This window comes from Ruegeria sp. AF2 (genome assembly GCF_056542025.1).
In genome coordinates this window covers 1-57,383 of the sequence record NZ_JBQFZC010000002.1, presented here as the reverse complement: position 1 = coordinate 57,383, position 57,383 = coordinate 1, and the positions used below count along the sequence as shown (strand labels likewise).

Here is a 57,383-nt window from a genome sequence, read left to right as displayed (position 1 = left end):
CCCATACCCTGCGCGCCAACATATGACCCGTAGGCGATCAACCCGACAATAACCGCATAGATCACGACGGACACTAACACCGAACCAAAGAATCGCTTGTATAGTGGTGGCTTCGGCAGCGCTTGCCCGCGTCCCTGTGATATGCCCAGATCGGTCACGTTAGTGTTCCAATATCTGGTTCAGGAATAGACGGCAGCGCTCGCTTGACGGGTTGGTGAAGAACTGATCGGGCGGCGAGATTTCAACGATCTGCCCCGACTCCATAAAGACCATCGTGTCGGCGACCTTGCGCGCAAACCCCATCTCATGCGTGACAACCACCATGGTCATGCCGGTATCGGCCAGTTCAACCATCACATCCAGCACCTCATTGATCATTTCGGGATCAAGCGCGGATGTAGGTTCATCAAACAGCATGATCCGTGTTTCCATGCATAAAGACCGCGCGATAGCGACGCGCTGTTGCTGCCCCCCCGACAATTGCGCGGGGTACTTGTCGGCCTGCTCGGGGATGTGAACGCGATCAAGATAATTGCGCGCGGTTTCCTCGGCCTGCGCCTTGGATAGCTTGCGCACCTTCATCGGTCCGATCATCAGGTTTTCAAGCACAGTCAGGTGCGGAAACAGGTTGAACTGCTGGAAGACCATGCCGACTTCCTGTCGCAGTTCACGGATTTCCTTGGCACCTTCATAGACTTCGATCCCATCGATCACGAGACGCCCGGAATTATGCCACTCTAACCCGTTGAAACAGCGGATCAGTGTGGATTTTCCTGATCCGGACGGGCCGCAGATTACCACCTTCTCGCCCTGATGAACGGTCAGATCGATGTTCTTGAGCGCATGGAAAGTCCCATAGAACTTATCCAGATTGGTCACTTCGATCATGGGGGAGAGCTGTGTCATGCCGAACCTGTCAAGATGCGGATCAGCTGGCGTCGCTGATCTATGACGCTGTGGTGGTGCGATCGCAACATGAGGTCATGCACGCATGGGCACGAGGTCATTCGAGGGGATTCAGGCAGTGTGGAGAGATCTGGCAAAGCTTCAGAATCCTCAAATTCGTTGCGCGCTGTTCAATATGGTTGCTTAATGTGCAATATTCGTCAATAAAAAACTCAGCCGAACGGCACACGCCGCGAAAATAGAAACAGAAAACACGAGAGGAAACGTGAATGTCCGCCTGGATTCGGATGATATCTGACGAAGATGCCGACGAGCACCTGAGAGCGACTCTGGATCTGGCGCGCACACCACACGGGACCGTGGACAATGTGATGCGCGTGCATTCACTGCGTCCCAACACCATGAAAGGTCACGTCATTCTGTATCGCGCGTGCCTGCATGATGAAGCCAATTCCATACCCATGTGGTTTCAGGAAGTCATCAGCTCTTACGTATCGACGTTGAACACCTGCCCCTATTCTTATGCCAACCATTGGGCAAACGCCCGACATCTGATCGGTGACGACGCACGCGCCGACGCAATCGAGGCCGCGTTAAAGGCCCATCGTCCGCAGGATGCATTTGAAGGTGCGCAGTTGGCCGCGCTGATCTATGCGCAAAAGCTGACCCTGTCGCCGGGTGCAATGGAGGAATCCGAAGTTCGCGCATTGAAAGATGCCGGCTGGGAAGACGGAGAGATTCTCGAGATCAACCAGATCGTCGGATATTTCAATTATGCCAACCGATTGCTGAATGGTCTGGGTGTCACAACGGAAGGGGACGTGGTGGGCTACTACGCCGAGGATTGACGGATTGAATCATGCACGATGACACGCCGGGAAGACAGATTGATCGCGCTATTGGTGCCTCGCTCAGGGAACTGCGCCAAAGCCGCAAGCAATCCGCCCGTCGTTTGGCAGAACAGTCTGGTATCTCGGCTGCAATGGTCAGCCGTATCGAAAACGGGTTGGTCTCTCCGTCAATCGATACGCTGGCTGCACTTGCCGAAGCGTTAGAGGTACCAATCGTATCGCTATTTCGCGAAGCGCGGACAGACCACACCGACTATACGCTGGTTCGCCATGGCGAAGGGCTAAAGTCTACGCGACTGGCGGGCGGCCATTCGCACGAATACGTCAACCTTGCGCTGCATTCCCGGAAGGACCTGCGCTTTCAGGCCCGTCGTGTCACGTTGTTGCGCGACGAGGGGCAGCCACCCACTTATGTCGGCCATGGCGTCGTGTTTGTGCAGGTTCTCGAAGGGCAGGCCATCTATCGCTATGGCGAGGCCCGATTTACTCTTTCAGCAGGAGACAGCATCAGCATCGATGCAGAGCTGAATCACGGCTTCGAAGAGGTCCTAACGCCAGAGTTCGTATTCCTGACCGTTCAGGCCGAACGTCCGTAGTGGCCAGTTGATATGGCCATCCCAACTGAAATTGATCTGACGCGCGGGCCAATCTCGACCCATTTCCGAACCCTGGCGATCCCGGGCGCAATCGGGATGTTGTTCAACACTCTCTACAACGTTGTCGACATGTTCTTCGCCGGCCTTCTCTCGACCAGCGCACAGGCTGGATTGGCATTAGGGTTTCAGGCTTTTTTCATTGCCATTTCGGTCGGGGTCGGGTTGGGTGCCGCGATGAGCGCGCTGGTCGGCAACGCGTTAGGCGCTGGAGACACTCGCGCAGCGCGGCGTTTTGCAGCACAGGGAATGATCTATGGTTTCATTGCAGCCTGTGTCCTGGCGGCGGCGGGTCTCTGGTACGGCCCTGCGCTGATAAATCTGGTTTCGGAACCGGGACCTTATCGCGATGCAGGTTTACGTTATTTCCACTGGCTCCTATTGGCCTTGCCCGGATTTCTTCTGGCCTTCGGTTGCAATGGCATTCTTCAGGCACATGGTGACGCGGTATCGATGCAACGCGCCCTCATGGTGGCGTTTTTTGCCAATATCGGTCTGAACCCCCTCTTGATCTACGGCATTCCGGGCATGATCCCGGGCATCGGATTTGATGGCCTCGCTGTATCGACGGTGATCAGCCAGACCGGTGTGATGGTGTTTCTGATCCGTCAGGTCCTCAGACGCCGCAGGATGAGGCGCATGCGCCCCCGAAACTTCATTCCGCGCCTACAGAAGTTCAAGGAGATCTCGGTTCAGGTACTTCCCACAGCGACATCTTTCTTCGTGATGCTGCTGTCAGGTTTCGTCATGCAGTTTGCCCTGAAAATCTTTGGAGAGCACGCAATCGCTGGCTTTGGCATTGCCATTCGGCTTGAGCAGATTTTGCTTTTGCCGGTGCTGGGGGTCACGGGGGCACTGCTGCCCATCGCGTCCCAGAATTTCGGTGCCCGCGACTATGAAAGGGTACGCGAGGCACTGTTTTATTGCTGGAAAGTCGGGTTCATCATGACCGCCATCGCAGCCCCCATATTGTGGATATTTGGCCGCCTTATGATGGGCTTTTTCACCGACGATCCCGAAGTGATCCGCGTCGGACTTAGCTATCTACGTGTCGATAGTCTGATCCTCCCGATCTACATGATGCTTTTTTCCATCAACTCGCTATTGCAAGCCTTGAAGCGACCGATCTGGACCGTGTGGATCAGCCTATATCGTCAGGGATTTGGCGTCGCCTTTTTTGTCTGGATTTTCGTCGGCCTGCTCGGCTTTAACGAAATTGGTGTCTGGTTCGGCACCGCAGGTGCCGTGGTGACTGGCTGGATGATCGCGTTGCTGATGACGTCCCATGTGGCTCAAAAAGAGCTGGGCGGGCTTTGGCTCAGGACGAGAACCGATCTGGGCTGAAGGCTTCTATATCGATGTCCGGTGATCTGCCAGCAATTACATCTGCGATTATACGCGCCGTCGTCGCGCCTAGTGTCAGGCCAAGCTGTCCGTGACCCGTCGCAAAGGCGACGTTAGCCAGTCGCCTGCTGCGGCCAATGATCGGACGCGTGTCCGGTGTAAACGGGCGGCGACCCATCCTGCGTTCCGCATTATCGGTCTTCAAACCCGGTAATACGCGGAATGCACGCCTGACCAGCACATCGGCTCGGTTCCAATTCGGCTGCGCGTTCAGGTCGGCAAATTCTGCGGTACCGGCCACTGCCAGCGCCTGCTGATACGGTGTAATGCCAAACCCGCCTTTGGCATAAAACACTGTATGGCGGAGCTCGACCCCGCTATCTTTCAACGCAGTCGAATATCCGATCACCCCTTCCATCCTCAGTTGAACGCCCAGCGTCTTGGCCAAGATTCTAGACGGCGTTCCCGCAGCGATGACGAAATCATCTGCGCTGATCGATCGCCCATCGCTCAGCTTCACGCTTTTCACATGTTGTCCGTCCTGCGTAAAACCGATTGCTCTTCCTGCCACGACAGCCCCGCCGCGGCTGCTAAAACTCTGCGTCAGCGTTTCAACCAATACCTTAGGGTCCGTCACAAAACTCCAGTCTCTAAGCAAAGCTGCATGTTTGAAATCAGATGCTATTGCAGGATCGATTTCATGCGCTTCCTGACCTGTAACTTGATCAATCGTGCAGCCCAACTCACGCGCCAACTCAAAAGCTGGGCGCATGGTCGCAAGGTCATTGTCGTCGTCAAACAACTTGATTACCGGCCGTTCGACCAAAAGCTCAGGATGGCCTACATCTAAAAGCTGAGCCTTGAAATCCGCTGTTGCAGCAAACGTAATTCTTGCCAGATCGGAGGCGATTGCGCGCATCTTCGAGCGACGCGCATTGGCCGTAAACCGTGCAAACCACGGCAGCAGCTTCGCTACTGAGGCCGGGCGCAGTGTCAACGGGGCCTCGGCATCCAGCAACCAGCCCGGCACTTTCATCAGCATCCCCGGCTGCGACAACGGCACGATCTCACCCACTGCGATACACCCGCAGGAAGCCCAACTCGCGCCCTCACCAACCGGACCCGGTTCTACGACGGTGACCTCGTGGCCCTGCGACTGCAATGTCAGCGCACAGGATATTCCGACGATGCCGCCGCCAATTACAACCACCCGTGCCATTACTGGGACCCCTACAGAAGTTCGCGAAGTTGCTTCATCAAGTCCGCCGTGACGCGAACACCATCCGCTTCGGCGGCAGCACGGTTCTTCAAGCGGCCATCTCCGGGAACGCGGGCATCCCCGTTACCTTCAATCTCAGCGCAGATGCGTTGGACATAGCCTTCAAATGCGGCATTCCCGAAACGCGCCGGATCAATCGCGATCAACGTTGAACCGCCCTTGATATTCAAGGCACCGTGCGCTTCGCGGTTGGCATTGTCCACGGACAATGTTCCACCGGCCAGTGCCGCGCCAAGAACTTCGATCAGGAAGGCGATCGCCGCGCCTTTGTGCTCGCCAAACGGCAACAGACTGCGGGTCTCCAAAATCGCGTTGGGATCGCTGGTTGGCTGACCGTTCGGGTCAAGCCCCGCAGGGCGTGGCAATTCGTGCCCTTCGGCCGCGGCCATCCGGATGTCCATCAGCGCAACCATTGACGAGGCCTGATCCCATACAACCGGCGCACGACCCGGTCGCGGGCAAGCAAAGGACATCGGATTGGTGCCAAAAACAGGGCGGGTGCCGCCTTGCGGCACCACCATCGAGAGCGAGTTCACAACACCTAGCGCTACCAGCCCAGCGTCCGCCAGCGGACCTGTATCGAAACGTAGTGCCCCCAGATGGTGGCAATTGGCACAAGTTAACGCGGCAATACCATTCGCGCGCGCCATTTCAATAAGCTCGTCTCGAGCTTTGGCGGCCACGATCTGGTAATAGCCATTGTCACCATCTCCGCGCAGAACCCCCGGTGCGATCCGTTCGACACTCGGGTCGGCCTCGGGATTGGCATATCCCGAAGAAAAGCTCTGCGCATAAACAGGTAACATCCTTAACCCATGGCTACGCGGGCCGTCGCGCTCGCTCATCCGCACAAGCCCGGCCAGAACCGTGCTGCCATGTTCATCCATGCCTGCAGCCACAAGGACAGATTTTGCCAATTCCTCTACTTCGTCGAGTGAGAGAGCGATCGTCGAGTTATCGGCCATGTGCCTAATCCTGTCGTTGGTTGAGGAAACGGGCACATAAGTGCCCGCTTGCAGATCTGTTTAGGCGCTGTATTCTACCCGCTTCTTAGCGACGAATTCATCCAACGCCCCGCGCTGATCGTCCGGCATTGGTGGCTGGACGTAGGTGTTCAGCATACGCTGCGCCTCTTCCGTGCCAACGGCTTCTGCGGTTTTCGCACCTTCTGCCTCCCACTGTTCAAAACTGTCATTGTTTTGCAAGTGGTTCATATGCATTGGGTTTTCGCGCGTGTGGTCAGTACCAAGGAAGTGCCCACCCGGTCCGATTTTGTCAATGTCGCCCAGCAACGTGTCCAGATTTTCCTCTTGCAGGCCGCTGAAGAAACGGTGGAAGTTCTCCAACTGCAACGCGTCCTGCACCCATTTTGAGTAGCTGACCCCAAGCGCGCCTTCTAGGAAGCCTGCCGAGTGTACGATGTAGTTTGCACCGCCCAGAAGCACCGGCCACATGGTGTTTGCGGTGTCGAACGCAGCCTGCATATCCGGGGATTTCGATCCGGTCCACATGGTACAGGTCCGCCATGGCACACCATAAAACCGTGCCATCTGACCCACCAGAAGGTTCATCAGCCCGGGTTCCGGAGAGCCCATCATCGGTGCACCTGTCTTCATCGAAACGCCCATGATTGCCACCCCCAGCACCATCGGGGCTCCGCGCCGGATGATCTGGCTGTAGGCCATACCGGCCAGAGATTCTGCAATCAGCAGCGCGACACCACCCTGCGGGCTTGCAGGTGTGCTCGCCCCGGCAAGAACAAAGGGCGACAGCAGGCAGGGCTGGTTGGCGGCGGCATAGACGCGTAGGCTCTGCAACATGGTCTCATCCCAGACCAACGGTGTGTTGCAGTTCAGCAGGGCTGCCATCACCACATTGTTGTCAACAAACTCCTCACCAAACACGATGCGAGTCATCTCTACCGAGTCCAACGCTGCCTGTTCGGATAGAACTGAACCCTTGATAGGTTTGTCGGTCAGCGTCAGTGCGGCATGAACCAGCTCCAGGTGGCGTTGCGGGACGGGTACGTCCTGCGGCTCGACCGGCAAAATACCCGGCACCATCATCGACTGACTCATCTGACTGAGTTTGAAGAAGTTATGCGCATCCTCCAGCATCGAAGGGCGGCGCACACCATCCAGACCATAGACAAATGGCGCGCCATACGCATTGGCAAAGACCGAATGCCGATTGCCCACCCGTAGCGAGCGTTCCGGGTTGCGCGCGGCATAGCCCCATTCCGAGGGAACGGCCGAGATCAGGTCCATAAGCATCTCGCGTCCGATGCGCACCCGCTCACCCTGAACATCCGCACCGTACTTCTTCCAATCCGCTAAGGCCACCGGATCGCGGAACTCAATCCCTGTGGTTTCAAGTATAGTCATGGCCGCGTTGTGGATTTTCTCAACGCCTTCAGGACCAAGCAGATCAATCGGGCCAACTTTGCGGTTCAGCGTCGACAAGTAGACTGGGGGCGGGTTGGTGCGAGCCTTGACCCGCGCGGCACGTCCACCGCCACGGCCCGAGCGTGCTTTGACTTCTGCCATCTCAAATCCTCCGGATCAGGCGCGCGCGCGGGCGCTGGTGGGATCAACGGCGCAGGTATCGATCACTTCGGCCTCGCGCATTTCATTGTGGATGAGCACCTGCATTTTGGTGCCGGGTGCCGTCATCTCGTGTGGAACCAGCGCCATCGCAATGTCGTGGTTGCAGTAATACGAGAACCCGCCCGAGGTGACGCGTCCGATCAGCTTGCCATCGGCATATACGCCTTCGTCAAACATCACCGAGGTGTCGCAGAACGGCAGCTTCAGTGTGACCAGTGTGTTGTATCCACCCTGCTCCTGCTGCTGTTGCAACGCGGCTTTGCCGATGAAATCACGTTCGGCCACCTGCCCGCCGATCTTCTCGGTCATTGCAACGAAACGGCCCAAATCGGCCTCATATGGGGTCAGGTCCTTGCAGATTTCGCGGTTGATTGCGCGATAGGATTTCTCAAGCCGCATCGACTCCAACGCTTCAAGCCCGAAAGGTTTCACACCCGATTTCAGCAGCAAATCAACGAGGTGGCGATTGTACCCGACCGGGTGGTGCAGTTCCCATCCCAACTCACCGGTGTAGGAGACGCGCAACAAGTGCACACCTTTGGCATAGCCCACCTCGCCCATCTGTGCCGACAGCCATGGGAATGCTTCGTTCGACAAATCATTATCGGTCAATGGTTGCAGGATGTCCCGTGCCTTGGGCCCAGCCAGTGCGATCACGCCCAGCTGTTCTGAGATATCCTCGATCACCACCGAGCCATCACCTGGCAGCACGCGCTGTAACTGATCCCAATTGTAGGCTCGCCAGTTCGGCGTCGATATCAGGTAGAAATCGTCGTCGGCATAGCGCACGATTGTGTACTCCGCATCCATGCCGCCCTTATCGTTCAACATCAGCGACAAGGTCATGCGGCCCACCTTGGGCAGCTTGTTGGCCATCAGGCTATCCAGCCATTTGGCTGCACCCGGTCCACGCACTGTGAACTTGGTCATCGGCGACATTTCGATGAAGCCAGCCTCTTCACGGGTGGTGCGCACCTCTTCCTGGACACGCTCCATATGGTTGGTGCGGCGGAAACTGTGTTCGGGGATCGCCTCTTCGGGCGATTTGGCAAACCAGCGAGGAAATTCGTAGCCGTTAAAGCTGGTCCAAACCGCGCCCTGAGCAGTCAAAAGATCATATGACCCCATGGTCTTCATCGGGCGCGCATCCGGAAAGTCCTCACCCGGAACATGCGCATCCATATGGGTGCCCCATGTCTCGCGCACCTTATCCATGGTCCAACGTTTTGAGGCGTAGTCCGAGAATCGACGCGGGTCGAGCTCCGACATATCCATGCCCGGATCGCCATCGACGATCCATTTGGCCAAACGGTTACCAACGGTGCCGCCCCAGAGGATGCCACCTGGCATGCCTTCGGCCAGCCAAAGGTTCTCATGCCCCGGTGCGGGTCCGGCCAGAGGCAGCTCGTCCGGGGTCATCTGGAACGGGCCACGGGTGTTGGCCTTGATCCCAACCTCACCCAAGGTTGGCACCCGTTCGATGGCGCGTTCCCATTGGGTTTCCACGGCATCAAAATCCTCGGGCAACAGATCGGCTCCGAACTCGGGCGGGACACGATCCTCGGCGAATAGTTTGAGGTCTTTGGTGAATTCATACGGCCCGAACTGGATCCCGCCCACATCTTCGCGCAGATAAGCGCCGTAGTCCTCATCCCGCAGGATTGGGAATTCGGGCAAGCCTTGCGCCCGGCGCTCTTTCAACAGCGGCACCGTCTCGGTCGTCCAATACTGGTGAACGATCGGGATACATGGCAGGTCCAGCCCCACGCGGCGCGCATTTTCGCGGGCGTAGTTGCCGGTGGCAAAGATCAGATGCTCGCAGGTGATCTCACCCTGATTGGTGGTCACTTTCCAGTGGCCATTGTCCAGCTTCTCATAAGCCTGCGCTTCGGTGTTCTGGTATACCTTGGCGCCGGCATCCCGCGCGAGCTTGGCCAGCGCCATGGTAATGTCGGCGGGATTCACATAGCCGTCTTCCGTGTGCAGAATACCACCCCGAATATCTGGACTTTGGTTCAGCAAGGGATGAATCTCGGCAATCTCCTCCGGCGTCAGCAGTTGGCAGGGCACGCCCGCAGCTTCGGCAATCGAGATATAGGACTGGAACTCATCCCAGCGCTTTTCGGTATTGGCGACCCGCAGCTGTCCTACCTTACGCAGTCCGACCGAACTGCCCATCTTCTCTTCCACCTCGGTATAGATGCGGATGGTTTCCATCGTCATCTTCGACACGTTGTGCGACCGCACAAAGGTTACTAGCAAACCAGCCGCATGCCACGTCGAACCCGAGGTCAGTGTGGTGCGTTCCAGCATAACGGCATCAGAGCATCCATGTTCGGTCAGCCCATATAGAATTGACGCCCCGACGCATCCACCACCGACAACCACGACTTTTGCATGTGACTGCATACTGCAACTCCTTCAACTTGTGCACGACCAACCGGGGGTCGCATTGCATGACGAAAGATCGATATGAACACCAAGGGTCTTGAGGGCCTTTGATACATCCATTGATCATGTCTCAAACGGTTGTGGCGAATTTTCACCGTGAACCGCTGGCGGGCAATTGCAAAAAGATTCACTTTGAATAAGATCAGCTAAGCCTGATCTTCGGATAGTGCTTATATAATATTGGATTTACAAACCATCACAGGTCAAATCACCTTGCTCAACAGGCCCTACGATCTTCCACCTGTAAGTTCGCTTATCAGCTTTGAGGCTGCTGCGCGGCATGTAAGCTTCAAGACCGCCGCAGAAGAGCTGAACGTCACGCCGGCCGCAATCAGCCATCAGGTCAAAGCGCTGGAGAACGAGCTGCAATGCGCGCTGTTTCTGCGCCATCATCGCGGCGTGGAACTTACTGAAAGCGGTGCTTATCTTCTTGTTGCCCTTCAACGTGGTCTGGAAGGCATCAGCGAAGCCCTTGGGCAGTTGCGGCGTCAATATGACAGAAAAGGTGTAACGATCCGCTCAACCACGGCAGTCAGTTCACTTTGGCTCACCCCGCGCCTTGCGCAGTTCTGGAAGCAATACGGACATGTTTCCGTGACGCAGGTCGTGACTGACCTCGGCATCGACACGTCAAAATGCGACCTAAGTATCCATTACGGCGATTCCAGCCGCGAAACGGGCATCTTCAAGACACTATTTCACGACAAGATCATGGCGCTTTGCAGCCCAAGGTTTGCGCAACAGAATCCCATCAAACGTGTTGAAGATATTGCCAGGGTCCCCCTAATTCATCTCGACGCTCCGGATACCGGCTGGACCGACTGGCGTGCCTGGACCCAGAAACTCGGCTATGAAGGCCCCCTGAATTCCGCGCATCGGGTCAACAATTACACGATCGCGCTTCAGGCCGCGCAGGACGATATGGGCGCGGTGCTGGGATGGGAGGGACTGACCTCGGAGCTGACCGCATCCGGAAAACTGGTCAGACTGTTGCCGCAAACCATCTCATCGCAACTGGATTTCTACGTGAAACTACACAACACCTCATCCGACCGCGCCAAGCTTGTGTTCAAGTGGCTCGGCCAAGCGGCTGACGGAAAGGTATAAACTCGGCTCAGACCTGATCAGGACGAAATATCTTGTGAGCGAAGATCGAGGGCCTTACCGTTGATTTCTCGCAGTCCTGAATAAAAGCAAGAATACAAACACCGATCCGATTGAAGTTGTGACGATCCCCACCGGCAATTCCTGCGGAGCCAGCAGAAGCCTGCTGAGAATGTCAGAGCCGGTCAACAAGGCAGCACCAACCATAGCGGCGGTAGGTAGAAGGTTTTTGTGCAGCGGACCAGCGATCCCGCGTGCAATATGCGGCACCATCAGACCGACAAAACCAATCACCCCGGCTACGGAAACAAACACGGCCGTTGCCAACGCTGCGGTGAAAAACATGCTGAACCGCAGACCCCGAACCGGCACACCCAGAGTAGCGGCAGTCAAATCCCCGGTCAGCAGCGCATCCAACCAGCGGCTGCGATAAAGCGAATAGCTCAGGATCAGCAGCAGACCGATGCACACCAGCGGGAACGTCTCCCAACGGGCCAGGCCCAGCCCCCCCAGCATCCAGAAGATGACAGAATGGGCGGCGCGGCTATCGCCGGCGAAAATCAGATAGTTGGTGATGGCCGAAAACAAAAACGACACAGCCAGACCCGCAAGGATCAGCTTCTCCGGTGCGCTGGTGCGAAGCCCATGAACCAGCGCCAGCACGATGCCCGACGCCACAAGACCGCCGCAAAAGGCAGCCAGCGGCAGAGTCCAGAAACCCAGAATATCTCCGGTCACGGTAATTACAAACACCGCCCCCGCTGCCGCGCCCGAGGACAGGCCGAACAGAAATGGATCGGCAAGGTCATTACGTGTGGTCGTTTGCAGCACCACGCCAACGATGCCCAGCCCGGCACCGATCACGGCTGCAAACAACGCGCGGGGCAATCGCAGGTCGAATACGATCCTATGCAGCGGTGACATCTCTGCGTCCTGCAACCCGGTACCGCGCAATATCGCGGTGAAGGTGTCGGACAAAGGAATCGAGGTTGTGCCGTAGATCGTGGAAATCAGCAAAAGGGCGGTCAGAACGACCGCCCCCAGCAACAACGTCAGGCCCAGTCGGCCCATATTAGCTCTGACCCGGATGCATCGCGCGCGCCATCTTCGAGATCGCTTCGATATTTGCCGGTCCCGGCGTCAGCTCTTCGTAGCGCAATCCGATCCAGCGTTCGTTCTTGACGGCATCAGTCTGCGACATGACGGGATGCTCCTGCAGGAACTTGAAAGTGTCCTCGGCACCATTGCCGGTCTGATAATCCAACAAAACCAGGAATTCCGGGTTCGATGCGGCAACGGCCTCCCACGAAGTGCGGCCCCAGCTCGTGTCCATGTCATGAGTGACGTTTTCACCACCGGCGGCTGTGATCATCGCATCGGGAATCGCGAATTTACCGGCGGTAAACGGAGCATCTGCAGGACCATCCAGAAGAAAGACGCGGGGCCTGGGCAGTTCAGCAGTCTTGGCTTCGATCGCTGCCAGCTGCTCTTTCCAGCCCGAGACCAGAGCTTCGGCCTTGTCTTCGACTTGCATCACCTTGCCCAAGCGCAACACATCGCCAAACAGAAGATCCATGCTGGCTTCGGGGCGATCCTTGTCCAGATGCACACAGCTTTCGGTTAGAACCAAGGTCTTGATTCCGAACGGTTCCAATGTATCTGGGGTCACATCACCACCCGGCTTCATGCCATAGTACCAACCTGCAAAGAACAGGTCGGGTTCAACCGCCACCAGGTTTTCGACGGTCGGATATTTCGGCGCAAGCTCGGGGATGTCGCCGCGCAGGGCATCAAAATCAGGGCTGGTCTTGTACCAGCCGGTGATGCCGGTCAGGCCGACGATCTTGTCCTGCAGACCCAATGCAAAGGCCATATCGGTCATGTTCATGTCATGCACAACCAGGCGCTCGGGCGCGGTATCAAAAACCAGCGGTTCGCCGCAGTTGTCTACGGTGACTTCTTGCGCAGCAGCACCGCTTGCCATGGCGGTGGCCAACGCCACGGGCCAGATGTATTTCATCTCAGTGTGTTCCTTCGACTAAGTTGAGACTGTGGTTCTTCGAATATCAAGCGCCGGGATCACGCGGCCTTCGTGGAGAAAGCAGAGGAAATCAACGCCAAAAGTTTCGCGGACTCTTTCGGGTGTCAGCACCTTGTCCACCGACCCAAACTCGATCATGCGGGTCGATTTCATCAGCGCCACGTGTGTGGCGAATTCGGGGATCATGACCAGATCGTGTACGATCATGACCACGGTGATCCCAAGCTCGGCGACCAAAGACAGCATCCGCCCTTTTGCATCAGGATCCAGATGGTTGGTCGGTTCGTCCAGAAACAGCAACGAAGGGTTTTGCGCCAAAGCGCGCGCGATATGGGCACGCTGACGTTCGCCTCCGGACAGTTGGGCCATGCGCTTGTCCGCGAGATTGGCGAGACCGGTCAGGTCTAAAATCCGGTCCAGCTCTTGCGCGTGGCCTTCGGCAGAGCGGTCCGCACGGATGGGTATTTGCCCCAGCGCAACATAATCGCGTAACGCCAAGCGTCCATCGGGCAGTTCCTGCTGACCTACCACTGCAATCATGCGCGCACGCTCTTTGGCAGAGAGCTGTTTCAGACTGCGTCCTTTGATCCGAACATCGCCAAGTGCCAGCGGCTCAGCGCCGCACAACAGATTGAGAAGCGTCGTTTTCCCCGCCCCGTTCGGGCCGGCGATGGCTAGAATGGAACCCTCGTCCAACTCGAACGAGACGCCCTGCAACAGCACATCTCCGTTAAGGGCATAATACTCAAGGTTTTCGGCAATCAGAAAGGGTCGCAACGTCATTGCGATGCCCCCTGTTCGATCCGCGGCATGCGCGAGAGGGTTTTATTGAACAACGCCTGCGGGCGATCAGTGGCATTTGTCCAGCCATCCGGGCTTTCACGATAATGCGCTGCAAACTCAGCCAGCGCCTGCACCTCATCCGCGGTCTGAATGCCACCAAAAAGGTATTGCGCCTTTCCTACGGCCTGGAACCCAACCGTTCTGGGACTATCGCAGCCTGCCATGCAAGACGACGCGCGGATCGCAAAACTGCGATGTAATTTCCCGGTCAACGCATCGCAAATTTCATCAAGGGGCAGCCCTTCAGTGCAGCTTTCGCAGACTAGAATGAAATGATCAGGCGTATCTGGCATGGTCCACTCCACTTGTTTCCAAGCGCATGCGGAAGCTGCCGACAATGTAAACACGCAATTGACGCGCCATCAAAGCCTCCTTCCAGGACGCCCCGCCCCGGGTTGGTTAAACATCTGATGGCAGGTCTCCTGACTTGCGGGTCCGCGCTCGGCCAACCTTCCCGACCCTGTGGACCAGTGGCTGTTTGGCCTTGCTCACCGCTTACAGTTGCGGGGGCAGTTACGGAATTGGCACCTTTTGGCAAACCTCACCGTATTCCCTTTTCATCCCGCGGCAACACCACCGGGAACCATCAATCGATTGAGTGCCCGAGAACACCGGACACGTCAATGATAAAGTCGAAGGCGCTCAACTCTGGTCGAGGATCGAGCGCCGCCAACCACGTGTCCGAAGCACCAGCCGAATAGCTTGGGCTGCGCGCCGAATTTGTCTGGCCACGGCTGTCCATAGTTGGTGTGTTTGGAAATTAGACAATCTGAGGTAAGCTGAACAAATTTAGAGGTTTAGCTTTGTCAGCGCCTTACCCCTGTTTGATCATTGCCTGGGTTTATCCAAGGAGACGGTTCTTTGACGCATGTTTCGCAAAACGCATTGCCGCCGGATATTGTTGATGATGTCATTGACCACAATCTCGAGGCCGTTGCACGGTGGAAAGGCCATCGCTTAAGGGCTCAGCATGGGCGCAGTCACGGGTGCGTGGCTGCAACATTCACCGTCAGAAACGATCTACCAGAACAGTTCCGTCACGGCCTGTTTGAACAGCCCGCTGCCTATTCAGCCGCACTTCGCTTTTCCAACGGCGCGCATCTGGATGACCGGAAATCGGATGCCCACGGGATGGCGATCAAGCTTTTTGACGTGCCAGGCCCCAAGCTGATCGACGCCGAGGCACTTGCGCATCTGGGGACCACACAACTCAGCGACGAGTTCGATTTCGTATTGGTCGATCAGGATGTGTTTCCCAGCTACGTCCCCGATGAATATGAGCGATTGGGCAGGCTTGTCGCCACATTACAAGCGGTCCAGCACGCGATCAAAGGGCGACGAAAATGGAGCCTTAGGTTGATCACCAAAGGGCTGCGCGCAGGATTTCGCACCTTCCTCACTCGTGAAGGCAAGCGTCAGTTTCGCGTCGCGAGTGATTTTGCCTCGAACTATATGCACTCGCCTTTTGAGGTCCATTTCTGGTCGACAACACCGTATCGGCTGGGCCCCGATCTAACAGTCCGATACCTGGCCCGCAGCGCTAAACCAAAAATTCCGGCACATCCGGTAGACGATCCAGATGGGATCGGGCAGTGTTTGCGGCAAGACGTGGCCGATGGAGATAATCACTTCGAGCTGTGTGTGATTGAGCCCCCGCGCCCGGCCGACGAATTCGATGTGCTAGACAATCGCATCCGGTGGGCATGCGATCCGCAACCAGATGCACCTCTTGATCCGTACCATCATACCGTCACGCCCGTGGCGGATATCACGATTCCCAAAGGTGCAGAATTTGATCCGCAGAATGGCGACGCGATGAGCTTCTCGCCCTGGCGTGTCACGGCAGATCACGAACCTTTAGGACCGATTAATGCGATCCGGCTCAGAACCTATCTGAGCCTGGCCCGCGCCCGGTTCCCGAATCGATGACCAAACGGAGATGTATTGATGCTGGACGTTGATGATCTGATCAAACTCGGATTCAAGATCTCCCCACCCGTTACGAGCTATTTGGCCGCGATCAGGCTTGCAAACGCCGCGAAGATCCACCGACCGCGGCCCTATACAATGGGCGCAGACTACACGACATGGCCCGGCGTGTTTTCCCATCGCTGGATCGGTCGGCATACGACGCCAGAAGACCTCTCACCCGTCCTGCCGTCGGAAAGCGAAGTTGCTGATCTCTTTCGCCGACGGACACAATTGGATGGCAGCCCGCTTACCTTGATGTGCCCGCAAGGATCGACACTTTTGTTTATCTCGGCCGCACAATGGTTTACCGACAGTTTCCTTCGCACCTTTGGGGCGAAAGGACCGGTTGATCAGACGGATTCGAACCACGAGGTCGATCTGTGCCAAATCTACGGGCTGAACGATTTTCAGACCGACATGCTGCGCGAACGCGATCCCGATACCAATGAATTAACCCACCGGTTGGCCTTTCGTCTGGATACACAAGGCGAGATGTGGGCCCCGAAGCTGTTTCAAAAGAACCAATCCGGTGGTGTTAAGCTTGCGCCCCCCTTTGATGGCAGTCTTGCCACTGGCGAGAATTACGGAAAGCCCCTGCACGATCCATGCAAGCTGTGGAATGCGGTGAAACGGGCGCATCCGGGTCTCAGCGATCACGCGATTGACCAGCTACTGCTCGATTTTCATGCAACCGGGCTCGATAATGGCAATGGTACCATAGGTTATATCGCGATCAATACACTGATGTTGCGCGCCCATAACACCTTTGCCGACCTGTTGTGGCGCGAAAAGCGCGGCATTTCGGGCTGGGATAAAGAGCGTGTGTTCCAGACTACACGCTGCACCTTGATCGCATTGCTGATCAAGCTTGTGCTTGAGGATTACATCGCCCACATCGCCAATATGCCATTCAAACTGCCCGTTGGCGTCAATCGCTGGCAGCCCTGGCATCACTCCAACCAGATCGCGATTGAGTTCAATCTGCTCTACCGCTGGCATTCGATGATCCCCGAACGGTTCATAATCGACGGCGCACAGGTTGGCCCAGAAGGCTTCAGGTTCAATCCACGACTGGTCGAACAAACGGGCTTGGCGGAAATGATCCGATCTTTGTCGCGCCAACCTGCGGCCCGCATGTCGCTGCGCAACACGCCCGATTTCCTGTTCCAAAGGCCTGCGCCCGGTGCTCCTGCCCCTGTCGAAGCTACAATTGCCCTGACGCGTAAGGCCCGTCTTCCGTCGCTGAACACTTATCGTCATCATTTCTGCCGCAAACCGCATTCAAGCTTTACTGAGATGGTTGGTGATCAGCCGTTTGCGGACGAATTGATTGCCGACCTGAGCCGGCTCTATTGCGACGTCAATAGGGTCGAGTTGTTCCCTGGTCTCTTTGCGGAACAGCACAAGGGCGATGTGATCATGGGCGATCTGATGACATCGATGGTGGCGTATGACGCGATCACGCAGCTTATGAACAACCCGATGGTGTCCAAAAACTTGTACTCAGCTGAGACTTTTTCAGAGAAAGGTTTTCAGTTGTTGAAGAAAACTTCGTCATTCTCGCAGGTGGCGCGTTTTGTTGGCTTGGACCTGCAACCCGAAGACTGCACTTTAGGTCGACGTCCCGGCGGGACCTAAGACGCGACCGCGCGCTCTTCCAGCTCAGTAATCCGCGCGGCAACTTCCGTATCGGCTGGCCGGATGCAGGCAAGATCACTCAGCGCGCGCAATTCATACAGCGCCGCGCCCTGATTATTTGCCACGGCTATAGCTTCACGCAAAGCCGCCTCAGCCGCGTCGAACGGACCACCTTGTTCCAGTAGAAGAGCCGCCTTTATCCGGTAGATTTCAGCTTCATAGTTCCGCTCGTCAGTGTTTTCTGCACATGTCAGGCCAGCCTCCACCGCATCCAACCCTTTCTGAATCTCACCCAGAGCAAGATAGCCCCTTGCGAGTTCGGTGTTGACGAGCACGCCAGCCGCCTCGGCACCCGTTGCGTGCATCCTTCCCCAAGCGGCCTGCAGCATGGCCACGCCCTCTGTGGCCTCGCCGGTTCTGATGGCAGCCCCAGCAAGATGGGCCGTCGCAACAGCTTGGTAATAAGGGCCGCCCTTGTCCTGAACAGCCGCGCTCAGCGCCTTGGCCATGCGCGCATAATCCGGGTGGTCCATCTGCATGTGGATTTCGGTCAACCAATGCATTGCATTTGCGATGATCAAGGGCTGGCCCGACGCCATCGCGGCGTCAACTGCCCGCTTGGCTTTGGCGAGTGCCACTTCAGTTTTGCCCTGAAAGCTGTCGACCAGCGCGCTCATACTCTCGATTTGTATCACGGCTGCAATATCGGGGCTGTTTCCAGCTTCGGCGCGATGCGCATCCGCATGAGACGCCGCTTGTTCTAGAGCTGCTGCCGCATCCTGAAACCGACCGCGCGGGGATAGCGCGGCCCCACAGATGTAGTTTCCAACCATTCGGGTGTGGTGATCGTCATACGCATCGATGATCGCTTGCCCCAATTGCTCGGCGTTCTGGTAATCACCTTTGACCATTGCAGCGGTAAACAGACCCCTGCCCGCGCGCACAAGAGTACGCCTGTCGCCCAGCTTTTCAGCCAGTTCAAAACTGCGCCCAAAGGCATCGATTGCGGGCTTGGCACCATAACCGACATGCACGCGCTCGGCAGCGGCCAGAAGGAATTGCAAGTTCAATTCAGCTTTATCGCGTTGGTCTGCGGGCAACTCGTCCAACAGCCGCAATCCGTTTCGGGCATGCTGAGCCCCTTCGCGATTTGCGTGCCGCCTCAGGTTCAGCCGCGCGGCCTCCGACCAGGCGGCCACCGCCTTCGTTGTTTCACCGGCCAGTTCCCAGTGCCGCGCTATTTGTTCAGGCTGTCGGGCGGCTTCCGGTTGGGCGGCAAGGGCCTCTGCCGTGCGTCGGTGCAAATGAATGCGACGGTCCCGCACAAGGCTTTGATATGCCGCCTCACGCACCAATTCATGGCGGAACCGCCAGATCATTTCTGCGTCGTCATTCGCGCCGGGCAGATGTTGCAATATACCCGTGGCGGCGAGCCCAAAGATCGCGTCTTCGGACTCGTCTTCAGTCAGTTCACTGATCTGAGCCAGCAAAGGTGCCCCAAAGGCACCACCTATAACAGCGGCCTCGATCGCGGCACGTCGGAGTTCTCCGACCTCGTCCACCTGTTGCGCCAGGAGGTCATGCAACGTGGCGGGAATGTTGTCCACGATACGTTCAGGCGACGCAGCGATGGCGGCAGAGCACTCCTTGATGAAAAGGGGCACGCCATTGCCCCGCGCCAAAATCTGCGCCGTAGTGCGGTCGTCAAGGCGCTCACCCGAGGCCGCCTTGGCCAGTTCTGACGATGTCGCATCATCGAGCGGTGGAAGCGACAATTGCTCAAGAGACGGTATGCTCTCTTTGATCGCTGATGGCGCCGGCATCCGCGAAACCATCAACATCAGGACGGGAAGTGATGTCAGATGCTCGGCCACGTCGCGCAGCACCGAAAGGGTCGATGGGTCGACCCATTGCATATCCTCAACCACGACAAGCACCGGCCCCTCTCGGCTGAGTTTTTGGTAGACGCGGATGAATATGTCACTCAGTTGCGCGCGCAGTTCGTCCTCACTGGTCGTCCCGCTGTCGCCAGGGCCCGGGGCAAGAATGAAATACAGCGTGCGAAGTTGCGCGTCGTCCAGAATATCGCTCAGATGTTCTGACAACCGGTTGCGACGCGCGGCAATATCGTCCTGATTGTGGATGCCGCACCACCGTTCGACCTGTGATATGAAGGGAAAGAACGGTGTGCTGACATGGAACGGGCTGCAGTGATAGGTCACCCATGCCTGCGGCCCGACCGACGAACGCAGATCACGGATCAGGTGCGATTTGCCAATCCCTGCCTCACCCAAAATGTGAATCACCCGCCCTCTTCCGGCTTCCACATCTTTCCACGCGCGGCGGAGTTGTCCGCGTTCGGCTTTGCGGCCAAGCAACGGGGTGCGGTTATGGCGGCGTGCCTGATCCTTGCCTTCACCGGTCAATCGATAAACTGGAACAGGCCGGTCGAACCCCGCGAGGTTCTGAACGCCTTGCGGCTCGAACTCCATTTGTTCGGCCCCAAGCGCTCGTGTTGCCGCAGAAACCATTGTTCCACCGGGGGTCGCCAACGACTGAAGACGTGCCGCAAGATTTAGCGTCGATCCAAAAATCGCGTCCGGCTGAATATTGGTCCCAAGCGCGATGTCCCCGACAAGAACTACGCCGGATGCGATCCCAATCCGGCACCTGAGATCGAGCGGACCCGCCATTGCGGGCAGATCAGTATGGATGCGCAGCGCAGCGCGTAGAGCGCGCTCGGCATTATTTTCAGACGCAGCAGGCCAACCAAAGGCGACGAGGATACCGTCGCCCACGATCTGCAGCACCCTGCCCCCGAACTCAACGGCAATTTGTTCGACCAGTTTATGATAACGTAATGTCGTAGACAGCAAATCTTCGGGCTCAAGCATTTGAGCCAATACCGTGGACTCGACAAGATCCACCATCATGACAGTCAGATGGCGGTGCTCCATCGCGCCAAGATCAGTTTCCGGGCCGGTGGGGTGCAGCACCATCAGCGCGCTCCGCGACCGGCGCTCATGCGGCGTGGAGGTTTAAGGCCAACGCCTTCCCCGGAACCCAATAACGAGAACATGCCCCCCATCGCGAAGCCTTAAAATAATTAACAGATTGCTCGCACCGCCGCTCGACACCACGAAAACTGATTGTGAGACTATATGAAGCTTCGCATTCTGGCTATGCCCAACGCCTGCTGAAGCGAAGAAGTGCCTGATATTACATGTAGGATTGAGAATGCGCGCCAGCGGTCGAACGAATGCCATCGTCGAAAATCCGATCTGGCAACGAATCTTGATCGCAACACGCCGTTCTTCGCCGAGACCAGATAGCCAGTTCAACGCAAGCCACGAACAGCACTTGAACAATTCACCACAACAAGCATATTCGGTCGCCAAGAGACAGTCTGATGATTTTGCCCTATCGCCCGCAACACCTCAGAAGTGCCGAGCTGTTGTCGAAAGCAAGCCGGCAATGCCTAGGCGGTTGTAATTATCGAGCCCCAAAAGCTCTTAGTTCAGCGGTTGAAAGAGACCAGGAAATGCGCCATTGGCGAAACCCAAAAGAAGGAATTCGATAAATGCGCATTGCGATGATTGGCACCGGATATGTCGGTTTGGTGTCTGGGGTTTGCTTTTCGGACTTTGGCCATGATGTGATTTGCGTCGATAAATCCGATCGCAAGATCAAGATGCTTCAGAGTGGAGAGGTGCCGATTTACGAGCCGGGCCTTGATGTGCTCATGGCCAAGAACGTGGCTGCTGGCCGCCTGACCTTTACCACCGACCTGGCCGCTGCGGTCGACGGCGCGGACGCGGTGTTCATCGCGGTGGGCACACCTACGAGACGCGGGGACGGGCACGCTGATCTGACTTATGTGATGGCCGCCGCCGAAGAAATCGCTCATGCCATCACCGGCTATACGGTTGTCGTAACCAAATCGACTGTCCCGGTCGGCACCAACCGCAAGGTTCATGAAGTTGTCTCGGGTGCAAATCCGAAGGCGGAATTCGACGTCGCATCAAACCCCGAATTCCTGCGCGAGGGCGCTGCAATTGATGATTTTATGCGCCCGGATCGTGTTGTCGTAGGGGTCGAAAGCGAACGAGCGGCGGATGTCATGGCCGAGATTTACCGCCCGCTTTATCTGCGTGACTTTCCGATCCTGACCACTGATCTAGAAAGCGCCGAGATGATCAAATACGCGGCGAACGCATTCCTGGCGACCAAAATCACGTTCATCAATGAAATCGCCGGTCTTTGCGAGCGGGCAGGCGGCGACGTCAAAGAGGTGGCGCGCGGTATTGGTCTGGATGGGCGGATCGGCAACAAGTTTCTGCACGCAGGCCCTGGCTATGGCGGCTCGTGTTTTCCGAAAGACACCGCTGCACTTGCCCGGATCGGACAGGATTTTGCCCACCCGATGCAGATCACCGAAACCGTCATTCGTGTAAACGATGAGGTCAAGAAGCGGATGATCGAGAAGATCCGGGATGCCTGCGATGACAGCTTCAATGGCAAGACCGTGGCGGTTCTGGGTGTGACTTTCAAGCCCAACACCGATGACATGCGCGACGCACCTTCCCTGACCATCGTTCCCGCCCTGATCGGTGGCGGTGCCCAGGTCCGCGTTGTCGATCCGCAAGGCCGTGCCGAGGGGGAAGCGCTGCTTCCTGGCGTCGAGTGGATGGATGATCCCTACGCCGCGGCCAAAGATGCGGACGTTGTTGTCTTGCTGACAGAATGGAACGAGTTCCGCGCCCTGAACCTGAGCGAGCTGGCAGAGACTATGAGATCCCCCCGAATGGTCGACTTGCGTAATATCTACTCGTCCACGATGGTTCTGGGATCGGGATTTGAAACCTATGTCGGCGTCGGGGTTGGGGATCAGCGTTAGGGCTGGCACCGCCAATGCCTCTGGCCCAAATCAGCTGGTTGTGGCAGCCGTCTGATACAGTCGGCGCATGATCAGCGGCGTCAGATACATCGGTATCTGATAGGCCCCGATGAACACCATGATCGGCGCGGTTACTTCAGGTGGCAGTGCCACGAAGAATATCGCGATGTTCCGGTTTCCGGCGATCAGAGACACCGCCGTAGTCTCGGCACCGGGCATTCGAGTTCGTGTGAATTGGAATGAGACAACCTGAGCCCCAAAGTTGATCAGACAGGCAAACGCGATCCAGAACAGCGCGAAACGTGGGTCCACAAGTGCGGTTGCGCTCAATGATGGCATCAGGCCAACAACGAAAACGGACAGAGTAATCGTTGCCGCACCTTCCACGTTCAAAAGCGTAGACTTTGAAGGTTGGCGCAGCACCGTGCGGCGCAATATGACAGCCGCGAGAATTGCTATTGTGATGGTAAGAAAAAGCCGAAGCGCGGTCATCAGGACCGCCCTGAGATCACCCAATTCCGGCATCAGCCAAAAGATCGGTAACGCGGTCAGTGGCAAAACAGCCGTTCCAACCACGACTAGTCGCATCGCCGGTTCCGCAGAATAGCCCATCATCAGGCACATATTGGGGCTGCCGGATATTGATGGGGCTGCAGCCATGACAAGCAATGCCAAAAAAACTGGCGAACCGGTCCATCCGCAGGCAATTCCAATCCCAACGACAGACAACGGCAAAACCAATTGAAAGGCGGTAATCGTTCCCGCAACTTTTCGCAGGTCAACCAGCGAACCCACAATGGCCCCCGGCTGCATTCGCAGCAGCGTCAAAAACAGCAGGAGCATGACCAAGGGCGGCAATAGAGGCCGCATCGGTGCGGCCAGCCCCGGCAGCAGAAGGCCTGCGGCAAGGCCCGATACCAACACATATGGGCCGTGACGCGCCGCGAGGTGAAGCGGGTTCAACGGCGTCTACCCACCGGGGCTTTGACGCAGGTTTTCGGGCAGCCACGTCGCCAACTCGGGGAACCAGATCAGAACGAACACCATCAGCACCATGATCAGGAACATCGGGATCGCAGCGCGGGCGATATAGCTCATCTCATGATTGGTCATGCCCTGCATCACGAACAGGTTGAATCCGATTGGCGGCGTAATCTGCGCCATCTCGACAACAACCACGATAAAGATCCCGAACCAGATAAGGTCGATTCCGGCGTCACGGATCATTGGCTCGACAACGGCCATGGTCAGAACGACCGAGGAAATCCCATCAAGGAAGCAACCCAGAATGACATAGAAAACAAGCAGAACCATCAGCAGTTCGAACCGTGTCAGTTCCCACCCGGCGATCAAATCCGCAAGCCCGCGCGGCAGGCCGGTAAAGCCCATCGACAGAGACAGGAATGCAGCACCTGCAAGGATCAACGCGATCATGGCGCTGGTGCGGGTCGCACCCATAAGGCTTTCGGTGAACGTCTTCCAATTCAGTGACCCCTGCCCTGCAGCCAGCAACAGGCCTCCGATCACGCCAAAGGCTGCGGCCTCGGTCGCTGTGGCATAGCCCAGATACATGGACCCGATCACAACCATGATCAGCAGGATCACGGGTAATAAGAAGCGAGAATTTTTGACTTTCTCAGAGAAGGTCAGCTTGCCCTCATCATTCGGGTTCCAATCTTTCCCAATCTTGGAATAGATCGCAACATACCCCATGAACATCGCTGCCAGTACGAGACCGGGCAGGATGCCTGCAAAGAACAACTTGGTGATCGATTCATTAATTGTCACCCCGTAGACGATCAATGTCAGCGAGGGTGGGATCATAAGGCCCAGCGTGGCCGCGCCTGTCAGAGTACCGATGATCATACGCTCGGGGTAATTGCGTTTGCGCAGTTCCGGGATCGACATCTTACCAACGGTCGTCAGAGTCGCCGCCGATGAGCCAGAAACCGCAGCGAAGACCGTACAGCCTACGATATTCGTGTGAACCAGCCCTCCGGGCAAAGGCGCCATCCAAGGAGACAATCCTTTGAACATGTCCTCGGATAATCGCGTTCGATATAGGATTTCGCCCATCCAGATGAACATCGGCAAGGCAGTCAACGTCCAGGATGACGACGCAGACCAAATGGTCGTGATCATCACGTCTCCCACGGGGCGTGTTGTGAACAGCTCCATCCCGACCCAGGCAACGCCCATCAGGGCAAGCCCGACCCAGACACCGGTGCCCAGCAACGTGAAGAGAACAAAGAGGAAGAGGATGATGACGGATAGGTTTTCCATGCTCTTACTCTCCGTGGCTCTGATCGGCCAGATCACGGGTGATGCGGTGGTCACCTTTGAACAGGACGTGGAATAGGTGATCGGTCAGTGCGATGGCAAGAATGACGGCTCCAATCAGCATGGTGGATTGGGGTATCCAAAGGGCGGTTTTGTCCTGCCCCTGGCTTATGTCATTGAACTTCCAGCTCCAGTACACAAAGCGATAGGCGTACCAGCAGAAATACCACATGACGGCTGTACCGATGGCAAAGCACCAGATTTCAAGAATTCTACGAAAGCCATCGGGCACCGCATTCAACAGGATGGACACCCTGATATGACTGCCGCGATTAAGTGCGTTGGCAAAGGCCAGAAAGGATGCCGCGGCCATCGCATATCCGGCATAATCCGGCGCGCCGGGGAATACTTCGCCCGTCCAGCGGGCCAGCATCTGGACCACGATGAGCAATAGAATGGAAATCAGACTAAGCGCAGCCAAAACGCCCGCTGCCAGATACAAAAAATCCAGTACAGACCGAAGCCCACGTAATGCCGCCATGCCGTCCCCGCTTTTTTTATTGAGTGTGGAATGGGCGGCGGAGGTACCCGCCACCCGTTGCTCAGCCTTTACTGAGAGGAATTGAACGCATCGACGATGGCTTTGCCCTCGTCGCCAGCGGCTTCAAGCCATTCATTGGTCATGGTAACGCCAATCTCTTTCAGCTCATTCGTCATCTGCTCGGACGCGGGACCAACAGTCATGCCGCCGTCACGCAGACCCTGAAGCGTAAAGCCGGTATACTCTTTGGCGCGCCAATTACCGGCATACTCTGCCAATTCCGCACAGCCCTTGATGACATTCTTGTTGGCATCCGAGACACCTGCCCAGACGTCTGAGTTGACCATCACATAGTTGCGCGGTAGCCAGGCATCGACTTCGTAGAAATAGTTCAAGCTTTCCCAGACCTTACGGTCATACCCGGTGGAGCCAGACGATACCATGGAATCTGCCACACCGGTTGCAAAGGCCTGACTGATCTCAGCCGCCTCGATGGTAACGGGCAGCATCCCGGTCAGTTCGGCCAGGCGCGAGGTGGCGTTGTTGTAGGAGCGGAACTTGATCCCCTCCATATCCGCCACCGAGTTCACTTCGTTCTTGAAATAAAGCCCCTGCGGCGGCCACGGCACGGCGTAAAGCAAGGTCAGATTCTGCTCAGCCAACAGCTTTTCGATCGAAGGTTTGGCAGCGTCCCAAAGTTTGGCACTGTCATCGAATGACGTGGCCAGGAACGGGATGGAATCAAAGCCGAACAGAGCGTTTTCATTCTGGTGACCCGAAAGCAGGCGTTCACCAATCGGGGCTTGCCCGGTCTGGATTGCACGCTTGATGTCACCACCTTTGAACAGAGAACCGGACGGATGCGTGACAATTTCAATCTCCCCACCTGTTCCGGTGGTCACGCATTTGGCAAACTCCGCGCCTGTGGCCGAATGGAAGTTCGACGCCGAATAGGCCATCGGCATATCCCATTTCTCGGCCATCGCTGGCGCTGCTGCGGCCGCGGTCAGGGCGGTTGCTGTCAGAAGGCTTGTCAATTTTTTCATCATGTTTCTCCCTATGATGTTGAAGCGCCGGCGTTTTCCGCCAGTCATTTCTATGTTGCGAAACGCGAGGGTGCGTAAACGCTCATGTCTGTGTTCGGGGTTCTGCCGGAAATCATCTGGGCCAGAAGTCGTCCCGTTTTTGGCCCGCCTGTCAGACCAATATGATGGTGCCCAAATCCCATATACGCACCACTTATCCCTGGGGCTTCACCGATGATCGGGATCGAGTCTGTAGGTGCAGGGCGGTGCCCCATCCATTCCACTTCCTCCTTCCATGTCAAACCCGGGAAAGCCATCCGGGCGTTCTTGCGCATCAATTCGAACGGCGCGCGCGACGGCGGCGCGTCAAGACCACCAAATTCCACGATACCTGCCAGACGAATGCGGCCATCCATCGGCGTGGCAACAAACTTGCCCGAGACCACCATGACCGGACTGCGCGGCATGGCAGAAGGCTCCACCAATTCAAGATGATAGCCGCGTTCGGTTTCAAGGGGAACAGAAATGCCCAAACGCTTGGCCAAAGGCCCTGACCACACGCCCGCGGTTACAATTGCCGTATCACATGTGATGGTTTCGCCAGCGGCCCGTATACCGGTAACGCGACCGTTTTCCTGAACCACGTCATCGACCGCTGCACGGAGGATTGTGCCCCCATGTGCCTCAACATGGGCCGCCAGATCTTTGACATAACGGCCCGGGTCGGTGATATGGCCGTGATCCGATAGCTTCGCCGCAAATCCAATGTCTTCACTATAGACCGGATCATAGGCGTGAAAGGCAGGGCCTTCCAATTCGTCCCATGTGAATCCGTTCCTGCGCCGAATGTCCCAGCCAAACGCATCATCTTTGAAATGCGCGCGGTCGTTGTACAGGAACAGATAGTCAGAGGGCACGATCCACTTTTCAGCGCCCGTGCCCTCAGCCAGCGCTTTGTGGTCGTTCAGGCTATCGCCAACAATTGGCGTCAAAGCTGACGCGATGCATTCCACATCTGATGCATTCGCATGACTCAGATATTTTGTTAGCCAAGGAATCAGCTTTGGAAGATACCCCCATCTCAGAAACAACGGTTGTGACGGGCTGAGCAGCATTTTGGGCGCCTTCCGGAGCAGCCCTGGAACAGTCACCGGAACAATCGAGCATGACGCCAATACGCCCCCATTGCCGTGCGAGGTGCCCTCTCCCGGTCCGGCCTTGTCGATCAGGATTACCTCGTGACCATCCCGCTGCAGCCAGATTGCGGCTGAAACGCCAACAATCCCAGCGCCGATGATCGCTATGGTCTTCTTCTCGCTCATGCCCCCACCGCCTTGGCCACTGCATAATGCTCAAGCTTGGTTACATCAGGCCTGTTGCCGAGGCCGGGTGCGTCAGGGACTACAACTTCGCCGCTGCTTACTTGGAAGGGGCTTTCAAGAATGTCCTCTTTCAGGAAGTAGGAGGCTTGATAGAATTCGCAGCCCAACGTTATCTCAGGTGTTGCAGCAATCATATGTGTGCCCGCCAGATGCGCCAATCCGGCCTCGAACATATCACCGCCATAGGCTGTCAGACCATGTGCTGCAGCGATACGGGCCACAGTCTGGCCTCGTGTCGGGCCACCGGATTTCATGATTTTCACTGAAACCCCGTCACAGATACCGTCACGCGCTGCCCGCTCCATGTCTTCGGGGCCAAAGACGCTCTCATCAGCCAGAAGTGGGACGTCAATCATCTGTCGCAACTTGCCCATCATGCTGAATTGATGAGCGCGGACAGGTTGCTCAATGAAATCCGGAGCGAATTGCGCAACATCGCGAACCTGAGCCGGTGCGTCCTCGATACTGAGCCCCTGATTGTAATCAACACGAACCCTGAAATCCGGATGGTTCTGCGCGAGATATTCCAACCGCATGATATCGAAGGCGTGATCCTTGAACCCGGTCTTGAGCTTTACAATCCGAACGCCATCGGCCTGCAATTGTGCCAGCAACTCAACATCCTGAGCAAAATCCGGGTTCGCAATTGAGCAACTGAGTGGAATGGTTCCCCGGCACTTCCCGCCCAGCAGAGACCAAACAGGAACCTTGCTGATTCTGCCCGCAAGATCCAGCAAAGCAGTTTCCAATGCAGCCTTTGCCTCGGTGCAATGAGCCACGGCATAAGCTGCCTGTGCCATGATCGCTGAACGGTCGCCCACTCTGGCCCCAACCACAAGTGGGCGCAAATAGCGATCAAGGGCTGCATAAGTGGCCTCTGGGGTGCCCGTGAAGACAGACCAGGGAGAGGCCTCACCAAATCCTTCACTGCCGTCCTCGGATCTCAGCCGCAGGACGACGACTTCGCATGTTCCTTCGACGGACCCGATGCCATGATCACGGCGAGACGTCACGGGCAACTCAAGGTGCCAGAGATCATAGCCGATGATTTTCTGTGTCAGATCGCCCATTGCACCCCCTGCCAATGGCCGAAGCCTGCCTTGACGAGGATATCATTTCAAATACTATATTATCTAGAGGTCATCAGGAAAAATGATACCATAGCGATGTCCCTGCGATTTCGTCAGCTACAGGCTTTTCACGCCATCATGGAAACCGGCACTGTCACGGGTGCGGCCTCGGTGCTTGGGATTTCACAGCCCGGGATCAGCAATCTGTTGGCACAGCTAGAGCGCGAAGCGCGTTTGCCGCTGTTTGAACGCAACAAAGGCCGGTTGCTGCCTACGCCAGAAGCTGAACTTCTATACCGCGAGGTTGATACGGTTGTTCGGGGGCTGGATCACGTAGCGCAGGCGGTCACGGATCTGCAGAACAAGCATCCGGGTCAATTGCAGATCGCCGCACCACATCTGCTATCCTTCGGCTTCATGCCGCGTGAGATCGCTCGCTTCGCAGAAAGCCGCCCGAACCTGTCGGTGAGTTTTCAGTCGCAGTATTCCTCGAAGATTCAAGAATGGGTAATCTCTGGCCTGTTTGAGATCGGCATTGTCGAGATGCCCATTCTGCATGACACACTGAACTATCAGGTCTTTGAGTTCGAAACGCTGGCGACCTTTCCGGAAACCAGCCCTTTGGCAGATTATGATGTGCTCACACCTGAAATTCTTGAAAACGAACCATTCATCGTGATGGGGCCAGAGCATCAAACCCACCGACGAACTCGGGACATCTTCCAATCAGCGGGGCGCAACTGGCGGACCCAGATTCACACCCATCTGTCAGAAAACCTGCTAAGTTTCGTCAAGCAGGGCATGGGGGTCGCGATGATCGATCCCTTCACTGTCACCTTTGACGACGAGAGCGGGTATCAAACCCGCCCCTTCCGACCGGCTGTGATGCTTGATCTGGCCATTATCACCGCGAAAGGGCGACCCCTATCAACGATTGCACAGGATTTTCTGGCTCAGCTAACCCCTTCGATCGCTTCTTATGCCACCCATTCCGAAACCGGTGCAGCGGCCTCGTGAAGCGGTTGTGAGTAAATGTCGACCAATGTCGGGCCATCATGCTCGATAGCCTGTTTCAGAACTTTGGACAGGTCTTCGGGATCTTTGACAGTCCATGATTTCACACCAAAGGCGCTTGCAACAGCGGCGTGGTCGGTGCGGTTGAAATCAACATTGTAGTATCTCTGCCCAAACCCTGCGTCCTGTCCGGCCTTGATCCAGCCAAAGACCGAGTTCGAGAATACAATTGAGGTGATCGGCATGTTGTGCCGCACCATGGTTTCGAACTCACCACAGGCAAAGCCGAATGAGCCGTCACCCATCACCGACAAGGTTTTGACCGAAGGCCGCCCAATATGCGCACCCATTGCAGCACCCAATGAATACCCCAACGCCCCATGCGCCCGGTTAGTGATGAAATGCCGGCCTGGTGTCCGCCAGCGGTAATGCGCGCTGAAATATGGGCATGGCGTGCCGGGATCAGCGACAACAATTGCATCATCATCCAGGATATCCATTAGCGAAGCCATGACAGCCTCGGGCCGGATCGGCGTTTCTCGGCTGGCTGCAAGCGGGGCAAACGCAGCCAGTTTGGCCGCCCATGCCGCGCTTGATTTGGCCGCCCCGCCCAGCCTGGGCAGGTCTTGGCGTGCCGCCAATGCGTCCGCCAATGCTTCCAGCGCGAGACGCGCGTCAGCACAAATAGCGACTTCGGTCGGATAGTTGGCTCCGATCACCATCGGGTCACTGTCGATATGAATGATGGTGGCATCGCGCGCAGGGCTTCTCCAGCGCTCGGTCGTGACGGATCCTGCGCGACATCCGATGAACAGAACGACATCCGCCGCATCTACCACAGCGCGGGTGGCAGGCACCCCGCCATTCGATCCGACAACACCAAGCGCGAGCGGGTCTGTCTCGGCAATCGAGCCCTGCCCCGACACGGTCGTGGCGACAGGCATATCCAACAGTCCCGCAACCCGGCGCAGTGCGTCGCTTGCCCCTGATAGAACGGGTCCACCGCCACAAACGGCTACGGCGGATTTAGACTTTGAAAGTATCTCTGCTGCCGCCTCGACCGCATCCATGTCGGGGCCTGCACGTTCCGCCGGATAGCTGCGATGTCTTGCATCCGCCCAGATCTCTGCCTCGTCCACCGGCGCTTTCTGAGTATCGAAGGGTAAGGCAAGATGTGTGGCCCCAGGTGTACCGGTGGTCATTGCACGGAATGCCGCCCGAACCATGGCCGGCAATCGTGTGGCGTCATCCAGCGACGCATTCCACTTGGCCAGCGGCTTGAACAGTGCGGGTTGGTCCAATTCGGTCAGCGGGTACTTTCCCCGGCTGGTTGTTGCCACATCCGAGGTGATCGCAAGAATAGGAACCGAGCTTTCGTTGGCTTCGACCACGCCAGGTAGAATATAGGTCGCCCCGCCCCCAGACGGGCCTTCGCAGACACCCGGCTTACCTGTCACCCTTGCATAACCATCCGCCATGTAGGCCGCATGACGTTCATCCCGCGTCAGAATGTGCTGAATACCGTGATCCATCCGAGATAGCGCATCATAGAATGGCAAGGTTGTATCACCACATAGGCCGAACATGTGCTTCACGCCATGCGCCTCAAGCATACGGACCATTGCCTCGGCTCCGGTCAGGTAATTCGTTCCTGTCATGGTCGGCGACTCCCTCGATCCTATCTGTACACAGATCTGTATACAGTTTTGTATATTGATTTCAAGACTGGCCTGTGGCACCTGTGGGGCAACGACCAAAAGGCAATACCAATGGCAGGTCCACGCGTTGATGATATCTACGATCAGGTGAAGGCCATGGCGGTTTCATTCCGCCTGCGTCCCGGCGATCGTTTGAACGAAGTCGCCCTGTCGAAGGAGCTGGGCGTCAGCCGCACCCCTTTGCGCGAAGCACTGAACCGGCTGGTCGCCGAACGTTTGTTCGACTTCCGCCCGGGACAGGGTTTCTTTTGCCGCCCATTGGATGCCCAAAGCATTTTTGACCTGTTCGAGCTGCGCCAAATCATCGAAACCGCCGCCGTCCGCGCAGCGTGCACCAAGGCCACCACAGAACAACTGCAGGCGCTTCACGACGAACTTTATGCGACGGGTATCGATATCACCGGGCTTACCGTTGAAGAGGCCGTCACGCGAGATGAAGCATTTCATCTGGGCATCGCCCGGCTGTCTGGCAACATGGAATTGCTGCAAACCCTAATGCGGATTAATGAGCGCATTCGCTATATCCGATGGATTTCCATGAGTCTGGACCGGGTCCAACGCTCAAAAGACGAACATAAGCGCGTCATGCAGGCCTTGATGAACCGCGACGCTGATGAGGCCGCGCAGGCTTTGGGCACCCATATCAACAAGCGGATGGATCAGGTGCAGGACGCGGTGCGCCATGGGATATCAAGCATCTATATGGAAGGGTCGGACGATATCTCGACCCGCATCATTCAGGAGGCGCAGTCATGATCGCGCAGGGCGGAAAATCCATATACGGCGCATCTGTCGGCATCCTGATGTTGGACGCACAGTTTCCACGTATTCCCGGTGATATGGGCAACGCTCGGACATGGCCGTTTCCCGTGCTCTATCGCATCGTGCGCAACGCCTCGCCTGATCTTGTGGTCCGACAAGGTGCTGAAGGAATGCTTGGAGCGTTCATCAATGCCGCACGGGAACTTGTCAAAGACGGGGTAGACGGGATCACCACCAATTGCGGCTTTCTTTCGCTGTTTCAGGATGAACTGGCCGAGGCGGTTCCTGTTCCTGTCGCGACGTCGTCGATGATGCAGGTCGATATGGTGAACCGTATCCTTCCTGCAGGAAAGCGCGCCGGCATTCTAACCATCTCCGCCTCAACACTTACGGATGAGCACCTGCGAAAGGCACTGGTCCCCGACGGAACTCCAATTGGCACCACCGAAGGCGGCAGCGAATTCACAACCGCTATTCTCGAAAACGCATTGACGCTGGATGTGGACAAAGCCCGCGACGACAATGTCGAAGCAGCGCTTGCGCTGCAAGCGGGCAATCCCGACCTTGGTGCAATTGTACTGGAATGTACAAACATGTGCCCTTACGCGGCGGACATACAGCAAGCGACCGGTTTGCCCGTGTTTTCTATCGTCACTTTCATCAACTGGTTTCAGGCCGGGCTGACGCCGCCAAGGTTCTGATCGAGTGACCCCGTAAGTCCAGAGTAGCCGCCTCCTATAGCCAGATGGCGATTCTGGACCTATCGGCAACAGCTTGACGGTGAACCAGAACCAAGCAATCAACAAACGAAATCGGAACAGCGCCAAAACGATCATCGTTAACCTTAAGGCACCTGTTCTGACGCCGATTAACAACAGTTCAGGAACCGAGAAGCATGACGAAAACACCGATCGAGTTGTTGGCGGCCAGTGCCTCGGAAACCCGCCCAGTTGTAGCGCTGAGCGAAGGCACCGATCCCCGCATTGTTGCCGGAGGATTGGCCGCCCATAAGGCTGGTCTGGCCAATATTATTCTCGTTGGACCTGAGGCTGACGTTAAAGCGGCGCTCGCGGCAGAAGGTGGCTCTGCCGGGGATGGTATTGCCATCCATGATCCTGCGCATTCGGAACTGACTGACGCTTTTGCGGCCGAGTATCATTCTCTGCGCAAACACAAAGGTGTCGATGAAGCCAAGGCACGCAAAGCCGCAGAAACTCCGCTGGTCTATGCAGCGATGCTAGTACGGCTGGGCCACGCAACCGGGACCGTGGGCGGCGCAGTCCATACCACGGGCGATGTCGTCAGAACTGCCATCCAAGTCATCGGGATGAAGCCCGATGCTGGAATGGTATCCTCGTTCTTCCTGATGTACCCACCCGAGGCCGCCGCTGAGGGCGCTCGCGCCATGCTCTATTCAGATTGCGGCTTGGTGATCGATCCGACATCCGAAGAACTGGCAAACATTGCGGCCGCTTCAGCGGTGTCCGCGCGGGCATTGCTGCAGGAAGAGCCAAAGATCGCAATGTTGAGTTTCTCAACAAAAGGCAGCGCCCAACACCCCGCGGTGGACAAGGTCGTCAACGCCACAGAAATTTTGCGGGCGAAACACCCAGAGTTGAATGTGGATGGAGAGCTGCAATTCGATGCCGCCTTCGTGCCGTCGATCGGTGAGCGAAAATCCCCCGGGTCCTCGGTCGCGGGTCAGTCGAACGTCAAGATTTTCCCAAATCTGGATGCCGGAAATATCGGGTACAAGATGACCCAACGGCTGGGCGGCTATCTGGCGATCGGCCCGGTACTGCAGGGGCTCGCCAAACCGGCCAACGATCTGTCGCGCGGATGCAGCGCGGAAGATGTGACGCAGATCATCGCGGTGACCATCCTGCAGGCGCGCGAACCCTAAACTCGGCAGCTCGCATGCCCCTTCGTGCGGGCTCGCGACCCATTCCTTACAAACGAAAGACTATCCGTTATGGCGTCCGCCGATCCCTCAGACCTATCCCTCACCGAGCGGAGCAAGGAGCGTGTTCGCGCGCTCTTTCCCGGCGTCATGATTGCCGTAACCGTTGCCGTCGCCGCCAAGTTCCTGTCCGAGCATTACGCGACCCCGGCCATGCTGCTTGCCCTTCTTCTAGGGATTGCGGTCAGCTTTCTGGGCGAAGAAGGAAAAACCGTTGAAGGGATCGGATTCGCCGCACGCACACTTCTGCGCCTTGGCGTGGCCTTGCTGGGTGTGCGCGTGTCGATGACCCTGATGCTGGGTCTGGGCTGGGACCTGATTGCCCTTGTGATCGTCGGAGTGCTGTTGACCATAGGTTTTGGCCTGTCCGTAGCTCGTTTTTTTGGCCACAAATGGCGCTTTGCCTTTCTGACCGCCGGTTCGGTCGCAATTTGCGGTGCATCGGCGGCAATGGCGATCAGTGCAATCCTGCCCAAGGACGAACGCTCGGAAGAGCGTCTGATTTTTACGGTCATGGGCGTGACCGTTTTGTCCACCATCGCCATGATCGCCTATCCGATCCTGGTACGCACATTGGGGATGAACGAGATTGCGGGCGGTGTGTTTCTGGGTGGCACCATCCATGATGTGGCTCAGGTTGTCGGCGCGGGATTTTCGATCTCGGAACAAACCGGAGATACAGCGACGCTGGTAAAATTGTTCCGCGTGGCGATGCTGGCACCGGTGGTTTTGGTCGCTTCACTGATTATTCGTGGCTTTGCTGAAATGGACGCAGACGGGAAACGTCCACCGCTGTTGCCGGGATTCGTGTTAGGATTTCTGGTTCTCGCTGCGGCATCCTCATTCGGATTGATCCCGCCAGCGATTTCAGAATTTCTAAGCCAATGCTCTCGATGGTTGTTGCTTGTTGCGATCGCAGCTGTGGGGATGAAGACAAACCTTAAGCAAATCCTGTCGGTCGGTGCAGCCGCAATCGCCCTCATCATAGTGGAGACGTTGTTCATCGCCGTGGTAATTCTGGCCGGGATTAACCTATTAACCTGAAGCAGTTACCAAGAGTTTTCCGCCAACTGCGACGGCTGAACGGCAACCCCTGACAGTCCGGTGCGGGTTTGCCGATTGCCTTCGTTCGCGGTGTTTGGTTCATTGGCGACTGGCGCTTTGCAGCGCTTTTTCGTTCGATTCCGAATGATTCCTCAAGCGAGATGAAGAATATGGACAACACCTTGCCTCTGCCACCTGGCCCGCATTCCGAACCGGGTTTTTGGCTTGATACATCTGAACACCGCACGTGGTTGAAAGATCAGGCTATGCGACAGTTGGCGTTTTTCAGCGCAAGTTGTCGGACCGAGCCAGGATTTTTCATCCTCGACCATGATGGCAGCCCGCTGCCAAACACATTGCAGGAACTGCACACGACTACACGCCTGGTGCATTCTTACGCTCTGGGGCATCTGATTGGATTTCAAGGCGCTGAGCGGATCATCGATCACGGTATGGCCTACCTCAACAGCCACCACAAAGACCGGGATCACGCCGGTTACCTTTGGGCTTTGGATGGCGACAACATCAAAGATGATCGCAAGCTTGCCTACGGGCATGTCTTTGTTCTGCTCGCTGCCTCAAGCGCAAAACAGATAGGGCACCCGGAAGCTGGCAAACTGCTGACCGAAGTCCGAGATGTTTTGGACACACATTTCTGGGATGATGAGGCCGGGTTGTACTGTGACGAGTGGAACCGCGATTGGACGCCGTTTTCCACATATCGCGGAATGAACGCGAATATGCACGGAGTTGAGGCACTGCTTGCAGCTTTTGAGGCGACAGGCGACGAAATCTATCTTACCCACGCCGGTCGTATTCTGGATTTCTTTATCGGCCGGATCGCTCCTGCTGAAAACTGGCGCTTGCCCGAGCATTTCACCTCAGATTGGCAGATTGACCGGGGCTATGCCGGTGACCCGATGTTCCGTCCCGCGGGCACGACCCCGGGCCATTCGTTCGAGCTTGGGCGACTTCAGCTGCAGCATTGGGATTTATCAGGCCGACCAAACTCGGGCGCGCCCGAGTCATCGCGACGATTGATTGAGCAGGCCCTCAAGGATGCATGGCTGCCCGGCGGCGGCATGGCATATACGCTGGATTTTGGGGGTCGGGTCGCAAATGCGTCGCGGTTCTGGTGGCCAGTAGCTGAAGCCATTGGTGCGGTTGGTGCCCTGATCGCACTGGATAAAAGGCAAGAGGATGAAATTTGGTACAGAAAACTCTGGACCTTTGCGAATGAAACGTTCGTGGATCACCAACATGGCGGCTGGTTCCCGGCGGTGGATGAATCCGGTGACATCGTGACATCCATCTTTGACGGCAAACCGGATATCTATCATTCATTGCAGGCTTGCCTGTTCCCGCTATCGGGGCGCTTATCGCGGATGGTGCCGCTTTAGCGCGCGGATTCAAGCAAAGCGAGACCCGCATCGAGCCGGCTCAATTGAAGAGTCGGGGTAAATCTGCTATGTTAAATACATTCAACACCATCCGACGACCTGCGAATTCGGATGCGTTTCTTGACGAACGGATAGGAGAGTTGAATGGCAAATCAAGCACGTGGAAAGCGAACGACCCGAAAGGGCACACTTGAGGTGAGACCACAACCATCGGCCCATTCCGCCCTGAGCGAACGGGCCGGGGCGTCAGGCCTCATGACCCCGCAAATGCTGAGCGAACGCGATGAGCGCGTCTCAAAAACTCGCAAAAAGGGCGGGCCTGCTTTGGAAGAAGATAATTCGGATCAATCCGGCAATGACGCTGATCCGACGGAACTGGATTACTAATCAATTAAGCACATTTTTTTGACATGAATAGATTACGGAGGCTGCTATGCCCTCGACCCATCAGCCAAGGATTTTCAACACAATAAACCTTACGGATTTCGATACTAACGGCCAAACCTCTACTGTGGGCGAGCCGACAGTTTCCAGCAACGGAGGTCAGATTCTGGCCACTGGCAACTGGTATGCAAGTCGGTCACTGGACGGCGGCCAAAGCTGGTCTCACATGAGCCCTTTCACGTTGTTCCCACCTGTTGACGGGGGGTTTTGCTGTGACCAGACCACGATTTACGACCCAAGCCGGGATCTGCTAATCTGGCTGCTTCAATATATCGAACAGGGGGGCACCAACACACTGCGGGTTGCGGTCAAACAAGGGCGCACCTTGGGGAACGACACATGGAACATTTGGGATTTCACCCCCGCCGGGCTTGATCCCGCGTGGAACAATGAGTGGTTCGACTATAACCACGTTTCGTTGTCCGAAAACTATATGTATGCGGGCACCAATGTGTTCTCGGCCGGGGCTAACCAGTTTACCCGCTCGGTCATTCTGCGGATTTCACTGGACGAACTGGCGACCGCGGCAACGCTATCATTCGACATATTCGAAACAGAAGACAACTTTTCTCTGCGCTGCGTACAAGGCGCACGCGGCGCGATGTACTTTGCCAGCCACAACACGAACTCGCAGATCCGCGTATTCAGATGGGCCGAGAACGCCTCGGACGTAGATGAATTCGACATCGATGTCACGCCTTGGTCCGCAGGCAATTATTCCGCGCTGACCACCGGTGGCGACTGGATGTCGCGCACTGATCCACGCATTATGGCTGGTTGGCTGGGACGCGGCGTTCTGGGCTTTATGTGGACAGCTAATCGTCAGACCAACAGGCCACTCCCTTTCGTCAGGACCGTCCGCATTGACGAAGCAACCATGTCATTGATTGACGAACCAGATATCTGGAACAGTCAGATCGCGTTCGCCTACCCCTCAACAGCTGTAAACCGGGTTGGTGATGTAGGGCTTTCGGTCTTTGCGGGTGGTGGGAATTTGCATCCGAGCCATGTTGTTGGCTCATACGACGATATCGATCTGACTTGGCGGCTGGCCCTCGCTCGACGTGGCACAGACACTCCGGGTCTGGGAAAATGGGGCGACTACACCAACTGTGCCGAGGTTGCCGATGATGGCTTCACCTGGCTGGCAGCCGGGTACACGCTGCAGGGCGGGAACACCCAAACTGACATCGAACCAACCATGACCTGGTTCGCACAGCAGCGCTATGACGCACCACGTCGCCATCCGCCCGTTATCGTCTAAAACATTATAACCATTTATAATTCAGGAATATACATCATGCACAGAGCGATTAAATCACAAGGCGTAAAGTCATTCTTGCGGCAGGAAGCCCCCTGGCTACTTATCGCCTTTGTTATTGCTGACCTATTCTACAAATGGGGGTCATTCGCCCTGGAATGCGTCGGCTTTCTGCTGACTTGGTACGTCCTGAGCCTTCTAGCCAGCCTGGTGTCACGTATGCTGTGGGGGGAAAACTCAGCTGTCGGAGATTGAACCATCGATCAATCTTTTTAAGCTTGCGGACTATTGGTTTGCCTCCCGCCCTGGTACATTACGAGTTTGTTGCGCGTAGGTCTGAAATCACTTCGGACAACAGCTCAATCCCTTTTCGGATAGAACCGGGTTGGATTGACGAGACGCCAAGACGAAAGTGGTATCTCCCTGCGGTTTTATTTGAAAAACAGGGCCCGATCGGCTCCACAATAACACCGCGTTTTAGGGCGGCTTGACATATCGTCATGGCATCCAACCGGGCCTCGGGATCAGAAAGCACAAAAACCGTTCCGCCAAATTCGCCCGTTTTCAGGAAATGGGGTAGCTTTTCACGGATCGTCGTATCAGCCAGATGCCAGCGCAGCTCATAATTCTGACGAACCCTGCGCAACAAGCCATCATAGTATCCCAAGTTGATAAACGCGGCAGCAGTGTGCTGAAGGATCATCGGCGGATGGCGCATCATCATGCCCCTGCAATCGCGCGCGGCGTCAATAAATTCTGGCGCAGCCGCCAGATACCCCAGGCGCAAACCTGGTGAAAGACCTTTGGAAAGGCTGCCCAAATAGATCAGTCGATCCGTGTCATCCAGACTGCGCAGCGGCAGCAAAGTAGAATGCCGGTAATCCACATCGCATTCGTAATCGTCTTCGACGATGTAAAAATCATACTCTTCAGCGGCCTGCAGCAATGCCTTGCGGCGACGCTCGGACATCGTGACGGTGGTTGGGTGCTGGCGGTTAGGGGTTACGAATACCAGGTCAGCCTCGCGCAGACGTTCATCGACGATCAGACCCTCGCTATCAATGGGTTGAAACCTTACATTCCCAAAATTTGCCTGAAGGATCTTGCGTGCATCCGGATATCCCGGATCCTCCATAACCGCAGTTTTATCGCGCCCACCGAACAACAGGCTGGTGATAAACAACCCGTTCTGCGAACCCAATGTGATCAGGATTGAATCGCTGGGTTCAAAAATACCGCGACGGGGCAGGATGCGCTGCCGGACTTGCTCGATAAGTTCAAAGCAATCCTCGTACAGCCCGTCCGCAGACCAGATTTTCAGGTGCTTTCGATTCATGGCCAACCGAGTGCATTCGCGCCAATCCGCAACCGGGAATGCGCCATCATCGATTTGGTTGCACACAAACGGATAGTCGTACTTATACCAGTCATTCGGGCGCTGGATGGTTTCGATCTCTTCGGTGCGGCGCAGTTTGTTAAGTTTCTGGCCAATCGATGTGCGCTGTCTGGTGCTGGTTCGCCCAATCGCATCACCGTCCGTGCGAATCCCCACGTCAGAGCAGACATAATAACCCGAGCGGGGCCGGGCCTCGATCAGTTGCTCTTCTTCAAGCTTTCGATAAGCCGCGACGACCGTATTGATCGAAACATCGAGATCCCGCGCCAACCCCCGACATGAGGCAAGCTTTAGTCCAGACGGCATCAAACCTTCAAAAATGAGTCGTGAAATCTGCGAGACGATCTGATCTCGCAAACCGCTGGACTGAGATTTGTCGATGCTCAACCGTTGTGTCATGTCCTGTCAGGCTCTAGTCGCAAATTCTGCGACGCGATTTGCAAACTGTATCCATGTTTTCAAGTGCTCCATGCAAAGTGGAAACGACGCCAAATTCCCAAATTCTGTGCTGGCAATGCTGAAAGCAATAGCGCTCTTACTAAAAGCGGGTTGATGATAACTCAAAAAAGAGGCTTCAGCCAACGCTATGTTTTTAAAGTACTTATACCGACCTGAGATGTGCTTAAGCAACCTGCGCTGCCATTGTTGAACTTGTAACATCTTAACGCTCGGGACTGAATCGCGGCATCGAACAGTCACTTGGCGCGATGAAATCTGTACCCATTATTACAAACAACTGTATCTTTCTCAGTCGAACTCCTTCGCGTTTGCTGTAGCGATCCGGGAAGTTCCATGTCGAAATTAGGGATCACCTGGGCCGTTCGATGCGACTAGGGAGGGAGACCATTCGCATGGTTTTGCAGGAGTGGGATATGCGTCGACTCTGTGAACAGCGATTCAGCAGACGTTTCTCTGATGTCCGTCCGAACCCCGACGCGAAGGGTCCGGTACATCAATTCAGCGCACAGATTTTTTGAGGGAGAACCAGATCCATGAAAAACACAACGAGGTTGGCATGCTGATGCGCGGTCTGGAAAAGCTGACAAGCGCAATCTCAGAAGTCATGGGCCGCATCGGCTGGTTTCTCATCTTGTATTGCATGGCGTTTGGCGTGTCGGACGTATTCATGCGCTATGTACTGAACGCGCCCTCCCAGTGGATCGGCACCACATTGCAAGCTGCGATGGTGTTGTTGGCCTGCACCGGCGGCGTCTATGCATTGCAGCATGACAGTTTCGTCAAACTCGACCTGTTTTATGCAAACGCCAGCAAGCGGTCAAAGGCGATTTTGGATGTCCTGACGGCACCGATTGCAATCCTGTTTCTGGTCGCATTGATCTGGAAGGGTTACGAAGCCGCATCGCTGTCTCTGATGCTTAATCAGAAGACTCCGACATCCATTCCGATCCCGATTTATCCGATCAAATTTGCGATCCCACTTAGCGGTGCAATGGTTCTCTTGGTGGTCCTGAAACACTTGCTCCGCGATCTGCAAACGATCTTCGGGCGCAGTTAGACACGCTGTTCTGGGCGCCTGCAAATACAAACGAAAATAGACTGATCCACTAACGAGGAGGAATTAACATGAAACCAAACAGGTTTGTGCACACAACCATTTGGGCAGGCGCCATAGCCGTGACCGCAAGCATTGCCGTCGCACAAGATGGGCCGCCGGATGAAGTAACCGAGTGGACCTTCCAGCCCGCATTTGACCAGACCGATGCCGGCTGGGACAATGGCCTGATCCCTTGGGTTGAAGCAGTTGAAAAAGCGACTGAAGGCACGGTCAAAATCCGTGTTGAGCCCGCAGGGGCGCTGGTCAGTGGTGCAGAGGCCTTTGGCGCAGCGGCTGCTGGTCTGACCGATGGCTACGCGGGCTGGGGTTCAGTCTATGGTGGCGACATGCCCGAAGGCATGCTGGCGTTTGGCATGGCCATGGGCGCCGACAACACCGAAGAAGCGTGGGAAGTGATGTGGGGCAACCCCGACTACCGCGTTGGTGACATCGTGCAAGAGGCCGCCAACGCGCGGAACCTGCAGTGGGCAGGCTGGACCAACCAGGGACCGAACGCAATGTTCACCAAGTTCCGTGTCGAAAAACTGGAAGATCTGGAAGGCCGCAAGATGCGCGCCGGTGGACCCCAGGCCATCTTCCACTCGACCATGGGCGGCGCGCCGGTCTCGATGAACGGTGGTGAGATTTACACCGCAATCAAACTGGGCACCATCGAAGGCACCTACTGGGATACAGGCGGCATCGATGACATGTCGTTCCAGGAAGTTATCGACTATGCGATCATGCCCGGCTGGAACCCTGCTCAGCACCAGGAGATCTTCATCAACCTGCAGAGCTGGAACGCCCTGACCGACTGGCAGCGCGAAAAGATCAACGGAGTTTTTGAAGAAACCTATTTCGAAACCAGCCGCATGCATGCGGAAGGTGTCGAAGAAGCGCTTCAAATCCTGCGCGATGCCGGTGGTGAAGTAATCGAGCTGAGCGATGAAGAAGTTGCTCGTATGCGCGAGAAATCCATTGCCGAAGTTTGGCCGCAGGTTGCAGCCGCATCCGAGGGCAACGCCAAAGGCGTGGAAATCTTCAAGAGGTTCCTGGAAGACAAGGCGAACGCGCAATAATCCCGCGCAATGTCATCTTTCCAACATAGCTAAAACTCTTTCGCTGGCCCGATCGTCGGGCCAGCGCACCAGACGAGCGCATGTCAGTGTTAAAAGCACTGCTGACACGCAACCCGGCAAAGACCGCGCGAACGGCCACTAGGTAGGGAAACTAAAGATCATGAGCCTCGAACTAATTACAGCGCTGTATTTCTTAATACTGTTTGGGATCCTTTTCATGGGGCTGCCGGTTGCGTTCGGCTTGGGCGGAACAGCGGTTCTATTTGCCCTGGTTTTCGAACCTCGCGCGCTGTTGTCCGTGCCCAGTGCATTCTATTCAACGCCTTGGAATTCGGTACTGGTCACAGTGCCATTGTTCTTGTTCATGGGCTCACTCATAAGATTTTCGGGGATAGCCGAAACGGCCTATGACGCCGTTTACAAGCTGATCGGCCACATTCATGGTGGTCTCGCGATGGGTACAGTTCAGGTCTGTACTGTTTTTGCTGCAATCACTGGCATCACACCACCGGCGACCACCACGATGGGTCAGATCGCCTATCCTTCGATGATGCGCTACAAATATGATCGCCGTATCGCGATCGGTTGTATCGCGGCAGGCGGTGCGTTGGGTGCTCTGATCCCACCAAGCGTTCCGTTCATCTTCTATGGATTGCTGGCCAAGGTTTCGATCGGTGACCTGTTCATGGCGGGGTTGCTACCCGGCCTGATGCTGGCCACGTTCTACACGATCTACATCGGCGTACGTTGTAAAATCCAGCCCGAGCTGGGCCCCGCCCTGCCCGCTGATCAGAAATTCACCCGCACCGAAAAACTGACCGCCGTTCTCAGCATCTGGCCGTTTGCCTTACTCATCATCATCGTTCTGGGCGTCATCTGGGGCGGTATCGCAACACCGGCGGAAGCTGCCGCATTTGGTGCCGCAGGCGCCTTTGTCATCAACCTGATCTACGGCAAACTGACCTGGGAGGTGCTGAGGGAATCGTTGGTGTCCACCTTGAAGCTCAGCGGTATGGGGCTTTGGATTCTGATTGGTGCCACCGTCTATCTTAATGTGTTCAACACGCTTGGCAGCCAGGACCTGCTGACCAATCTGGTTCTTTCCATGCCCGGCGGTGCAACCGGCATCCTGCTGATGATGATGCTGATCATCCTCGTCCTGGGTATGGTGATGGATGATTGGGCCATCATCATGCTTTGCACACCACTGTTCATCCCGATTATCGACGAATTGGGGATCGACAAGCTGTGGTTTGGCGCGCTGTTCATCGTGAACATCCAAATCGCTTACCTGACACCTCCGTTCGGTTTTGTGCTGTTCTGGATCAAAGGGGTTCTGCCCAAGGATGTCAGCATGGGGGATGTCTACAATTCGGTTGGCCCGTTTGTGGCACTCCAATTCGTTGGCCTGACACTGATCTTCATCTTCCCGCAGATCGCCACCTGGTTGCCCAACATCCTGAAATAATCCGGAGGTACAGATGTATAACCATATCCTCGTTCCAGTCGCCCCTGATCACATCAACGACTGTGCCAAATCTCTGGATGCAGCAAGCCGCTTGCTGTCGGATGGCGGGACAGTATCAGTGCTGTCCGTTCTCGAAGAACTACCTTCGTATATCGGGTCGTACTTTCCACCCGAGCAGGTTCAGAAAAGCGTTTCTGATTTTGAGGACAAACTGAACGCATCGATGGAGTCTCCGAAGATCGGCACTCATGTTGTTACAGGTCATCCAACAAATTCCATTCTGGATTGGGCCGAAGAACACAAAGTGGACTGCATAGTGGTGGCGTCACACCAACCGGGCCTTTCGGACTATCTGATCGGTTCAACGGCTGCACGTGTGGTCCGTCATGCACATTGCAGTGTCGTGGTACTGCGCGACAAGTAGAGCAGAAGCATAACACCTGACAGGTGTTATGCGCGCAAAGTGGCTGGCCAATGAGGCCAGCTATTGTCGTTCAGAACCCTTGCATCAGCATGTCTACAGCCACGGTGATCTGCTCGAAATCATCTTTCAGATGACCCACTGGTGATTTGAGGAGTCCCACAGGAACAGCAGCCATGAACTGGGTCATCATTACAACCAGCACACCATCTATCAGGAACTCAGGGTTGAGGCGGGTCGCTGGTTTCGGCGCATGTGCTTTTGGTAAAAGCGGCACCACCATGCGGGTATTCAGATCGCTCAAAAGATCGGTTTGCACATCCAGAAGATAGCCATCGCCGGATGGGTTGGGGAATACATCGTATTTCGGCATCAGAACTGACGAAAGCGGTCCAAGGGCAACCCGTGCCGTTCAACATACGAGTTTGAGCTTTGCAGTGCCTCCGCGTTTTCGGCCCTCCACTGTGCTGCCTTCGCAGCGGCAACGGCGGCACGCACTCCTTCTTCGGCGGCACGCGACAGGTTCACGTTCAGCGCTCTGGCCTCGGTGAGCAAAGCGCTATCAAGTGATAGATTGGTCGGTTTGCGTGGTTGAGCGTTCATTCTGTCTTGGCCTCCATGTGCCTGAGAATACCAATATACTATATGCGCGTCAAATATGCGCATATCTCCTAAAGGACTTCTCTGGCTTCTTGGCTCGTTCTTATTGTATTTCACTCAATGCTTATTGAACGAGAACCTAACGATTTCGGTTGAAATCGTCCTCTCATCCCCCTAATCACGACCCTACCTCGGGGTGCGCTAAAGACCGCGCTGAGATGCCAATTGGCAAACCCGTTGAACCTGAACCGGCTAGAACCGGCGGAGGGAAAGGTACAGGTTTCATCCATCCTTACCCTCTCGCCGCATTGGAGGATGATATGAAACATCTGGCAATTGCTGCGGGAATACTGACTGCGACTTCGGCTGTGGCAGCCGATAAGCCCACGTTGACCGTATATACTTACGACAGCTTCGTTTCGGACTGGGGGCCCGGCCCGAAGGTCGAAGAGGCGTTTGAAGCGCAATGCGAATGCGACCTGAACCTTGTCGGCGTCGAAGATGGCGCGGCACTGCTGTCACGCATTCGGCTGGAAGGCGAAAACAGCGACGCCGATATTGTATTGGGTTTGGATACCAACTTGATATCGGCAGCTAAAGAAACCGGCCTGTTTGCACCTCATTCAGTCACTGCCGAGTATGCTCTGCCCATCGAGTGGACCGACACAGTTTTTGCACCCTACGACTGGGGTTACTTTGCATTTGTTCACAATGCAGATTTTGCCGCTCCTAACAGCTTCCGCGAGTTGGCAGATAGTGACATCAAGATCATCATTCAGGATCCGCGTTCATCGACGCCGGGGCTGGGTCTTCTGCTGTGGGTCAAGGCCGCGTATGGCGATGAAGCCCAAGAAATCTGGGCTGACCTTGCTGACAATATCGTGACGGTTACCAAGGGCTGGTCCGAGTCATATGGCTTGTTCCTTGAAGGTGAGGCCGACATGGTTCTAAGCTATACGACCTCGCCAGCCTATCACCTGATTGCCGAGGAAGATGCCAGCAAAGCAGCAGCAGCCTTTGACGAAGGCCATTATATGCAAGTCGAGGTTGCGGCCAAGCTAGCCAATTCCGATCAGCCCGAGCTGGCAGATCAGTTTCTGAACTTCATGGTGTCTGACGCGTTTCAGACGATCATTCCAACGACCAACTGGATGTACCCGGCCGTAACCCCATCTTCCGGTCTGCCCGAAGGTTTTGAAACTCTAACGATCCCTCAGAAGTCCTTGCTGTTTGATCAGGACCAAGCCGCCATCGCGCGGGAACAGGCGCTTTCGGAATGGTTGGGCGCACTCAGCCAGTAAACCCGCTTCCTGGTGTCAGTGCTGCAGCGATCGTTGCTGCGCTGATATTGGGCACACTGTTCATGGTGGCGGTGCGCGCTGATTCTGGCGGTGGGTTTGGTCCAGCCGACTGGGCAGCCTTACGCTTCACCCTGTTGCAAGCAACACTCTCTGCAGTGTTCAGCGCTGGTCTGGCTATTCCGGTCGCCCGCGCGCTGGCGCGCCGCCGGTTTACTGGTAGGCGCGTCCTGATCACGCTGTTGGGTGCACCTTTCATCCTGCCGGTCATCGTCGCCATCTTGGGATTGCTTCAGGTCTTTGGCCGGGCAGGATGGATCTCGGACGCGTTGGGCTATTTCGGTCTACCGCCCATTCGAATCTATGGGCTGCACGGTGTCGTTCTGGCCCACGTATTTTTTAATCTACCTCTGGCAACACGCCTGATCTTGCAGGGTTGGCAGGAGATCCCTGCCGAGCGTTTCCGGCTAGCGGCCCAACTTGGGTGCGAAGGAATGGCAATGTTCCGTTTGATCGAATTGCCAATGCTTCGCCGCATTCTGCCCGGAGTGCTGGCCGTGATCTTCGCCATTTGCCTGACCAGTTTTGCGGTTGCCCTGACGCTGGGTGGAGGGCCGCGCGCCACCACGATTGAACTCGCGATCTATCAGGCCTTTACATATGATTTTGACTTAGGGCGCGCCGCCTTATTATCCGCTTTGCAACTTGTCCTGACTGCAGCGGCTGCGTTGGCAGCCTTAAAGTTCTCGCGCGGCGACGGGTTCGGTACCGGCCTGAATCGTGAGATCCGGCGCTGGGATGGCCGAGGACCGCTGCTGGATGCGTTTTGGATTATCACCGCCGCCGCGTTCCTGCTGCTACCTCTGGCATCCGTCACGATTTCGGGTATCGCTGGGCTGTTTGAGATGCCGGTTTTGGTGTTCCGTGCCGCTATAATTTCAATCTGTGTTGCCGCCGCCAGTACCATGCTCCTATTACTGCTGGCACTGCCCATGGCGACAGCCGTCGCGACAGGCCGGTTCGGCATCGTCGAACTTGGCGGACTTCTTGGCCTCGCCGCCTCGCCCTTGGTCATTGGTACGGGTCTCTTTATTCTGATCCGCCCGCTGGCCAATCCTACAACTCTTGCGTTGCCGGTAACCGCGCTTGTGAACGCGGTCATGGCCTTGCCCTTCGCCCTTCGAATTTTGGTTCCCGCAGCGCGCGATGTGTTGGAACGGCACGGGCGGTTGGCACTGGCCCTGAACATGAACAACTGGTCCTTTTTCTTGCGTGTCATGCTTCCACGCCTGCGCCCCCAGATCGGTTTTGCCGCGGGCCTGACGGCGGCACTTTCCATGGGTGATCTGGGTGTGATCGCCCTGTTTGCAGATGCGCAGATCGCAACGCTGCCCCTGCAAATCTACCGCCTGATGGGCGCCTACCAGATGCAGGCCGCAGCAGGAGGCGCGCTGCTGCTGCTTATACTATCGATGGGTGTTTTCTGGGTTCTGGATCGAGGGGGTCGCTGGCATGCTGAAGCTTGACAATTGCATCATTGCAACTGGCAATTTCCAATTAAGCGCTGACTTTGAGGTCAAGGCCGGATCCAGCGTTGCGATCATCGGTCCGTCGGGGGCAGGAAAATCAACTCTTCTTGAAACAATCGCGGGTTTTCGAGACCTGAGAAGTGGGCACATCCAATGGAAGGATCATGACCTATCGACATTACCACCAGGCAGTCGACCGATCGCAATGCTGTTTCAAGACGGAAACCTGTTTCCTCACCTGAGCGCCGAACAGAATGTCGCCCTGGGCCTAAGGCCCAATGGAGGTTTGACCGCAGACGACCAACACCACATTCAATCGGCCCTCGGCCGCGTTGGCCTGCAGGGAATGGCGGCCAGAAAGCCCGCCGAATTGTCAGGTGGTCAGCAAAGCCGCGTGGCGCTGGCGAGGATACTTGTGCAAAAGCGTCAGGTGTTATTGCTCGACGAACCTTTTGCAGCGCTCGGGCCTGCCCTGAAAACTGAGATGCTCGATCTGGTCGCTGAATTAGTCGCCGAGACCAAAACCACACTGCTTATGGTCAGCCACGACCCACGGGATGCGCTTCGGATAACCGACCAAACCGTATTGGTTGCGGATCAAATCGCACATCCACCTGCTGAGACCGAGACACTCTTCAACAATCCTCCGCCAGCGCTGCGCGATTACTTGGGCTGAATGAACTGATCCAGACAAGCGTCTAGCACCTCGTGCACACGCGGACCAATCTCGGGGGCCTCCGAAGCGCGCGGGCCTGCAATGTTCAGAACAGTTACAGGGATGGCGCTCAGCCAAGTCCGCATCTGTTGCGCGCAATCGGCCTTTCCTTTTCTTATATCCACCACCAGATGCGGTTTTTCAGCATCAACTGCAAACTCAACCGTTTTCCGCGTGCCGGGACTGTCTGATCCGTCGATAAAAACAAGCGTGGCGTCACTGGCAAAGACGTTGAGCCTTGTCCGTTCAGCGACATCTTCAGACTTCGTTTCAACAAGCCCGCTGAGATGCGCCGGAATCAACCCATCCTCATTCGTTCGACCCTTCGGCACCCAGCCGCCATAGGGGATGCCATTTGCACGGGCAAACTCCAATGCGGCAGTGTCTACGCCGGTTTGTCCACCTGATACGATTTTCTGAACACGACGCCCGAATGGGATTCCGTCTTGCTCGTCTCCCTGCGTCAACGCGCAATACCAAATTGAAACGGATCATTCTGCGCAAAGAAAAGCTTACCCTCTGCCATCACATGCGCCTGGCCAGTTAGCTGAGGGACAATGCCCCCGCCATGCCCCGGCTGATAGGACAGCCTGTACGAACTTCCGATGATGCTTTCCTGAACGATTTCTTCTCCAGCGGACAAGCGCCGACTAGCGGCGAGGCAGGCCAGCCGGGCCGAGCTGCCGGTGCCGCAAGGCGAACGGTCATAGTCATCGTCGGGGCACAGAACAAAGTTTCTGCTATGAATACCTGCATTCGGTGAGGTGCCCTGAAAGATCACATGATCAACCGGCTCGCCATTTTCGCCACCAACTTCTTGCGCAATGCAGGCTTCGCGAATTGCGATAGCCATATCGGTCAGCGGGCGAATGTTCTCAGGCGTAACCGGGATCGGGCCTGGCTCGACAATGAAGAACCAATTGCCGCCATAAGCGACATCGCCGGTGACGGGGCCATACCCTGCAGTCTCGACCGTCACGGACTGATGTACGCGGCGGCTTTCAATGTTGGTGACCTGCACGGTGTTGGCGTCCAGCAGATCAATCTTAACCTCACCTACCGGAGTTTCGATTCGGTGCGCGCCAACCTCGATCTGTCCAAGATGCGCCAATGTTACGCCCAACCCGATCGTCCCATGGCCGCACATGCCCAGTACCGCATCCGCGTCAAAGTAGATCACGCCCGCTTTGCATTCAGCACTGACCGGTTCGACAAGGAGCGCCCCGACCATGCCGGGCTGGCCGCGTGGCTCCAGTAGAACAGACTTGTAGAACCGCTCATGTTCCGTTGCCAGTCGCTTGGCGCGTTCAGCCAGTGATCCTGAACCCAGATCAGGCCCCCCGTCCAGAATGACCCGTGTGGGCATTCCACCGGTATGGCTGTCAATCACATGCATTCCACAATGACCCCACCCTGACGAACCCAATCGGTAAACCACGACTTAAACAAATTGTACTGTTGCTCGCAGTAATTTCTCTGGGCGTCGGATAACACGTCGGTTTCATTGAAATGCAGGCGGTATTCCTCTTCGCCGTTCAGCACCAGCAAATGCTTGTAATAAAGAACAAGGTCTGTGCCCTCGTCAAAACTTGCCAGAACGCCAAATGCCTCGTCCAGTTCGCGCGCACGCAACCGTGCTTCTGCATGTCCCTCTGCTGCCTTTTTCGAAAGCGCCGCAAGCAACAATGCCTCTTTGGGCAGTGCCGTTCCTATCCCGGTGATCGATCCGGTGGCGCCGCAATTCACAAACCCATGGTAGACTTCAGTATCGACGCCTACCATCAAGGTAACCTGACCGTCTTGCGATGTAATATGTTCGGCGGCATAGCGCAGGTCGCTCTTGCCCCCGAACTCCTTAAAGCCAACCAAATTCGGATGCTCGGCCCGCAGTGCAAAAAACAAATCCGCACGGGTGGCAAACCCATAGACAGGGCTGTTGTAGATGATCGCAGGCACGTCCGGTGCCGCAGAAAGAATAGCCTTGAAGTGGTTCTTTTGCGCGGCAACCGATGAGCCTCGTGACAGAACCCGAGGGATAACCATCAACCCTGCCGCGCCGACCTTCTGCGCATGTGCTGCGTGCGCCACAGCGGAATTCGAGTTGATGGCACCCGTCCCCACGACAACCGGCAAGCCAGCGTCGACCAGTCGTTCCACGCCCTCCATCCGTTGGGCATCCGTCAGAAGCGGCCAATCCCCCATCGAGCCACAATAGACGACAGCGGACATGCCGGCCGCGATCATCTCTTTGCCCTTTTTGACCAGCGCGTCAAAGTCAGGTGTCCTGTCGGCCTTACACGGCGTCATAAGGGCAGGCATAGTTCCAGTGAAAATAGTCCGGTCCATGAGATATCCGTTTGCTCAGGTTGGTATTGGTATTCTGCGCGAAAGCGCCGTGGCCTAACGTGTCATTCCAGCGAAACCCACAGGACCCTGGCGTCTTCCTTACTCGTAGAAATACAGCCATGCCCCATACCGCTATCGTAGTACAGAGAATCTCCGGGTTTCATCGGTAAGGGGCGGTAATGCTCGGATACGAATATCAACTCGCCACTGATAACGTACATGAATTCTTCGCCTGTGTGCCTGATCCAATTCTCATATTCTGATATGTCACGCGCTTTTATCGTCGCGATATAAGGAAGCATTCGCTTACTGGTCAGGTCCGAGCACAGCAATTCGTGCATGTAGGTCGGCGTATTTCTTATCTCGCCTTGCCCTTTCGGCGTAAAATCACGTCGCCCCGAAATTCCCGATTGAGCGGACTGCAAGAACAGCTGTGGCGTGTTCATGTCCAAGGCCTGTGTCAGCCGCCGCACGATCTCGAAACTTGGACGTGTCTGGTTGTTTTCGATCTTTGAAAGTGTTGATCGACCGATTCCCGCTTCGCGCCCGGCCTCCTCCAATGTCCAGCCTTTTGCACGGCGTGCATCCCGGATCGACCGACCCAAAGCCGCCCCCTCGTCCTGTTCTTCCGGTCCGGCACCATCTTTCAGGTTGTCCTCAGACATGGGAATCTCCTTGTTTTATCAAAGCTTACTCATTTCCCCCGAGCCAAACAACTTTACTGTGATGAAATTTTTGTTGCCTTGCGTACACTAATTCCACTATAGGAAACAAAATTTCGTACACTGGAAACGAGATTACAGGAGGAGATCATGTTCACAAAACCGCTCACCGAGGCTGATCCCGTCATCGCAGCATCGATCGCACGCGAGGGCACACGCCAGGCTGAACAGATCGAACTGATCGCTTCCGAGAACATCGTCTCTCAGGCAGTGATCGATGCGCAGGGTTCCGTACTTACAAACAAATACGCCGAGGGCTATCCGGGTCGCCGCTATTATGGCGGGTGTGAATATGTGGATGAGGTTGAGGCCGAAGCCATTGACCGATTGAAGAAGCTGTTTGGCTGCGAATATGCAAACGTGCAGCCGCACTCGGGCGCGCAAGCCAACGGGGCGGTTAAGCTGGCACTACTCAGCCCGGGTGACACGATTCTTGGTATGTCGTTGGATGCTGGGGGTCACCTGACCCATGGCGCAAAACCTGCCCAGTCTGGCAAGTGGTTCCGTCCGGTTCAATATGGCCTGACCCAGGCCGGGCTGATTGACTATGATCAGGTTGAAGAATTGGCGAAAGCCGAAAAGCCCAAACTGATCATTGCAGGCGCATCGGCCTATTCGCAAAAGATCGATTTCGCACGCTTCCGCGCCATTGCCGATGAAGTTGGCGCATGGCTTCTGGCAGACATGGCCCACATCGCCGGCTTGGTTGCGACTGGCCTGCATCCCTCGCCCATCGGGCACGCACACATTGTTACGTCGACTACGCACAAGACGCTGCGCGGTCCGCGTGGTGGGATTATTCTTACAAACGATGAAGCGCTGGCAAAAAAAATCAACTCGGCTGTTTTCCCGGGTCTGCAGGGCGGCCCCCTGATGCATGTGATCGCAGGCAAGGCAGTCGCCTTTGGTGAAGCGCTGCAGCCTGAATTCAAAGAATATATGCAGCGCGTTGTCGACAGTGCCTCGGCCCTGGCCAACGTGATGATGGCGCGCGGGTGTGACATCGTTTCGGGTGGCACTGAAAACCACCTTATGCTGGTTGATCTGCGCCCAGTCGGCGTAACCGGCAAAGACGCCGAAGCGGCGCTAGAGCGTGCAGGATTCACCTGCAACAAAAACAGCGTTCCGGGTGATCCCGAAAAGCCCACTGTCACCAGCGGCATCCGTCTTGGTACGGCCGCAGGCTGCAGCCGTGGGTTTGGACCAGAAGAGTTCAAACAGATTGGCCACATGATCGGTGATGTGTTGGACGCGCTGGCACAATCGTCTGACGGTGACGAGACCGTCGAAAAGGAAACCCGTGAAAAGGTCCGCGCGCACTGCGCAAGCCACCCGATCTACTGAAAGAATACCAAATGACTTACGATCTTATTGTCATCGGGGGCGGTCCGGGCGGCTATGTCGCCGCGATCCGCGCGGCACAGCTGGGCCTGAATGTCGCTTGCGTTGAAGGCCACAGTGCGCTTGGCGGGACCTGTTTGAATGTGGGGTGCATACCCTCCAAAGCGTTGCTGACCTCCTCGGCCAAATATGCCGAACTTGCACATCTCTCCTCCCACGGTATTGCGGTCGAGGGGGCCAGCATCGATGTGCCCGCAATAATGGGACGCAAGGACAAGATCGTAGGCGACCTGACCAAGGGCATTGCGTTTTTGTTCAAGAAAAACGGCGTTGATCTGATCGAAGGGTGGGCCAGTATTCCGGCCGCTGGTCAGGTCAAGGTGGGTAACGAAGTCCATGAGGCCAAGAACATCCTCATTGCCACTGGTTCCGAACCTACTCCGTTGCCAGGAATTGAGATTGACGAGCAAGATATCCTCAGTTCGACGGGCGCGATTGCGCTGGAGAGTGTGCCCGAGCATCTGGTGGTGATCGGTGCCGGTGTCATCGGACTGGAACTTGGGCAAGTTTGGGCGCGTCTCGGAGCCAAAGTTACGGTCGTCGAATATCTAGACCGCGTTCTGCCCGGCATGGATGGTGAAATTGCCAAACTGGCGCAACGCGCGCTGTCAAAACGTGGCCTGAAATTCCAGCTGGGCCGGGCACTGAAATCCGTCGACAAAACGGATACTGGCCTGACACTAACTGTGGACCGCGTCGGCAAGGACGAAGAAGATGTAATCGAGGCCGACAAGGTGTTGATCGCCGTGGGTCGCCGCCCAGTCACACGTGGCCTTGGTTTGGAAGAGCTGGGCGTGGCCGTGAACCAACGCGGTTTCATTGAAGTTGATGGCGCATTTCAGACATCTGTCCCGGGCATCTACGCCATCGGTGATTGCGTTCCCGGGCCTATGCTGGCGCACAAGGCCGAAGAAGATGGTGTCGCCTGTGTAGAAATGCTGGCAGGCGAAGCTGGCCACGTCGATTACAACACTGTTCCCGGCGTGGTGTACACCGACCCCGAAGTCGCCTCGGTTGGTTTGACCGAAGAAGCACTGAAAGAATCCGGTGCCGAGTATTCGGTCGGCAAATTCGCCTTCATGGCGAACTCGCGCGCGCGTTCGACCGGTGAAACAGACGGTGCAGTGAAGGTTCTGGCAGACCCGAACGGCCAGATCCTGGGTGCGCATATATGCGGAGCCCATGGCGGCGATCTAATCGCTGAACTGGTTCTGGCGATGACAAAGGGCGCAACGGTGTCCGAAGTCGCTGCAACCTGCCATGCGCACCCGGCCATGGGCGAGGCCGTCAAAGAAGCCTGCCTCGACGCCTTGGGCCGCGCGATCCACGCATAAGGGAGACCAGCCAGATGACCATCCAGCTTCGCCCTCGCCACCCGGAAAAAGCCAAAAAGGCCGACAGTGTCATCCCGCGCAAGCCCAAGTGGATTCGCAAGAAAAAGGGCGACAGCGCTGAATACTATGAAACACGACGCCTCATGCGCGAGCATGATCTGGCGACGGTCTGCGAAGAAGCCGCCTGCCCCAATATCGGCGAATGCTGGTCCAAGCGCCACGCCACCATGATGATCATGGGTGAGGTTTGCACGCGGGGTTGTTCGTTCTGCAATGTCTCAACGGGTCGCCCGGATGCTCTGGATGTGTTTGAACCCGGGCGAGTCGCCGCCGCCGTCAAGAAACTGGGCCTGCTTCATGTGGTGATCACCTCGGTCGATCGCGATGATCTAGCAGATGGTGGGGCCGAGCATATCGCTCAGACCATCCGTGCCGTGCGCCATCAGAACCCCGGTACGACTGTCGAGGTTCTGACACCCGATTTTCTTGGAAAAGGCACTGCGTCAGAGATCGTATTTGAAGCGGCGCCGGACGTTTTCAACCACAATCTGGAAACTGTGCCGCACCTTTATCCAACTGTGCGACCGGGTGCACGCTATTACACCTCGCTGCGTCTGCTGGATGATGCCAAACGCGCGAACCCGGAGCTTTTTACCAAATCTGGCCTGATGGTCGGGCTTGGCGAAAGTCTGGACGATGTCCGTCAGGTCATGGACGACCTGCGCGCGGCCAATGTCGATTTCCTAACCGTCGGCCAATATCTGCAACCGACCCCTAAACACCATCCGATTGACCGGTTCTGGACACCGGAAGAATTTGCCCAACTGGAACAGATCGCGCGTTCCAAGGGCTTTTTGCACGTGTCGGCAACGCCGCTGACCCGATCATCGTTCCACGCGGACGAAGACTTTGCCGCCCTTAAGCGGGCCCGCCAGCGGGCTTTGGCGAACAGGGCATAAACCTAACGCAAATGGGAGGGAAACCATGGAAGCGTTAAATTCAATCGTAGGGGCCATCAATGGCGTCGTGTGGGGGCCGCTGATGCTGGTTCTCATTCTCGGCGTTGGCTTCTTCCTGCAGGTCGGCCTGAAGTTCATGCCGATCCTGCGCATTGGCACAGGCTTCAGCCTGCTGTTCAAAGGCCGCGAAGGTCAGGGCGAGGGCCAGATCAGCCCGTTCAACGCGCTGATGACCTCGCTATCTGCGACTATCGGTACGGGCAACATCGCTGGTGTGGCCACTGCTGTCTTCCTGGGCGGTCCGGGCGCCTTGTTCTGGATGTGGATGACCGCCCTGGTGGGCATGGCCACCAAATATGCCGAAGCTGTCTGCGCGGTGAAATACCGCGAAAAAGACGAGCTTGGTAACTATGTCGGCGGCCCGATGTACTACATCAAAAACGGCCTCGGCGCGAAATGGGCCTGGCTGGGTGTTGCATTTGCTCTGTTCGGCGCAATCGCGGCGTTCGGCATCGGCAACGGTGTACAGGCCAATGGTGTTGCACAGGTTCTGGAGTCGAACTTCGGCCTGAACACTTCGGTTACCGGCGTTGTCCTGATGGTTCTGACCGCGGCCGTGATCCTGGGCGGCATCACCCGCATCGGTGCGGTTGCAGGTAAACTGGTTCCGTTCATGGCGATTGCCTACATCGTCGCAGGCCTGCTGGTTCTACTGATCAACATCGGTAACATCGGCTCCGCTCTGTCGCTTGTTTTCACCTACGCCTTCACCCCGTCGGCCGCCGAAGGTGGTTTCGCGGGTGCCGCCGTTTGGGCCGCGATCCGCTTTGGTGTGGCACGTGGTGTCTTCTCGAACGAAGCCGGTCTGGGTTCCGCTCCGATCGCACACGCCGCAGCCGAGACCAAAGGTCCAGTTAATCAGGGCCTGATCGCGATGTTGGGTACGTTCATCGACACAATCATCGTCTGCACCATCACCGGTCTTGCTATCATCTCATCGGGTGCCTGGACATCGGGTGAATCCGGTGCAGCACTAACCAGTCACGCGTTCGAACTGTCGCTGCCGGGTATCGGTGGGTATCTGATCGCCATCGCTCTGTCGATCTTTGCCTTTACCACCATTCTAGGCTGGTCCTTCTATGGCGAGAAATGTGTTGAGTTCCTGCTAGGCGTGAAATCCCTGATTCCCTACCGCGTCCTGTGGATCGTCATGATCTATTTTGGCGCAACAGCGGATCTGGGCTTCATCTGGCTGCTGGCCGATACGCTAAACGCGATGATGGCCATTCCGAACCTGATCGCCCTGGCGCTGCTGAGCCCGATCGTCTTCAAACTGACGAAAGAGTTCTTTGCCTCAGGTGGAAAGTCCGAAGAGCCAGGCGGCACACCCGCCGAATAATCTCGGATGAAAATACGGGGGGCCATCCCGGCCCCCCGGCTTCAAACAGAATTCCATTTCTCGAGGAGAGACGTGATGGCCACGAAAATCCTGCTGCCGATTGATCACACCGACGACCGTTCGTGGAAGAACGCCCTGCCGCTCGCACAGGAACAAGCAAAGTTCTACGGCGCTGAATTGCACGCGATTGCCGTCATTCCTGAGATCATCCAGTTGCCGAATCTGCCCGCCAATTATGGCGCAGGCGCAAAAGACCACGTGCGCAATGCGGTGCAGGCCATACTGGATCACAACGGTGCATCTGATGTGGCGATCCATATCGAAGAAGGCAGCGTCTATCGTGAGATTCTGAAGCTCGCCTACAAAGAGGGCTTTGATCTGATCGTCATGGCTTCGACCAAAGGCGATTTCCCGAACTATGAGATTGGCCCGAACCTGGCCCGTGTCGTGCGCAACGCGCATTGCACCGTCACGGTTGTTCGCGACCAGTCCCGCTGATTGAAAGGTTAAGTTGATGACCGAATTAAAACGCACGCCTCTTTACGCTTTGCATGTTGAGTTGGGGGGTAAGTTGGTTGATTTTGCGGGTTGGGAGATGCCTGTTCAGTATCCTTTGGGGATTATGGGGGAGCATAAGCAGTGCCGTGAGAAGGCGGCGGTGTTTGATGTGAGCCAT

The 57,383-nt window shown here is 56.3% G+C and carries 53 protein-coding genes, 1 pseudogene and 2 riboswitches (1 of these 56 running past the window's edge); of the genes and pseudogenes, 29 read left to right on the top strand and 25 right to left on the bottom strand.

Going from position 1 to position 57,383, the window contains the following annotated elements; genetic code table 11:
• Together ACR0NM_RS08080 and ACR0NM_RS08075 are read right to left on the bottom strand one after the other, a co-directional pair.
• A protein-coding gene (locus ACR0NM_RS08080; RefSeq protein WP_170393841.1) for an amino acid ABC transporter permease crosses the window boundary here: on the bottom strand, nt 1–158 show its start. Its footprint begins 685 nt before the window's first position; 158 of the gene's 843 nt are visible here — the first part of the coding sequence; its start codon is at nt 156–158; its stop codon lies beyond the left edge, outside the window.
• Between the two features lies 1 nt (nt 159).
• Nucleotides 160–906 (bottom strand): amino acid ABC transporter ATP-binding protein, encoded by a 747-nt coding sequence (locus ACR0NM_RS08075; protein ID WP_480459463.1) that lies wholly within the window; start codon nt 904–906, stop codon nt 160–162.
• Nucleotides 907–1,175: 269 nt separating this feature from the next.
• On the opposite strand from ACR0NM_RS08075, the gene ACR0NM_RS08070 reads away from it, so the two are divergent.
• Genes ACR0NM_RS08070 through ACR0NM_RS08060 form a run of 3 tightly spaced genes read left to right on the top strand, consistent with a single transcriptional unit; the run spans nt 1,176 to nt 3,754 of the window.
• Nucleotides 1,176–1,754, top strand: a complete 579-nt coding sequence (locus ACR0NM_RS08070) for a carboxymuconolactone decarboxylase family protein (RefSeq protein WP_170393839.1) — start codon at nt 1,176–1,178, stop codon at nt 1,752–1,754.
• A gap of 11 nt (nt 1,755–1,765) precedes the next feature.
• Nucleotides 1,766–2,353: a helix-turn-helix domain-containing protein gene (locus tag ACR0NM_RS08065; protein WP_480614008.1), complete on the top strand. Its 588-nt coding sequence runs from the start codon at nt 1,766–1,768 to the stop codon at nt 2,351–2,353.
• A 12-nt stretch (nt 2,354–2,365) separates the two neighbouring features.
• The gene (locus ACR0NM_RS08060; protein WP_170611452.1) at nt 2,366–3,754 is read left to right on the top strand and encodes an MATE family efflux transporter; all 1,389 of its coding nucleotides are present in this window, start codon (nt 2,366–2,368) and stop codon (nt 3,752–3,754) included.
• Here ACR0NM_RS08060 and ACR0NM_RS08055 read toward each other — a convergent pair.
• The 4 genes from ACR0NM_RS08055 to ACR0NM_RS08040 are packed head-to-tail and all read right to left on the bottom strand — an operon-like array spanning nt 3,729 to nt 10,048.
• Complete coding sequence (locus ACR0NM_RS08055) at nt 3,729–4,973, bottom strand: NAD(P)/FAD-dependent oxidoreductase (protein WP_480614006.1); 1,245 nt, start codon at nt 4,971–4,973, stop codon at nt 3,729–3,731. The genes ACR0NM_RS08060 and ACR0NM_RS08055 overlap by 26 nt on opposite strands.
• A gap of 11 nt (nt 4,974–4,984) precedes the next feature.
• Nucleotides 4,985–5,998, bottom strand: coding sequence for an Ldh family oxidoreductase (locus tag ACR0NM_RS08050; RefSeq protein ID WP_480614004.1), 1,014 nt, complete (start codon nt 5,996–5,998; stop codon nt 4,985–4,987).
• Between the two features lie 60 nt (nt 5,999–6,058).
• Complete coding sequence (locus ACR0NM_RS08045; protein ID WP_480614002.1) at nt 6,059–7,579, bottom strand: trimethylamine methyltransferase family protein; 1,521 nt, start codon at nt 7,577–7,579, stop codon at nt 6,059–6,061.
• 15 nt (nt 7,580–7,594) lie between these two features.
• Nucleotides 7,595–10,048, bottom strand: a complete 2,454-nt coding sequence (locus tag ACR0NM_RS08040) for a GcvT family protein (protein WP_170422564.1) — start codon at nt 10,046–10,048, stop codon at nt 7,595–7,597.
• A gap of 255 nt (nt 10,049–10,303) precedes the next feature.
• Between ACR0NM_RS08040 and ACR0NM_RS08035 the strand changes: the two genes are divergently transcribed.
• Entirely contained in the window at nt 10,304–11,197 is an 894-nt protein-coding gene (locus ACR0NM_RS08035; RefSeq protein WP_170393823.1) for a LysR substrate-binding domain-containing protein, read from the top strand.
• 54 nt (nt 11,198–11,251) lie between these two features.
• On the opposite strand, the gene ACR0NM_RS08030 is transcribed toward ACR0NM_RS08035, so the two are convergent.
• The 4 genes from ACR0NM_RS08030 to ACR0NM_RS08015 are packed head-to-tail and all read right to left on the bottom strand — an operon-like array spanning nt 11,252 to nt 14,371.
• Nucleotides 11,252–12,265, bottom strand: a complete 1,014-nt coding sequence (locus tag ACR0NM_RS08030; RefSeq protein WP_480614000.1) for a FecCD family ABC transporter permease — start codon at nt 12,263–12,265, stop codon at nt 11,252–11,254.
• A gap of 1 nt (nt 12,266) precedes the next feature.
• Nucleotides 12,267–13,214: an ABC transporter substrate-binding protein gene (locus tag ACR0NM_RS08025; RefSeq protein ID WP_480613998.1), complete on the bottom strand. Its 948-nt coding sequence runs from the start codon at nt 13,212–13,214 to the stop codon at nt 12,267–12,269.
• Between the two features lie 18 nt (nt 13,215–13,232).
• Nucleotides 13,233–14,018, bottom strand: coding sequence for an ABC transporter ATP-binding protein (locus ACR0NM_RS08020; protein WP_480613996.1), 786 nt, complete (start codon nt 14,016–14,018; stop codon nt 13,233–13,235).
• Nucleotides 14,015–14,371, bottom strand: a complete 357-nt coding sequence (locus ACR0NM_RS08015) for a DUF1636 family protein (RefSeq protein ID WP_480613994.1) — start codon at nt 14,369–14,371, stop codon at nt 14,015–14,017. The genes ACR0NM_RS08020 and ACR0NM_RS08015 overlap by 4 nt, the downstream gene beginning before the upstream one ends.
• A gap of 102 nt (nt 14,372–14,473) precedes the next feature.
• A riboswitch (cobalamin riboswitch) is annotated at nt 14,474–14,681 on the bottom strand.
• Between the two features lie 258 nt (nt 14,682–14,939).
• On the opposite strand from ACR0NM_RS08015, the gene ACR0NM_RS08010 reads away from it, so the two are divergent.
• Together ACR0NM_RS08010 and ACR0NM_RS08005 are read left to right on the top strand one after the other, a co-directional pair.
• On the top strand, nt 14,940–16,007 hold the full coding sequence (locus ACR0NM_RS08010) for a catalase family protein (protein WP_480613992.1): 1,068 nt from the start codon (nt 14,940–14,942) through the stop codon (nt 16,005–16,007).
• Between the two features lie 18 nt (nt 16,008–16,025).
• Nucleotides 16,026–17,687, top strand: coding sequence for a peroxidase family protein (locus ACR0NM_RS08005; protein ID WP_480613990.1), 1,662 nt, complete (start codon nt 16,026–16,028; stop codon nt 17,685–17,687).
• Here the strand turns inward: ACR0NM_RS08005 and ACR0NM_RS08000 are convergent.
• A complete protein-coding gene (locus tag ACR0NM_RS08000) occupies nt 17,684–20,686 on the bottom strand; it encodes an ATP-binding protein (protein WP_480613988.1) in 3,003 nt (1,000 codons plus the stop codon). The genes ACR0NM_RS08005 and ACR0NM_RS08000 overlap by 4 nt on opposite strands.
• A gap of 581 nt (nt 20,687–21,267) precedes the next feature.
• On the opposite strand from ACR0NM_RS08000, the gene ACR0NM_RS07995 reads away from it, so the two are divergent.
• On the top strand, nt 21,268–22,584 hold the full coding sequence (locus tag ACR0NM_RS07995) for a UDP-glucose dehydrogenase family protein (protein ID WP_480613986.1): 1,317 nt from the start codon (nt 21,268–21,270) through the stop codon (nt 22,582–22,584).
• A 30-nt stretch (nt 22,585–22,614) separates the two neighbouring features.
• Here the strand turns inward: ACR0NM_RS07995 and ACR0NM_RS07990 are convergent, their stop codons facing one another.
• The 6 genes from ACR0NM_RS07990 to ACR0NM_RS07965 form a co-directional block, all read right to left on the bottom strand.
• Nucleotides 22,615–23,547: a hypothetical protein gene (locus ACR0NM_RS07990; protein WP_480613984.1), complete on the bottom strand. Its 933-nt coding sequence runs from the start codon at nt 23,545–23,547 to the stop codon at nt 22,615–22,617.
• Between the two features lie 6 nt (nt 23,548–23,553).
• Entirely contained in the window at nt 23,554–24,867 is a 1,314-nt protein-coding gene (locus tag ACR0NM_RS07985; protein ID WP_170685753.1) for a TRAP transporter large permease subunit, read from the bottom strand.
• A gap of 4 nt (nt 24,868–24,871) precedes the next feature.
• Complete coding sequence (locus ACR0NM_RS07980) at nt 24,872–25,405, bottom strand: TRAP transporter small permease (protein WP_480613981.1); 534 nt, start codon at nt 25,403–25,405, stop codon at nt 24,872–24,874.
• 68 nt (nt 25,406–25,473) lie between these two features.
• Nucleotides 25,474–26,451, bottom strand: a complete 978-nt coding sequence (locus tag ACR0NM_RS07975) for a TRAP transporter substrate-binding protein (RefSeq protein ID WP_170685755.1) — start codon at nt 26,449–26,451, stop codon at nt 25,474–25,476.
• 50 nt (nt 26,452–26,501) lie between these two features.
• Nucleotides 26,502–27,752: an NAD(P)/FAD-dependent oxidoreductase gene (locus tag ACR0NM_RS07970; protein WP_480613979.1), complete on the bottom strand. Its 1,251-nt coding sequence runs from the start codon at nt 27,750–27,752 to the stop codon at nt 26,502–26,504.
• Complete coding sequence (locus ACR0NM_RS07965) at nt 27,749–28,882, bottom strand: enolase C-terminal domain-like protein (RefSeq protein ID WP_480613977.1); 1,134 nt, start codon at nt 28,880–28,882, stop codon at nt 27,749–27,751. Before ACR0NM_RS07965 ends, ACR0NM_RS07970 begins: the two co-directional genes overlap by 4 nt.
• A 96-nt stretch (nt 28,883–28,978) precedes the next feature.
• Here ACR0NM_RS07965 and ACR0NM_RS07960 point away from each other — a divergent pair, with 96 nt between their 5' ends.
• Entirely contained in the window at nt 28,979–29,899 is a 921-nt protein-coding gene (locus ACR0NM_RS07960) for a LysR family transcriptional regulator (RefSeq protein WP_170406952.1), read from the top strand.
• Here ACR0NM_RS07960 and ACR0NM_RS07955 read toward each other — a convergent pair.
• Nucleotides 29,860–31,554 carry a thiamine pyrophosphate-binding protein gene (locus ACR0NM_RS07955; protein ID WP_480562261.1) on the bottom strand — a complete coding sequence of 565 codons (1,695 nt, stop codon included), beginning with the start codon at nt 31,552–31,554 and terminating at the stop codon, nt 29,860–29,862. The two genes, ACR0NM_RS07960 and ACR0NM_RS07955, sit on opposite strands and share 40 nt — an antisense overlap.
• A 111-nt stretch (nt 31,555–31,665) precedes the next feature.
• Here ACR0NM_RS07955 and ACR0NM_RS07950 point away from each other — a divergent pair, with 111 nt between their 5' ends.
• The 8 genes from ACR0NM_RS07950 (at nt 31,666) to ACR0NM_RS07915 (ending at nt 38,740) form a co-directional block, all read left to right on the top strand.
• Nucleotides 31,666–32,370: a GntR family transcriptional regulator gene (locus ACR0NM_RS07950; protein WP_170562158.1), complete on the top strand. Its 705-nt coding sequence runs from the start codon at nt 31,666–31,668 to the stop codon at nt 32,368–32,370.
• Complete coding sequence (locus tag ACR0NM_RS07945) at nt 32,367–33,077, top strand: aspartate/glutamate racemase family protein (RefSeq protein WP_170611425.1); 711 nt, start codon at nt 32,367–32,369, stop codon at nt 33,075–33,077. The genes ACR0NM_RS07950 and ACR0NM_RS07945 overlap by 4 nt, the downstream gene beginning before the upstream one ends.
• A 194-nt stretch (nt 33,078–33,271) precedes the next feature.
• On the top strand, nt 33,272–34,279 hold the full coding sequence (gene pta, locus ACR0NM_RS07940; protein WP_170393785.1) for a phosphate acetyltransferase: 1,008 nt from the start codon (nt 33,272–33,274) through the stop codon (nt 34,277–34,279).
• A 69-nt stretch (nt 34,280–34,348) separates the two neighbouring features.
• Nucleotides 34,349–35,380, top strand: a complete 1,032-nt coding sequence (locus tag ACR0NM_RS07935) for a YeiH family protein (protein ID WP_480613975.1) — start codon at nt 34,349–34,351, stop codon at nt 35,378–35,380.
• Nucleotides 35,381–35,550: 170 nt separating this feature from the next.
• A complete protein-coding gene (locus ACR0NM_RS07930; RefSeq protein WP_480613973.1) occupies nt 35,551–36,780 on the top strand; it encodes an AGE family epimerase/isomerase in 1,230 nt (409 codons plus the stop codon).
• 144 nt (nt 36,781–36,924) lie between these two features.
• On the top strand, nt 36,925–37,167 hold the full coding sequence (locus ACR0NM_RS07925) for a hypothetical protein (RefSeq protein ID WP_170393778.1): 243 nt from the start codon (nt 36,925–36,927) through the stop codon (nt 37,165–37,167).
• Between the two features lie 46 nt (nt 37,168–37,213).
• Complete coding sequence (locus ACR0NM_RS07920; RefSeq protein ID WP_170422523.1) at nt 37,214–38,488, top strand: hypothetical protein; 1,275 nt, start codon at nt 37,214–37,216, stop codon at nt 38,486–38,488.
• Between the two features lie 36 nt (nt 38,489–38,524).
• On the top strand, nt 38,525–38,740 hold the full coding sequence (locus ACR0NM_RS07915) for a hypothetical protein (RefSeq protein WP_170422521.1): 216 nt from the start codon (nt 38,525–38,527) through the stop codon (nt 38,738–38,740).
• Between the two features lie 58 nt (nt 38,741–38,798).
• Here ACR0NM_RS07915 and ACR0NM_RS07910 read toward each other — a convergent pair whose 3' ends face one another.
• Nucleotides 38,799–40,280, bottom strand: coding sequence for an aminotransferase-like domain-containing protein (locus ACR0NM_RS07910; protein WP_170625727.1), 1,482 nt, complete (start codon nt 40,278–40,280; stop codon nt 38,799–38,801).
• A gap of 616 nt (nt 40,281–40,896) precedes the next feature.
• On the opposite strand from ACR0NM_RS07910, the gene ACR0NM_RS07905 reads away from it, so the two are divergent.
• The 4 genes from ACR0NM_RS07905 (at nt 40,897) to ACR0NM_RS07890 (ending at nt 44,407) form a co-directional block, all read left to right on the top strand.
• Complete coding sequence (locus ACR0NM_RS07905) at nt 40,897–41,397, top strand: TRAP transporter small permease subunit (protein WP_170393772.1); 501 nt, start codon at nt 40,897–40,899, stop codon at nt 41,395–41,397.
• A gap of 68 nt (nt 41,398–41,465) precedes the next feature.
• A complete protein-coding gene (locus ACR0NM_RS07900) occupies nt 41,466–42,515 on the top strand; it encodes a TRAP transporter substrate-binding protein DctP (RefSeq protein WP_170509042.1) in 1,050 nt (349 codons plus the stop codon).
• 160 nt (nt 42,516–42,675) lie between these two features.
• Nucleotides 42,676–43,983, top strand: coding sequence for a TRAP transporter large permease (locus tag ACR0NM_RS07895; RefSeq protein ID WP_170393768.1), 1,308 nt, complete (start codon nt 42,676–42,678; stop codon nt 43,981–43,983).
• 13 nt (nt 43,984–43,996) lie between these two features.
• Nucleotides 43,997–44,407 (top strand): universal stress protein, encoded by a 411-nt coding sequence (locus tag ACR0NM_RS07890; protein ID WP_170393765.1) that lies wholly within the window; start codon nt 43,997–43,999, stop codon nt 44,405–44,407.
• 70 nt (nt 44,408–44,477) lie between these two features.
• On the opposite strand, the gene ACR0NM_RS07885 is transcribed toward ACR0NM_RS07890, so the two are convergent.
• Together ACR0NM_RS07885 and ACR0NM_RS07880 are read right to left on the bottom strand one after the other, a co-directional pair.
• Nucleotides 44,478–44,777, bottom strand: a complete 300-nt coding sequence (locus ACR0NM_RS07885; RefSeq protein ID WP_170406924.1) for a CcdB family protein — start codon at nt 44,775–44,777, stop codon at nt 44,478–44,480.
• On the bottom strand, nt 44,777–45,007 hold the full coding sequence (locus ACR0NM_RS07880; RefSeq protein ID WP_170406922.1) for a type II toxin-antitoxin system CcdA family antitoxin: 231 nt from the start codon (nt 45,005–45,007) through the stop codon (nt 44,777–44,779). The genes ACR0NM_RS07885 and ACR0NM_RS07880 overlap by 1 nt, the downstream gene beginning before the upstream one ends.
• A gap of 179 nt (nt 45,008–45,186) precedes the next feature.
• Nucleotides 45,187–45,292: riboswitch (TPP riboswitch) on the top strand.
• Between the two features lie 32 nt (nt 45,293–45,324).
• Here ACR0NM_RS07880 and thiB point away from each other — a divergent pair.
• Genes thiB through ACR0NM_RS07865 form a run of 3 tightly spaced genes read left to right on the top strand, consistent with a single transcriptional unit; the run spans nt 45,325 to nt 48,507 of the window.
• Nucleotides 45,325–46,305 carry a thiamine ABC transporter substrate binding subunit gene (gene thiB, locus ACR0NM_RS07875; protein ID WP_170562176.1) on the top strand — a complete coding sequence of 327 codons (981 nt, stop codon included), beginning with the start codon at nt 45,325–45,327 and terminating at the stop codon, nt 46,303–46,305.
• Nucleotides 46,281–47,828, top strand: coding sequence for a thiamine/thiamine pyrophosphate ABC transporter permease ThiP (locus ACR0NM_RS07870; RefSeq protein ID WP_480613970.1), 1,548 nt, complete (start codon nt 46,281–46,283; stop codon nt 47,826–47,828). The genes thiB and ACR0NM_RS07870 overlap by 25 nt, the downstream gene beginning before the upstream one ends.
• On the top strand, nt 47,815–48,507 hold the full coding sequence (locus ACR0NM_RS07865) for a thiamine ABC transporter ATP-binding protein (RefSeq protein WP_480613968.1): 693 nt from the start codon (nt 47,815–47,817) through the stop codon (nt 48,505–48,507). Before ACR0NM_RS07870 ends, ACR0NM_RS07865 begins: the two co-directional genes overlap by 14 nt.
• Here the strand turns inward: ACR0NM_RS07865 and ACR0NM_RS07860 are convergent.
• The 4 genes from ACR0NM_RS07860 to ACR0NM_RS07845 form a co-directional block, all read right to left on the bottom strand.
• Nucleotides 48,495–49,013, bottom strand: coding sequence for a putative molybdenum carrier protein (locus ACR0NM_RS07860; RefSeq protein ID WP_170818370.1), 519 nt, complete (start codon nt 49,011–49,013; stop codon nt 48,495–48,497). The genes ACR0NM_RS07865 and ACR0NM_RS07860 overlap by 13 nt on opposite strands.
• Nucleotides 49,010–49,942, bottom strand: coding sequence for a 4-hydroxyproline epimerase (locus ACR0NM_RS07855; protein WP_170818371.1), 933 nt, complete (start codon nt 49,940–49,942; stop codon nt 49,010–49,012). Before ACR0NM_RS07855 ends, ACR0NM_RS07860 begins: the two co-directional genes overlap by 4 nt.
• Entirely contained in the window at nt 49,933–50,892 is a 960-nt protein-coding gene (locus tag ACR0NM_RS07850) for a dihydrodipicolinate synthase family protein (protein ID WP_480613966.1), read from the bottom strand. Before ACR0NM_RS07850 ends, ACR0NM_RS07855 begins: the two co-directional genes overlap by 10 nt.
• A 62-nt stretch (nt 50,893–50,954) precedes the next feature.
• The gene (locus tag ACR0NM_RS07845) at nt 50,955–51,557 is read right to left on the bottom strand and encodes a helix-turn-helix domain-containing protein (RefSeq protein ID WP_170393747.1); all 603 of its coding nucleotides are present in this window, start codon (nt 51,555–51,557) and stop codon (nt 50,955–50,957) included.
• Between the two features lie 147 nt (nt 51,558–51,704).
• Between ACR0NM_RS07845 and glyA the strand changes: the two genes are divergently transcribed.
• The 6 genes and pseudogenes from glyA to gcvT all read left to right on the top strand — a co-directional run.
• Nucleotides 51,705–52,958, top strand: a complete 1,254-nt coding sequence (gene glyA, locus ACR0NM_RS07840) for a serine hydroxymethyltransferase (protein WP_480613964.1) — start codon at nt 51,705–51,707, stop codon at nt 52,956–52,958.
• A gap of 11 nt (nt 52,959–52,969) precedes the next feature.
• Nucleotides 52,970–54,349 carry a dihydrolipoyl dehydrogenase gene (gene lpdA / locus ACR0NM_RS07835; protein ID WP_480613962.1) on the top strand — a complete coding sequence of 460 codons (1,380 nt, stop codon included), beginning with the start codon at nt 52,970–52,972 and terminating at the stop codon, nt 54,347–54,349.
• A 14-nt stretch (nt 54,350–54,363) separates the two neighbouring features.
• A complete protein-coding gene (gene lipA, locus ACR0NM_RS07830; RefSeq protein ID WP_170422494.1) occupies nt 54,364–55,308 on the top strand; it encodes a lipoyl synthase in 945 nt (314 codons plus the stop codon).
• 25 nt (nt 55,309–55,333) lie between these two features.
• Nucleotides 55,334–56,707, top strand: coding sequence for an alanine/glycine:cation symporter family protein (locus tag ACR0NM_RS07825; protein WP_480613959.1), 1,374 nt, complete (start codon nt 55,334–55,336; stop codon nt 56,705–56,707).
• Nucleotides 56,708–56,782: 75 nt separating this feature from the next.
• Nucleotides 56,783–57,205, top strand: a complete 423-nt coding sequence (locus ACR0NM_RS07820) for a universal stress protein (RefSeq protein ID WP_170393736.1) — start codon at nt 56,783–56,785, stop codon at nt 57,203–57,205.
• A 16-nt stretch (nt 57,206–57,221) separates the two neighbouring features.
• Nucleotides 57,222–57,383, top strand: a pseudogene (gene gcvT / locus ACR0NM_RS07815) (glycine cleavage system aminomethyltransferase GcvT); the annotation flags it as partial.

Coding starts and splice junctions, on each gene's coding strand:
- ACR0NM_RS07950 (WP_170562158.1), top strand. CDS start 31,666: ATGGCAGGTCCACGCGTTGATGATATCTACGATCAGGTGAAGGCCATG.
- ACR0NM_RS08030 (WP_480614000.1), bottom strand. CDS start 12,265: ATGGGCCGACTGGGCCTGACGTTGTTGCTGGGGGCGGTCGTTCTGACC.
- ACR0NM_RS07885 (WP_170406924.1), bottom strand. CDS start 44,777: ATGCCGAAATACGATGTATTCCCCAACCCATCCGGCGATGGCTATCTT.
- ACR0NM_RS08040 (WP_170422564.1), bottom strand. CDS start 10,048: ATGCAGTCACATGCAAAAGTCGTGGTTGTCGGTGGTGGATGCGTCGGG.
- ACR0NM_RS08065 (WP_480614008.1), top strand. CDS start 1,766: ATGCACGATGACACGCCGGGAAGACAGATTGATCGCGCTATTGGTGCC.
- ACR0NM_RS07845 (WP_170393747.1), bottom strand. CDS start 51,557: ATGTCTGAGGACAACCTGAAAGATGGTGCCGGACCGGAAGAACAGGAC.
- lpdA (WP_480613962.1), top strand. CDS start 52,970: ATGACTTACGATCTTATTGTCATCGGGGGCGGTCCGGGCGGCTATGTC.
- ACR0NM_RS07850 (WP_480613966.1), bottom strand. CDS start 50,892: ATGGACCGGACTATTTTCACTGGAACTATGCCTGCCCTTATGACGCCG.
- ACR0NM_RS07995 (WP_480613986.1), top strand. CDS start 21,268: ATGCGCATTGCGATGATTGGCACCGGATATGTCGGTTTGGTGTCTGGG.
- ACR0NM_RS07905 (WP_170393772.1), top strand. CDS start 40,897: ATGCTGATGCGCGGTCTGGAAAAGCTGACAAGCGCAATCTCAGAAGTC.
- ACR0NM_RS07895 (WP_170393768.1), top strand. CDS start 42,676: ATGAGCCTCGAACTAATTACAGCGCTGTATTTCTTAATACTGTTTGGG.
- thiB (WP_170562176.1), top strand. CDS start 45,325: ATGAAACATCTGGCAATTGCTGCGGGAATACTGACTGCGACTTCGGCT.
- ACR0NM_RS08015 (WP_480613994.1), bottom strand. CDS start 14,371: ATGCCAGATACGCCTGATCATTTCATTCTAGTCTGCGAAAGCTGCACT.
- ACR0NM_RS07900 (WP_170509042.1), top strand. CDS start 41,466: ATGAAACCAAACAGGTTTGTGCACACAACCATTTGGGCAGGCGCCATA.
- glyA (WP_480613964.1), top strand. CDS start 51,705: ATGTTCACAAAACCGCTCACCGAGGCTGATCCCGTCATCGCAGCATCG.
- ACR0NM_RS07855 (WP_170818371.1), bottom strand. CDS start 49,942: ATGCATGTGATTGACAGCCATACCGGTGGAATGCCCACACGGGTCATT.
- ACR0NM_RS07825 (WP_480613959.1), top strand. CDS start 55,334: ATGGAAGCGTTAAATTCAATCGTAGGGGCCATCAATGGCGTCGTGTGG.
- lipA (WP_170422494.1), top strand. CDS start 54,364: ATGACCATCCAGCTTCGCCCTCGCCACCCGGAAAAAGCCAAAAAGGCC.
- ACR0NM_RS08075 (WP_480459463.1), bottom strand. CDS start 906: ATGACACAGCTCTCCCCCATGATCGAAGTGACCAATCTGGATAAGTTC.
- ACR0NM_RS07975 (WP_170685755.1), bottom strand. CDS start 26,451: ATGAAAAAATTGACAAGCCTTCTGACAGCAACCGCCCTGACCGCGGCC.
- ACR0NM_RS08050 (WP_480614004.1), bottom strand. CDS start 5,998: ATGGCCGATAACTCGACGATCGCTCTCTCACTCGACGAAGTAGAGGAA.
- ACR0NM_RS07890 (WP_170393765.1), top strand. CDS start 43,997: ATGTATAACCATATCCTCGTTCCAGTCGCCCCTGATCACATCAACGAC.
- ACR0NM_RS07930 (WP_480613973.1), top strand. CDS start 35,551: ATGGACAACACCTTGCCTCTGCCACCTGGCCCGCATTCCGAACCGGGT.
- ACR0NM_RS07925 (WP_170393778.1), top strand. CDS start 36,925: ATGGCAAATCAAGCACGTGGAAAGCGAACGACCCGAAAGGGCACACTT.
- ACR0NM_RS07985 (WP_170685753.1), bottom strand. CDS start 24,867: ATGGAAAACCTATCCGTCATCATCCTCTTCCTCTTTGTTCTCTTCACG.
- ACR0NM_RS07880 (WP_170406922.1), bottom strand. CDS start 45,007: ATGAACGCTCAACCACGCAAACCGACCAATCTATCACTTGATAGCGCT.
- ACR0NM_RS07960 (WP_170406952.1), top strand. CDS start 28,979: ATGTCCCTGCGATTTCGTCAGCTACAGGCTTTTCACGCCATCATGGAA.
- ACR0NM_RS08055 (WP_480614006.1), bottom strand. CDS start 4,973: ATGGCACGGGTGGTTGTAATTGGCGGCGGCATCGTCGGAATATCCTGT.
- ACR0NM_RS08070 (WP_170393839.1), top strand. CDS start 1,176: ATGTCCGCCTGGATTCGGATGATATCTGACGAAGATGCCGACGAGCAC.
- ACR0NM_RS07955 (WP_480562261.1), bottom strand. CDS start 31,554: ATGACAGGAACGAATTACCTGACCGGAGCCGAGGCAATGGTCCGTATG.
- ACR0NM_RS08045 (WP_480614002.1), bottom strand. CDS start 7,579: ATGGCAGAAGTCAAAGCACGCTCGGGCCGTGGCGGTGGACGTGCCGCG.
- ACR0NM_RS07915 (WP_170422521.1), top strand. CDS start 38,525: ATGCACAGAGCGATTAAATCACAAGGCGTAAAGTCATTCTTGCGGCAG.
- ACR0NM_RS07865 (WP_480613968.1), top strand. CDS start 47,815: ATGCTGAAGCTTGACAATTGCATCATTGCAACTGGCAATTTCCAATTA.
- pta (WP_170393785.1), top strand. CDS start 33,272: ATGACGAAAACACCGATCGAGTTGTTGGCGGCCAGTGCCTCGGAAACC.
- ACR0NM_RS07970 (WP_480613979.1), bottom strand. CDS start 27,752: ATGAGCGAGAAGAAGACCATAGCGATCATCGGCGCTGGGATTGTTGGC.
- ACR0NM_RS08020 (WP_480613996.1), bottom strand. CDS start 14,018: ATGACGTTGCGACCCTTTCTGATTGCCGAAAACCTTGAGTATTATGCC.
- ACR0NM_RS07935 (WP_480613975.1), top strand. CDS start 34,349: ATGGCGTCCGCCGATCCCTCAGACCTATCCCTCACCGAGCGGAGCAAG.
- ACR0NM_RS08025 (WP_480613998.1), bottom strand. CDS start 13,214: ATGAAATACATCTGGCCCGTGGCGTTGGCCACCGCCATGGCAAGCGGT.
- ACR0NM_RS08060 (WP_170611452.1), top strand. CDS start 2,366: ATGGCCATCCCAACTGAAATTGATCTGACGCGCGGGCCAATCTCGACC.
- ACR0NM_RS07965 (WP_480613977.1), bottom strand. CDS start 28,882: ATGGGCGATCTGACACAGAAAATCATCGGCTATGATCTCTGGCACCTT.
- ACR0NM_RS08005 (WP_480613990.1), top strand. CDS start 16,026: ATGCTGGACGTTGATGATCTGATCAAACTCGGATTCAAGATCTCCCCA.
- ACR0NM_RS08000 (WP_480613988.1), bottom strand. CDS start 20,686: ATGGTGCTGCACCCCACCGGCCCGGAAACTGATCTTGGCGCGATGGAG.
- ACR0NM_RS07945 (WP_170611425.1), top strand. CDS start 32,367: ATGATCGCGCAGGGCGGAAAATCCATATACGGCGCATCTGTCGGCATC.
- ACR0NM_RS07910 (WP_170625727.1), bottom strand. CDS start 40,280: ATGACACAACGGTTGAGCATCGACAAATCTCAGTCCAGCGGTTTGCGA.
- ACR0NM_RS07820 (WP_170393736.1), top strand. CDS start 56,783: ATGGCCACGAAAATCCTGCTGCCGATTGATCACACCGACGACCGTTCG.
- ACR0NM_RS07980 (WP_480613981.1), bottom strand. CDS start 25,405: ATGGCGGCATTACGTGGGCTTCGGTCTGTACTGGATTTTTTGTATCTG.
- ACR0NM_RS07870 (WP_480613970.1), top strand. CDS start 46,281: ATGGTTGGGCGCACTCAGCCAGTAAACCCGCTTCCTGGTGTCAGTGCT.
- ACR0NM_RS07920 (WP_170422523.1), top strand. CDS start 37,214: ATGCCCTCGACCCATCAGCCAAGGATTTTCAACACAATAAACCTTACG.